At 43.5% G+C, this 57,671-nt stretch carries 52 protein-coding genes and 1 riboswitch (2 of these 53 only partly in view); of the genes, 20 read left to right on the top strand and 32 right to left on the bottom strand.

Annotated elements, in window-relative coordinates:
* On the top strand, positions 1 to 337 hold the 3' portion of the coding sequence (locus VME0621_RS18260) for a hypothetical protein (protein WP_062460554.1). 167 nt of this gene lie to the left of the window's left edge; only the last 337 of its 504 coding nucleotides appear in the window; its start codon lies off the left edge, out of view; the stop codon is at positions 335 to 337.
* Positions 338 to 373: 36 nt separating this feature from the next.
* Positions 374 to 853 carry a hypothetical protein gene (locus VME0621_RS26300; RefSeq protein WP_006071408.1) on the top strand — a complete coding sequence of 160 codons (480 nt, stop codon included), beginning with the start codon at positions 374 to 376 and terminating at the stop codon, positions 851 to 853.
* Between the two features lie 41 nt (positions 854 to 894).
* Here the strand turns inward: VME0621_RS26300 and VME0621_RS18250 are convergent, their stop codons facing one another.
* From VME0621_RS18250 to VME0621_RS18210, 9 genes are all read right to left on the bottom strand, one after another.
* A complete protein-coding gene (locus tag VME0621_RS18250) occupies positions 895 to 1,926 on the bottom strand; it encodes a DUF2157 domain-containing protein (RefSeq protein ID WP_062460557.1) in 1,032 nt (343 codons plus the stop codon).
* Positions 1,927 to 2,148: 222 nt separating this feature from the next.
* Entirely contained in the window at positions 2,149 to 2,772 is a 624-nt protein-coding gene (locus tag VME0621_RS18245; protein ID WP_062460560.1) for a LysE family translocator, read from the bottom strand.
* A 99-nt stretch (positions 2,773 to 2,871) separates the two neighbouring features.
* On the bottom strand, positions 2,872 to 3,249 hold the full coding sequence (locus VME0621_RS18240; RefSeq protein WP_062460563.1) for a VOC family protein: 378 nt from the start codon (positions 3,247 to 3,249) through the stop codon (positions 2,872 to 2,874).
* A 9-nt stretch (positions 3,250 to 3,258) separates the two neighbouring features.
* Entirely contained in the window at positions 3,259 to 3,933 is a 675-nt protein-coding gene (locus tag VME0621_RS18235) for a YoaK family protein (protein ID WP_038222344.1), read from the bottom strand.
* A 40-nt stretch (positions 3,934 to 3,973) separates the two neighbouring features.
* A complete protein-coding gene (locus VME0621_RS18230; RefSeq protein WP_062460566.1) occupies positions 3,974 to 4,477 on the bottom strand; it encodes a GNAT family N-acetyltransferase in 504 nt (167 codons plus the stop codon).
* Positions 4,474 to 5,067 carry a DJ-1/PfpI family protein gene (locus VME0621_RS18225; RefSeq protein ID WP_062460567.1) on the bottom strand — a complete coding sequence of 198 codons (594 nt, stop codon included), beginning with the start codon at positions 5,065 to 5,067 and terminating at the stop codon, positions 4,474 to 4,476. The genes VME0621_RS18230 and VME0621_RS18225 overlap by 4 nt, the downstream gene beginning before the upstream one ends.
* 171 nt (positions 5,068 to 5,238) lie before the next feature.
* Complete coding sequence (locus VME0621_RS18220; RefSeq protein WP_062460570.1) at positions 5,239 to 5,874, bottom strand: alternative oxidase; 636 nt, start codon at positions 5,872 to 5,874, stop codon at positions 5,239 to 5,241.
* Between the two features lie 428 nt (positions 5,875 to 6,302).
* Entirely contained in the window at positions 6,303 to 6,896 is a 594-nt protein-coding gene (locus tag VME0621_RS18215; RefSeq protein ID WP_006072464.1) for a GNAT family N-acetyltransferase, read from the bottom strand.
* A 290-nt stretch (positions 6,897 to 7,186) separates the two neighbouring features.
* Positions 7,187 to 8,560, bottom strand: coding sequence for a Na+/H+ antiporter NhaC family protein (locus VME0621_RS18210; RefSeq protein WP_062460573.1), 1,374 nt, complete (start codon positions 8,558 to 8,560; stop codon positions 7,187 to 7,189).
* A 282-nt stretch (positions 8,561 to 8,842) separates the two neighbouring features.
* On the opposite strand from VME0621_RS18210, the gene sbcB reads away from it, so the two are divergent.
* The 5 genes from sbcB (at position 8,843) to purT (ending at position 13,813) form a co-directional block, all read left to right on the top strand.
* Positions 8,843 to 10,264 (top strand): exodeoxyribonuclease I, encoded by a 1,422-nt coding sequence (gene sbcB / locus VME0621_RS18205; protein ID WP_062460577.1) that lies wholly within the window; start codon positions 8,843 to 8,845, stop codon positions 10,262 to 10,264.
* A gap of 98 nt (positions 10,265 to 10,362) precedes the next feature.
* The gene (locus tag VME0621_RS18200) at positions 10,363 to 10,728 is read left to right on the top strand and encodes a CidA/LrgA family protein (protein WP_006072459.1); all 366 of its coding nucleotides are present in this window, start codon (positions 10,363 to 10,365) and stop codon (positions 10,726 to 10,728) included.
* Position 10,729: 1 nt separating this feature from the next.
* Complete coding sequence (locus tag VME0621_RS18195; protein WP_006072457.1) at positions 10,730 to 11,416, top strand: CidB/LrgB family autolysis modulator; 687 nt, start codon at positions 10,730 to 10,732, stop codon at positions 11,414 to 11,416.
* 176 nt (positions 11,417 to 11,592) lie between these two features.
* Positions 11,593 to 12,480 carry a cytidine deaminase gene (gene cdd, locus VME0621_RS18190; RefSeq protein WP_062460580.1) on the top strand — a complete coding sequence of 296 codons (888 nt, stop codon included), beginning with the start codon at positions 11,593 to 11,595 and terminating at the stop codon, positions 12,478 to 12,480.
* 157 nt (positions 12,481 to 12,637) lie between these two features.
* Positions 12,638 to 13,813 (top strand): formate-dependent phosphoribosylglycinamide formyltransferase, encoded by a 1,176-nt coding sequence (gene purT / locus VME0621_RS18185; RefSeq protein WP_062460582.1) that lies wholly within the window; start codon positions 12,638 to 12,640, stop codon positions 13,811 to 13,813.
* A gap of 77 nt (positions 13,814 to 13,890) precedes the next feature.
* Here the strand turns inward: purT and VME0621_RS18180 are convergent, their stop codons facing one another.
* Positions 13,891 to 14,247: a VOC family protein gene (locus tag VME0621_RS18180; protein WP_031494003.1), complete on the bottom strand. Its 357-nt coding sequence runs from the start codon at positions 14,245 to 14,247 to the stop codon at positions 13,891 to 13,893.
* Between the two features lie 178 nt (positions 14,248 to 14,425).
* On the opposite strand from VME0621_RS18180, the gene VME0621_RS18175 reads away from it, so the two are divergent.
* Entirely contained in the window at positions 14,426 to 15,796 is a 1,371-nt protein-coding gene (locus VME0621_RS18175; RefSeq protein ID WP_062460584.1) for an MATE family efflux transporter, read from the top strand.
* Positions 15,797 to 15,886: 90 nt separating this feature from the next.
* Positions 15,887 to 16,951, top strand: a complete 1,065-nt coding sequence (locus VME0621_RS18170; protein WP_062460586.1) for a DUF3080 family protein — start codon at positions 15,887 to 15,889, stop codon at positions 16,949 to 16,951.
* 3 nt (positions 16,952 to 16,954) lie between these two features.
* On the opposite strand, the gene VME0621_RS18165 is transcribed toward VME0621_RS18170, so the two are convergent.
* From VME0621_RS18165 to VME0621_RS26690, 4 genes are all read right to left on the bottom strand, one after another.
* Positions 16,955 to 17,815, bottom strand: coding sequence for a DNA ligase (locus VME0621_RS18165; RefSeq protein ID WP_006072449.1), 861 nt, complete (start codon positions 17,813 to 17,815; stop codon positions 16,955 to 16,957).
* Positions 17,816 to 17,987: 172 nt separating this feature from the next.
* Positions 17,988 to 18,371, bottom strand: a complete 384-nt coding sequence (locus VME0621_RS18160; RefSeq protein WP_038222565.1) for a DUF4156 domain-containing protein — start codon at positions 18,369 to 18,371, stop codon at positions 17,988 to 17,990.
* A 162-nt stretch (positions 18,372 to 18,533) separates the two neighbouring features.
* Entirely contained in the window at positions 18,534 to 19,277 is a 744-nt protein-coding gene (locus VME0621_RS18155) for a hypothetical protein (RefSeq protein WP_006072447.1), read from the bottom strand.
* A 29-nt stretch (positions 19,278 to 19,306) separates the two neighbouring features.
* Positions 19,307 to 19,465 (bottom strand): hypothetical protein, encoded by a 159-nt coding sequence (locus VME0621_RS26690; protein ID WP_006072438.1) that lies wholly within the window; start codon positions 19,463 to 19,465, stop codon positions 19,307 to 19,309.
* Positions 19,466 to 19,854: 389 nt separating this feature from the next.
* A riboswitch (glycine riboswitch) is annotated at positions 19,855 to 19,954 on the top strand.
* A 145-nt stretch (positions 19,955 to 20,099) separates the two neighbouring features.
* Between VME0621_RS26690 and VME0621_RS18150 the strand changes: the two genes are divergently transcribed.
* Positions 20,100 to 21,467, top strand: a complete 1,368-nt coding sequence (locus VME0621_RS18150; RefSeq protein ID WP_006072436.1) for an alanine/glycine:cation symporter family protein — start codon at positions 20,100 to 20,102, stop codon at positions 21,465 to 21,467.
* 266 nt (positions 21,468 to 21,733) lie between these two features.
* Here VME0621_RS18150 and VME0621_RS18145 read toward each other — a convergent pair whose 3' ends face one another.
* Together VME0621_RS18145 and VME0621_RS18140 are read right to left on the bottom strand one after the other, a co-directional pair.
* Complete coding sequence (locus VME0621_RS18145) at positions 21,734 to 23,266, bottom strand: bifunctional NUDIX hydrolase/phosphatase PAP2 family protein (RefSeq protein WP_062460589.1); 1,533 nt, start codon at positions 23,264 to 23,266, stop codon at positions 21,734 to 21,736.
* A gap of 12 nt (positions 23,267 to 23,278) precedes the next feature.
* Positions 23,279 to 23,773 carry a GNAT family N-acetyltransferase gene (locus VME0621_RS18140; protein ID WP_062460592.1) on the bottom strand — a complete coding sequence of 165 codons (495 nt, stop codon included), beginning with the start codon at positions 23,771 to 23,773 and terminating at the stop codon, positions 23,279 to 23,281.
* A gap of 176 nt (positions 23,774 to 23,949) precedes the next feature.
* Here VME0621_RS18140 and VME0621_RS18135 point away from each other — a divergent pair, with 176 nt between their 5' ends.
* A complete protein-coding gene (locus VME0621_RS18135; protein WP_006072426.1) occupies positions 23,950 to 24,285 on the top strand; it encodes a hypothetical protein in 336 nt (111 codons plus the stop codon).
* 1 nt (position 24,286) lies between these two features.
* Here the strand turns inward: VME0621_RS18135 and VME0621_RS18130 are convergent, their stop codons facing one another.
* The 6 genes from VME0621_RS18130 to VME0621_RS18105 all read right to left on the bottom strand — a co-directional run bounded on the left by VME0621_RS18130 (position 24,287) and on the right by VME0621_RS18105 (position 32,909).
* Positions 24,287 to 26,167, bottom strand: coding sequence for a propionyl-CoA synthetase (locus VME0621_RS18130; protein WP_062460595.1), 1,881 nt, complete (start codon positions 26,165 to 26,167; stop codon positions 24,287 to 24,289).
* A 19-nt stretch (positions 26,168 to 26,186) separates the two neighbouring features.
* Positions 26,187 to 27,362: a 2-methylaconitate cis-trans isomerase PrpF gene (gene prpF, locus VME0621_RS18125; RefSeq protein ID WP_062460599.1), complete on the bottom strand. Its 1,176-nt coding sequence runs from the start codon at positions 27,360 to 27,362 to the stop codon at positions 26,187 to 26,189.
* 10 nt (positions 27,363 to 27,372) lie between these two features.
* Positions 27,373 to 29,967 carry a Fe/S-dependent 2-methylisocitrate dehydratase AcnD gene (gene acnD, locus VME0621_RS18120; RefSeq protein ID WP_062460602.1) on the bottom strand — a complete coding sequence of 865 codons (2,595 nt, stop codon included), beginning with the start codon at positions 29,965 to 29,967 and terminating at the stop codon, positions 27,373 to 27,375.
* A gap of 48 nt (positions 29,968 to 30,015) precedes the next feature.
* Complete coding sequence (gene prpC, locus VME0621_RS18115; RefSeq protein WP_062460605.1) at positions 30,016 to 31,146, bottom strand: bifunctional 2-methylcitrate synthase/citrate synthase; 1,131 nt, start codon at positions 31,144 to 31,146, stop codon at positions 30,016 to 30,018.
* A gap of 104 nt (positions 31,147 to 31,250) precedes the next feature.
* Positions 31,251 to 32,150: a methylisocitrate lyase gene (gene prpB / locus VME0621_RS18110; RefSeq protein WP_062460608.1), complete on the bottom strand. Its 900-nt coding sequence runs from the start codon at positions 32,148 to 32,150 to the stop codon at positions 31,251 to 31,253.
* 72 nt (positions 32,151 to 32,222) lie between these two features.
* Complete coding sequence (locus VME0621_RS18105) at positions 32,223 to 32,909, bottom strand: GntR family transcriptional regulator (RefSeq protein ID WP_006072419.1); 687 nt, start codon at positions 32,907 to 32,909, stop codon at positions 32,223 to 32,225.
* 292 nt (positions 32,910 to 33,201) lie between these two features.
* Between VME0621_RS18105 and VME0621_RS18100 the strand changes: the two genes are divergently transcribed.
* The 3 genes from VME0621_RS18100 (at position 33,202) to VME0621_RS18090 (ending at position 36,424) form a co-directional block, all read left to right on the top strand.
* A complete protein-coding gene (locus VME0621_RS18100; protein WP_006072418.1) occupies positions 33,202 to 34,176 on the top strand; it encodes a tripartite tricarboxylate transporter substrate binding protein in 975 nt (324 codons plus the stop codon).
* A gap of 214 nt (positions 34,177 to 34,390) precedes the next feature.
* Positions 34,391 to 34,888, top strand: a complete 498-nt coding sequence (locus tag VME0621_RS18095) for a tripartite tricarboxylate transporter TctB family protein (RefSeq protein WP_006072416.1) — start codon at positions 34,391 to 34,393, stop codon at positions 34,886 to 34,888.
* A 9-nt stretch (positions 34,889 to 34,897) separates the two neighbouring features.
* A complete protein-coding gene (locus tag VME0621_RS18090; RefSeq protein WP_006072415.1) occupies positions 34,898 to 36,424 on the top strand; it encodes a tripartite tricarboxylate transporter permease in 1,527 nt (508 codons plus the stop codon).
* Positions 36,425 to 36,478: 54 nt separating this feature from the next.
* Here VME0621_RS18090 and VME0621_RS27015 read toward each other — a convergent pair whose 3' ends face one another.
* The 3 genes from VME0621_RS27015 to VME0621_RS18075 form a co-directional block, all read right to left on the bottom strand.
* Complete coding sequence (locus VME0621_RS27015; protein WP_082795537.1) at positions 36,479 to 36,958, bottom strand: type II secretion system protein; 480 nt, start codon at positions 36,956 to 36,958, stop codon at positions 36,479 to 36,481.
* A 133-nt stretch (positions 36,959 to 37,091) separates the two neighbouring features.
* Entirely contained in the window at positions 37,092 to 37,778 is a 687-nt protein-coding gene (locus VME0621_RS18080; RefSeq protein WP_006072411.1) for a response regulator, read from the bottom strand.
* On the bottom strand, positions 37,775 to 39,394 hold the full coding sequence (locus tag VME0621_RS18075; RefSeq protein WP_065311721.1) for an ATP-binding protein: 1,620 nt from the start codon (positions 39,392 to 39,394) through the stop codon (positions 37,775 to 37,777). Before VME0621_RS18075 ends, VME0621_RS18080 begins: the two co-directional genes overlap by 4 nt.
* Positions 39,395 to 39,792: 398 nt before the next feature.
* Here VME0621_RS18075 and VME0621_RS18070 point away from each other — a divergent pair, with 398 nt between their 5' ends.
* From VME0621_RS18070 to VME0621_RS18050, 5 genes are all read left to right on the top strand, one after another.
* The gene (locus tag VME0621_RS18070) at positions 39,793 to 40,032 is read left to right on the top strand and encodes a hypothetical protein (protein WP_062460617.1); all 240 of its coding nucleotides are present in this window, start codon (positions 39,793 to 39,795) and stop codon (positions 40,030 to 40,032) included.
* A gap of 200 nt (positions 40,033 to 40,232) precedes the next feature.
* Entirely contained in the window at positions 40,233 to 41,654 is a 1,422-nt protein-coding gene (locus tag VME0621_RS18065; RefSeq protein WP_062460620.1) for a TolC family protein, read from the top strand.
* Complete coding sequence (locus tag VME0621_RS18060) at positions 41,651 to 42,625, top strand: HlyD family secretion protein (RefSeq protein ID WP_038228524.1); 975 nt, start codon at positions 41,651 to 41,653, stop codon at positions 42,623 to 42,625. The genes VME0621_RS18065 and VME0621_RS18060 overlap by 4 nt, the downstream gene beginning before the upstream one ends.
* 9 nt (positions 42,626 to 42,634) lie before the next feature.
* Positions 42,635 to 43,819 (top strand): ABC transporter permease, encoded by a 1,185-nt coding sequence (locus VME0621_RS18055; protein ID WP_062460622.1) that lies wholly within the window; start codon positions 42,635 to 42,637, stop codon positions 43,817 to 43,819.
* Positions 43,816 to 44,955 carry an ABC transporter permease gene (locus VME0621_RS18050; RefSeq protein ID WP_062460625.1) on the top strand — a complete coding sequence of 380 codons (1,140 nt, stop codon included), beginning with the start codon at positions 43,816 to 43,818 and terminating at the stop codon, positions 44,953 to 44,955. Before VME0621_RS18055 ends, VME0621_RS18050 begins: the two co-directional genes overlap by 4 nt.
* Positions 44,956 to 45,018: 63 nt before the next feature.
* Here the strand turns inward: VME0621_RS18050 and VME0621_RS18045 are convergent, their stop codons facing one another.
* The 7 genes from VME0621_RS18045 to VME0621_RS18015 form a co-directional block, all read right to left on the bottom strand.
* Positions 45,019 to 46,320 carry a dicarboxylate/amino acid:cation symporter gene (locus VME0621_RS18045; RefSeq protein ID WP_038228520.1) on the bottom strand — a complete coding sequence of 434 codons (1,302 nt, stop codon included), beginning with the start codon at positions 46,318 to 46,320 and terminating at the stop codon, positions 45,019 to 45,021.
* A gap of 354 nt (positions 46,321 to 46,674) precedes the next feature.
* Entirely contained in the window at positions 46,675 to 47,283 is a 609-nt protein-coding gene (locus tag VME0621_RS18040) for an FKBP-type peptidyl-prolyl cis-trans isomerase (RefSeq protein ID WP_006072399.1), read from the bottom strand.
* Between the two features lie 139 nt (positions 47,284 to 47,422).
* A complete protein-coding gene (gene phaC / locus VME0621_RS18035; RefSeq protein ID WP_062460628.1) occupies positions 47,423 to 49,219 on the bottom strand; it encodes a class I poly(R)-hydroxyalkanoic acid synthase in 1,797 nt (598 codons plus the stop codon).
* A gap of 79 nt (positions 49,220 to 49,298) precedes the next feature.
* Complete coding sequence (locus tag VME0621_RS18030; RefSeq protein WP_006072396.1) at positions 49,299 to 49,646, bottom strand: phasin family protein; 348 nt, start codon at positions 49,644 to 49,646, stop codon at positions 49,299 to 49,301.
* A gap of 101 nt (positions 49,647 to 49,747) precedes the next feature.
* Positions 49,748 to 50,959 (bottom strand): acetyl-CoA C-acetyltransferase, encoded by a 1,212-nt coding sequence (locus VME0621_RS18025; RefSeq protein WP_006072393.1) that lies wholly within the window; start codon positions 50,957 to 50,959, stop codon positions 49,748 to 49,750.
* Positions 50,960 to 50,974: 15 nt separating this feature from the next.
* On the bottom strand, positions 50,975 to 51,715 hold the full coding sequence (locus VME0621_RS18020; protein ID WP_006072390.1) for an SDR family oxidoreductase: 741 nt from the start codon (positions 51,713 to 51,715) through the stop codon (positions 50,975 to 50,977).
* A gap of 707 nt (positions 51,716 to 52,422) precedes the next feature.
* Complete coding sequence (locus tag VME0621_RS18015) at positions 52,423 to 55,638, bottom strand: S41 family peptidase (protein ID WP_062463654.1); 3,216 nt, start codon at positions 55,636 to 55,638, stop codon at positions 52,423 to 52,425.
* Positions 55,639 to 56,044: 406 nt separating this feature from the next.
* Between VME0621_RS18015 and VME0621_RS18010 the strand changes: the two genes are divergently transcribed.
* Positions 56,045 to 57,671, top strand: partial view of a hybrid sensor histidine kinase/response regulator gene (locus tag VME0621_RS18010; RefSeq protein WP_062463657.1) — the 5' portion only. 794 nt of this gene lie beyond the right edge of the window; the window shows 1,627 of its 2,421 coding nt (coding positions 1-1,627); its start codon is at positions 56,045 to 56,047; the stop codon falls past the right edge of the window.

Raw genomic sequence — 57,671 nt, 5'->3', positions numbered from 1 at the left:
GGCATTTGGAGATAGTTATCTAGCGGACGCAGCTCAAATTCAGATTATCGATAACCGTCAAAATGGCCGAGTGTTACTCAGACTAGACGACTTAGAGTATGAGCAAGACGATTATCTAAAGAATCTAGAGTACAGCTTTTTCCATTTTAAAGTAACAGGTAGCGGTGAAAAGGAAGGCAGTGCTCTTGCTTGGATGGTAGGTAAAACCTTTACACGTCATGAACTTGGTAATGAGCGTAAGCTAGAAATCCGAGCCAGAGTTTCTCTTTCTGAGGAAGATACAGTTGCCAAAGATGACCTGACAATAAAAACCGAATGGGTCACGATTTGCGCTTAATGAGTCGGCTTAGCAAGCATCTATTGGAATTTATTTATGTTCAGATTGGTCACTAATTGTTGGGTTCTAGCTCTGTTACTACTATCAACGACATGTTTGGCAGAAAACAACGACGCTCAATTAAGATTCCGTGCAGACATCCCAGCGCGCTGTGGAATTGAAGTCATTGATGCAGAGGGAGAACTGTCATTTGGCGAAGATTACGATTTACGTGAGATTCGACTGCGTTTGGTTCATAACATCCCTCACGGTAGTGTGATTTTGCGTTTAAAAAATGCTGACTTTGGTGGTTTAGAATCGAGCCTACCATCTGAGAAGTTTCGATTTCAAATTGATGTTCCTCAGCGTTATGAGGGCGATATCAACTATTGGCGTAATGGTATTCAAATCGAAAAGGATCAGTTAAACCCAGATCAAATCATCGAAATAAGAGCAAGAGTGGATATCGACGAGTCGATGGCACCAGCGGGTGAGCATATGATGAGGCTCGATTGGGAGAGCTTATGCGTAAGATAAACGCTCCCAAAACTATTGTTAAATGAGTCTAACGAAGCAGATTACTCTTTTGCACGTCCAAGACGGTAAATCTTCTCAGCACGCGTTCCAAAGAACCAAAAGCTTGTTGCCAAAATAGCAAAAAATACCGCTTTATGCGTACCTTCCCAGAAGTACTCTATAAAGCGCGTGTACAGATTAATGAAGATGAAAATGAGCCCGAAGCCACGCGTAAGTTCATCATCAAACTTCATTCCGTGATACACAGCTACAACAGACGCAATAAGTAATAGTATCGACCAATGCAGCAAAGAGAACTGAGTGACATTACTCCACACACTAAAGTCCGCATAATTACCAAACACCGACATTAACCACATCGATATAAAGAACACAAATAGCCCCAAAGCACGAGTAGTGATGGCGAAATCTTCTTTAGATGGCCAACGTTTTACTGCCAACGTACTTGTTACTATCAGTACTAAACCATAAAGCACATAACGGAATGGGAAATTAAGTCCAAGAAAATAACCTTCGTCGCTTAGTTGATAGGTTTCAAAACCAAGCCAAGTACCAAATGACAGTAACGCACACAACCAAACAATATGCGACGGAATCCACAATCCCAAAACGCCATACACCAGCGAGGCAAGCAGGATTAACTTGGTTAAACTATTGGTTTGAATAACCTGCCCTAGAAAATAAATCGACACAGCAGTACTGACAATACCCAGTACAAATAAGGCCTCATTGCTAAAGGCTTTGTCCGGCGTCTTAGATTTTCGTCTTACGCCAATAAAGTAAAAGGCCGCTGATATTGCAGCGAAAAATCCACTCTTCGCTATGTCAGGTGCAGAGAATATCTCATCCAGCAGTTTAATCAGCCATTCATCAAGCAACACGGAAAGTACCGATAAAACGATGCAAACAATTGCAATCCAAAATGAATACTTAGCAATAAGTGACCAATCGACACTAGCGACTTGATAGCTGTTTTTCAGTTTGTCATGTTCTTCTTGGTTGATAGTGCCTTGTTCAAGCCACTGTTCTATCGCACTGCCAACAACACGACCTTCTCTTTTTGATAGCTTCATTCGTTTGAATCTTCTACTCCTAGGATAAATGAATGCCTTTGTAACCCACAACGCACTTAAACGGGAACTCATTACTTGTCAGATTATTGTAAATCTCGATACATTCAGTGTAGTCCTCGTAAACATTATTATATCGAAAACCGATATAATCACAGCTAATCAATAAGAAGACCTTATGAACTCCCTTAATAAAATAGCGGCTCCAAGCCACACATCATGTCACTATTGAATAAATAGAACACAACCAAAATAAATCATCACAACACCAGCTACTCGGTTAACCCAGCAACCAAATCTTGTATTTTTGATACTTCCCGTCATTTTAGCAATGAACAATGACAAAGCAGAAAACCAAACAAACAACATGACACCATGTATCGCTACTAACGTATAAGCATCGATGTAAGAGAAGTGCTCAAAATCTAAGAACTGGGGGAAGGCTGCAAGATAAAACAGTATCCCCTTGGGGTTTGAAAATTGAGTAATAAACCCTTCAACAACTGATTTTCGCCACTTGGGCTGTGTGTAGTGTTTAATCTTCTCCGGCAAAGCAGTATCGCTAGACTTAAGTGAGCCCAACAACATTTTCGCCCCTATATAAAGAAAATAACCTCCACCAATATACTTGAGTACAACAAAGAAAAGTGGTGAACCCATTAAAATCGCAGAAATACCGAAAATGCCCATGCTCGCTTGCAAAGACATCGCTAGGATAAAACCAAGAATATTACAGGTCGCAGATTGCTTTCCGTATATAGATGTTGTTCTGAGAATTAAGACACCGTTGGGACCCGGTGACATCACTAACAAAATTACAATCAAACTAAAAGATAGAATATCACCCATGACAATTCGCTAGCCTATTAAAACAATATTAATCAGTGTAAGTTTTTTTTTTGAGTTGTTGTCGTCATTGGATACCGTAACTTATTCCAGAAATGGCCATTATGGATAGTTACACAGTTCGATGAGATTACCGTCAGGATCGCGCAGATAAATTGATAATATGCTACCCGTGGCGCCTGTCCGATTTACAGGCCCAGTGAATACGTCAATAGCTTTAGAAATGAGTATCTGTTTGGCTTGTTCAACCGGAGTGTCTATCACAAAACACAAGTCTTCACTTCCTGGCACTGCAAAGGTTGCTTTCGGTTCTATCTCTTGCCCTTTGATATGCAGATTGATCTTCTGAGAACCAAAATGAAGCGCATGCCGATTATCACCAAATGTTTCATATCTCATTCCTAGCGTTTCATAAAACTCCACAGATGATTGCAAATCAGCAACTGTGAGTACGAGATGATCAATCGATTGAATGTTCATAAATTCCCTCTAACTTGCTCGATTGGTATAAGCGATTCTCTTGCGATAAATTCGGTACACTAACGCTAAAACTAGGCATGCTGCCGCAGGGACAACGAGCGCCATAAACGCTAAATTCCGATATAACAGAGCACCCACTATACCGCCAACGATGAACCCCGTTAATATGGTGACAAACAACTTGGCTTTTCGTTTATCAAATGTCTCGCCTCTTAATGTCGAACCAATCATGATTCCCAAATCAGTAACGATACCAGTGACATGAGTCGTTCTAACTACCGCTCCACTAAACGTGGTTGCCAAGGCGTTTTGCAACCCACATGCAGCTGAAGCAAAGTAGGTTCCACTTTGAGAACCATTGAGTAGTAAATAAGTGGCGATCAGCAAAAATAGACTTTCAATGCAAAGAAGCCACTCGTATTGACGACCGAGTTTTAGCGACACATTTGAAATGAATAAACCAGAAATCGCAGACCCTACTAAGAAGCTAACGATAATTGCGAACATATGACCAGCAAGAGACCAATCGTGAATCAGTTGAGTACCTAGTAGAGTTGCAGTACCAGATAAATGTGAGATCGCCTGATGTTGAAACCCCATAAGCCCCACAGCATTCACTGTCCCTGCTAGTAAAGAGAGAACAAACGCACCCGACTCAATCCAACGAGGTAACTTAGATATCACAGCAATCACCTATCTCAACAACATAATTCAGAAGGCAGCATCATAGCCCAATTTCATCTGTTGTCTTTGATTTAAAGCACATAATGTGTTGAGGACCAGCTTGACCACCCAGATATAGTTCTTTCGTATCAATAAACCCTACTGCTAAATAAAGTTGATACGCCGCCTTGTTTCTACAGTTAACAGTCAAATATAGGTCATTGTGTTCAGTGCCCAACCAAGCGTTAAACTCTTTGACTATAAGCTTTAAACACATCTTAGCGAGACCTCTACCCTGAAACCGCGAATCGATAAAAAAAGCGCGAAGGCCAGTAGCATTCTCCAACGTAGTTCCTAATGTAACTTGGTATGCCTCATCAAGTAGGAAAAAACCTGCAGGAGTCTCGCCCGAATAGATTACCCATTGACTCTCCTTGGGGTAACCTAAACTGCTCTGAATAATATCGGATACTACACCCACAAAAGGCAACTGTTCATCTGACACAGCTAGTGCTAACACATTTTCCGATATTGGGTGGGTTAAACGTCTTACAGCAATGCTCATAAAGTAACCCCATGTTCACACCAATCAAACTCCATCTGTTTTGCTGTTTTAAGTGCGATGTCGCGTCCGCGCAATTTTTCAACCAGCCTCAAGCTCATATCAATCCCAGCAGAAATACCAGCTGATGTGACAATGTCACCACAATCTACCCAACGTGTATCATTGATAATGGTTAACCCCGGAAACAGGTGTTGTAGTTCATTTTGATCTTCCCAGTGAGTCGTGACAGTTTGGTTAGAAAGGACACCCGATTTCGCCAGCAAAAATGCGCCTGTACACACAGAAGCCACAAGCGTAGAGTTAGCTGCTGTCTCTCTCACCCAATCTAATACGCGAGTGTTTTCCATCTCTTGGATATGAACCCCACCGGGGACAATCAGTACATCAATTGCCGGATGACTGTAGATGGAGTAGTCGGATTGGATTTTAAGACCACCTCTTGCTAAGACGGTACCTTGTGTTTGAGATAGAAGGCTAACTGACCATTTGTCTTCTTCGTTCAGAAACCGATTCGCCGTAGAAAAGACTTCAAAAGGCCCAGCAAAGTCTAATACCTCTACATCACGATACACATAGATTCCAACATTCATCACAGCCTCCATTCTGTTAAGATACTTTTACCTACAGTATTGAGTTACAAAGATTATTTCAACCTTTGTAACCCAAACCATAAGTATTGGATAACGTCAAAGGCATCTCACTCACAACAAATGAAATCGTTGTTCTAAATAAAAAAGACGCCGAAGCGTCTTTTTTATTGGTTAGGCAAGATGCGAGGGCAAATCTTTACGTTCATAAGCATCAGCAAACCCGTGGTTTCTATCTCTGTGACCGGCTTCATCCTGCCTGATTCTTAAAACAACATCACGCAACAGTGCATCGTCCGCTAACTGGTAATAATCGATCGCAATTTTGGGAGCCGGTATGTTCTCTATGTACCCTTCGTCTATCTTCTCTAGGTATTCTGTATAGCTTTTACAGGCTTCTTCTTCAAAATAACCTACAACTCGATGTGCAACTTTGGAAGAGAGTAAATAGATAATCGAGTAAACAACAATAAACACGCCCTGACCCAGTAGAACTATGAGCCTCTCCAACCAACTGGGTTTGGCAATATCTAGAAAAATCATTAAGTGCATTCGCTCATTTTCAGCCTCGTCTAAAAGCTCTCGGATCCAACCTTCATCGTCTCTCATACGCCTAAGCGCTTTTAAGTGATTGAACATACCCGCTACCATTCCAGGTACGGCGGCGATAGTTTCCAGAATAACTGCCCTTTTATCGTATTTTTTGCCGTAAAAAAGGTTGAGTACATACTTCAGCAACTTAGTGACAGAAAGAGCGACTTTTTCTGAAACACGTTCAGCTTTCTTGTGCGTCAATTTGAATTCTACCATTACTGATCTCTCCATATGATTAATCTACAAACAACATACATACTTAACGCTATTCATTCAACTATTTTTGAATAACACCAATAATAGTTGAGTTTTTATAGGGTTATTAAGACAAGATCATAAGAAAAAAGGCATTGAAATAGATAATAGTTTCGTTAAATTAGGAGCTTAAATTCAATCATCACTTTTATTGAAAAAGTTGAATCGTAGGGGGAATACTGGCTATCTAAGAATAATTAAGCGAAAGACACTGTCTAGCAGACACAGGCAGTTACACAATTGCGTCACGGCTGAATTTGTTCCCCTGAACAAGATAAAGGGCATCAGATCATTGCGAGGCGGATTGAAAAGCGTGGATGATTATACGTTTGAGGATAGGTGCAAAAAAGAGCCTCGGTTTAACCAAGGCTCTTTTTTGAGAACTGTTTTTAGCTTTGAGCAGGTCGAAGCATGAACCAGTATGGGAAATTTTCACTCTTAGACAGTACTTCAAAGCCTCGACGTTCAAAAGTCTTCACAACTTTCTCACTAGATGCCACGACATAGGTTGGTTTGCCTGCCGCATCTGCTTGGTCAGTGACGGTTTTGATTAACGCACTAGCCAGACCTTTTCCGCCAGCTTTCGGTGATACCCCTAGACCCCACAACCAATAGCAATCTTGCAACGGTGGCACTGCTAGCATTTGTTCGCAGACTTCTTTTGCCAATTCAATTTTGCACGAGCCCATCATGCGCGTAACAATGGATAGAATCTCCATTTTTTGCATCACATCCGGCTGGTGCTTGCCTGGTGAGCGCATAATAACGCAACCATCGCGCTCAGGAGTGGTGTACACTTCACCACCGGCTAACCCCCACTCGCCAACCGCCCAACGCCAGTAACAATCATGTGCGAAGTCAGCCACCTCGTCTTGGCGTAATGCTGCTTGCATCGCTTCATTATCAGCGTAGGCATCTAGAAACATGTTACATAGATCTGGTACTGCAGAGTAATCGGCTTTGATAATTTGTAATTCAGACATGCTACTTCCTCATGGCGGATTTAAATCGAGATCGTAAGAAAAGAAACACACGCACATTTGCTTGCCTTCTTCCTTCAATAAAACAGCACTTTAAAGCAAAGTCAATATTCTACGATAGTTAATAACATATCGATTAATAAAGCAGCATAACCTGCAAATAGAGGCGTTTTATCTGACGGTATTTGGACAGGTTTGGAGATTGTGAGTTCCGCCAATAAAGCAAAGGCTCCATATAATGAAGCCTTACTTATTATCAAAATTGGCGGTTTAGCCTTTCAACTATAAGGTTGCTATACGTGTCTCTCTTCGCAAAATGTTGCTTGCTTCGCGCGTGGTTTTAACACGATCGCTACTACCGCTGATAATGCTAATGCGAAGCAGTAATAGGAGTTGGAAACCACTTCTAAAGGCGATAATTGGAACACGGAGCCAAGCAGTAACACTTGAGCACCATAAGGCAGTATTCCTTGAATTACACATGAATAGATATCAAGTAGGCTTGCTGAGCGTCGTGCGGTTACTTTGTTTTCTTGAGCTAATTCTCGAGCCACGCTACCAGAGACGATAATGGCTACGGTATTGTTTGCCGTACACAAATTTACCAGAGAGACTAAGCCTGCAATACCGAACTCACTCGCCTTTCTGTTTGCTTGCGTTGAATGCGTTGACCCAAACTTACGAATCACTTTAGTAATAACTTGCGTTAGAAATGCTAAACCGCCTTGACGACGCATTAGCTCACTCAGCCCACCAATTAACATAGACAATAAGAAGATTTCTTGCATGTTGCCAAAGCCAGCATAGATATCTTGAGCAAAGCTTGTCAGTTGGTAGCCCTCAACAGAGGTCAAACTTACCGTACCCGCTAGCAGAATACCTACGGTTAAAACAACAAATACGTTTAATCCAGAGACGGCCAATACCAAAATCGCAATGTAAGGCATGACTTTAAACCACTCAATGTCTCCAGTTTCCGGTAACTGAGTCGCAGAACTATTCAATGCGAAAATCACTAAAGCAATAAACGCTGCAGGAATAGCAATACGTATATTTTCTTTAAATTTATCTTTCATTTCACACCCTTGCGAACGTGTCGCAGCTATGGTTGTGTCGGAAATAATAGATAAGTTATCACCAAACATAGCGCCACTTAGTACGACACCCGCAGTCAGTGGAACGCTCATGCCCGCAGATTCTGCAATACCGAGTGCAACAGGGGCAACGGCGGCTATAGTACCCATTGATGTCCCCATTGCAGTCGCAATGAAAGCTGAAATAAGGAATATACCAGGAAGAATCATGCTTGTTGGAATGGCTGATAACCCGAGATTCACTGTCGCATCAACACCTCCAGAGGCTTTCGCTACGGCAGCAAACGCACCCGCTAACAAATAAATCATGCACATGGCAATGATATCCTGATGCCCCACACCTTTAATAAACTGCTCAATAGCGTTGTTGAGTGTTTCTTTACTTAAAACGATCGCCAAAAACACCGCTGGTAATGCAGCAATTGGCGCAGGAAGTTGATAAAACGCGAAATCTACACCTTGTAAGGATAAATAGGTCCCTACACCTATAAATAATGTCAGGAATAGCACAAGAGGAAGCAGTGCTATAGGTGAAGGAACAATAGATTGGTTGTTTTTATTCGTTTTGGTCATATCAAAAGTGGCAGCAATAACAGGAAGGCGTGCAGCATAATGCCGCCATTAAGACATGTCAACGTCTAGACGTCCAAATGTCCATGCACTATTCCACTGTATGATAAAACAGCTAAACGAAAGCGAGGTAAATACTGAAAGAAATAAAACACCCGCATCACGTGGATAATACCGCTGAGAATGCTCAATGTTCGTTGCCATACACTCTCTCGGGTGGTCTAATAAGAGTTATTCAAGCATCATTTCATCATGCTTAGTCTATGATTTAAGGAACCATTTCTAATGTCCCAACACCAACCCACTTATTTCTTTTTCGATTATGAAACATGGGGAGTGAGCCCTGCTAAGGACAGACCTTGTCAGTTTGCGGGTGTACGGACGGATGAGAACTTTAATATCATTGGTGAGCCATTGGTTATTTACTGCCAGCCACCATCGGACTACTTACCTTCTCCCGAAGCAGCATTAATCACAGGTATCACACCACAACTTTGTCAGGAGAAAGGGCTCTCAGAACCAGAGTTCATTGCTAAGATTCATCACGAACTAGCCACACCAAACACAACAAGCCTTGGTTACAACAGCATTCGCTTTGACGATGAGGTAACTCGTTATACCTGTTATCGTAACTTCATCGATCCTTACGCATGGAGTTGGCAGAACGGTAACTCACGTTGGGATTTATTGGATGTTATGCGCGCATGCCACGCACTCCGCCCTGAAGGAATTGAATGGCCGGAGAATGACGAAGGGTTTACCAGTTTTAAACTTGAACATCTCTCTGTTGCTAATGGTATCGAACACGAAAATGCTCACGATGCCATGGCAGACGTTATTGCAACGATAGAACTAGCCAAAAAAGTAAAGGCCGCGCAACCAAAATTGTTTGACTACTTTTATTCGATGCGTCAAAAGCGAAAACTAAACGAACTCGTCGATATCGTGAACATGACACCCTTGATGCATGTATCTGGAATGTTAGGTAAAGAGTGCCAATATACCAGTTGGGTAGTACCTATCGCGTGGCACCCAACCAATCAAAATGCGGTTATCGTTGCTGATCTGGCCAAAGACCCACAACCACTATTAGATTTAGATGTTGATGCATTACATCAGCGCCTATACACCCGACATGATGAACTCGCACCGGACGAGAAACCTGTCCCGCTTAAACTTATTCATCTCAACAAGTGCCCTATTCTCGCGCCAGCCAAAACGCTCACAGCGGAAAATGCAGAGTCCATTGGCATTGACAGAGAGCAGTGTTTGAAGAACCTAGCCCTAATCAAACAACATCCAGAGATCCGTGAAAAACTGATCGGACTTTATAGTATTGAGCGCGAGTTTGAGAATGATGGCGACGTAGATACTCAGCTCTACAGCGGCTTTTTCTCGCCAGCAGACAAGAGCGCGATGGATATTATTCGCGAAACGGACCCAAACAATCTATCTGCATTAGACATTAGTTTTAGTGATCCTCGTATTGAACCGCTGCTATTCAGGTACCGTGCACGCAATTTCCCATGGAGCCTTGATGAAACGGAACAAGCTCGCTGGGCAAACCATTGTCGTGAGTTTTTCGAAAGTCGTATTGAAAGCTATATGCTAAATATGGAAAACTTAGTTCACGAACATGAGTCTGACGAGAAGAAACTCGCCATACTAAAATCCGTCTACCGCTACGTGGAGCGTCTCGTTTCTTAACTTCTCCAGCCATGTAGTGACCGTGCAGCTAAACCTCAGGATTCATTCTTTTGGCTGCACTTAAGGAGAGTCGTTACTTTTTATACTAAGAGGAAGCCATGCTCAAAACCGCGCTTCACTATATACTATCGTTCGCTATTATTTTCGTTGCCCTATTTATCGGAAATACCATCCAACATTTACTCGATGTGTCCGTGCCTGGCAGTATATTTGGCATGTTACTGTTATTTGCGGCGATGGCGGGCGGAGTTATCCCGGTTAAACTCGTTCAACCGGGTGCTCACGTGTTCATTCGTTATATGATTTTGTTGTTCGTTCCCATTAGTGTCGGGTTAATGAACCATTTCGATATGTTGATTGCTAACGCTCTGCCGATCTTAGCCGGTGCTATTGGCGGTACACTTATTGTTCTGACCGCACTCTCCGTCTTCCTTGATCGATTCTTAAAGAAGGGAGATAGCTAATATGTGGCTGCTAGTTACTATCGTCGTTTTCTTTGTTGCCCGTTTTATTTCTCAGAAAGTAAAGAATCCACTGTTTAATCCGCTACTCCTCAGTATTGCGATTATGATTCCTTTACTCACGTACCTTAAAGTGCCGTTTGACACGTATTACGCGGACAACGAGTGGATCAGCTATCTGCTACAACCCGCAGTGGTTGCACTTGCCTATCCGCTCTATGAGCAACTCCCGCAAATACGTGCTAATTGGAGAATAATCGCGTTAGCATGTGGTGTTGGCAGTGTTGCTTCCATGTTCACGGCTTCAATGCTCGCTGTATGGTTAGGCGCCGACATGCAACTCATCGCTAGTTTGTTGGGTAAATCGGTCACCACGCCTATCGCAATGGAAGTTTCAAGCCATTTAGGTGGGGAGCCGGCCATTGCAGCCATTCTAGTGTTACTCGTCGGATTATTTGGTGCGATATTAGCGTACCCAATTTACAACTTACTCGGTGTCACGCATCCCATTGCAAAAGGATTAACCATGGGCACGGTATCTCACGCTCTTGGCACAGCCACTTGCGCAGAGAAAGATCCTAGAGACGCGGCATTCAGCTCACTTGCTCTCGTTGTTTGTGGCGTTATCACCTCCATTCTTGCCCCGTCTATGTTCGCATTCTCCCTCTGGTTTGGGACTGTTATTGCTTAACACTTCAGGACTGTATAGCCAGTAAAACTCGTCGTTTACTGGCTACAAATTGTGTGACATCACTCTTATTGCTGAAACATTGCATTCATTGCATTTTTATTTGTGATCACCATCACCATTATTTCTGGCTAACTTGCATAGAATGTCAGTAAACCGCAAAAAATAAAGGACACAGCATGACAGATCGTTTTGAGTCAGCGCTTGCAGATATGCCAGAGCAGATCGTTAACTATCTAAAACCTATCATTAATAAGCCAGAATTCGATGCAACGCTATCGCAAGAGCAGTTTGAACAACTGCTTGTTCTTTCTGGCCTAGAAGATGATGAGCTTCGCGTCGCCTTGCTGCCTTTAGCCGCAGCCTATTCATATGCACCTATCTCTGAGTTTTTTGTTGGCGCAATTGCACGTGGGACATCAGGCAAACTGTACTTCGGCGCAAACATGGAGATCATTGGGGCACAACTTGGTCAAACAGTTCACGCAGAGCAATCCGCTATCAGCCACGCTTGGATGAAGGGTGAAACTGGACTTAAAGATATCACGATTAACTTTAGTCCTTGTGGTCACTGCCGCCAATTTATGAACGAGCTGACCACTGCGGACAAGCTAGTTATTCAATTGCCACAGCGCGATGCAATGACGCTACAAGAATATTTACCAGAGTCCTTTGGACCTAAAGATCTTGGTATTACCGAAGGGTTAATGAGCCCATTAGCTCACGCTTTAACTACTGACGAAACCAATGCGCTCGTCGTATCTGCAGTAGAAGCGTTAAATCGCAGTCATTCACCTTATACTCAAAATCTAAGTGGTGTTGCTATCGCAATGAAAGATGGCTCTGTCTACCAAGGGGCATATGCTGAGAACGCAGCATTTAATCCTAGCCTTCCACCATTACAGGTAGCGTTTGTTCAGTTGCTTCTAGCTGGTCAAAACTTTGAAGACATTCAACTAGTAGCGCTGGCTGAAGTGTCCAAAGGTAAAATCAGTCACCTTGCAGACACTCAAGCAACACTTGAGGCCATTGACCCAGATATCCAATTAGAATACGTCTCAATTTAGCGCTGCAACTCCCTGATATCGTTTAGCCTCGCTCATGCGGGGCTTTTTTAGGCCAAAATTTATACTGATAATAAAATCTCGCGCAAACGTTTGCTTTCCTGAAATAATCCAGTATGATCCCCCGAAATTCTTCCTCATGAATGCTCAAGGACACTCTATGTTTGGTACTGCTACTCGTGAAAATGCTACACGTGTTTTACTTTTAGGCTCTGGTGAATTAGGTAAAGAAGTTGCCATTGAATGCCAACGACTAGGCTTAGAAGTCATCGCTTGTGACCGATATGCTGACGCCCCTGCAATGCAAGTTGCTCACAGAAGTTATGTTCTCGATATGTTGGACGGCGAAGCACTAGAAGCCATTATCAATAAAGAACAACCCGCTTACGTAGTACCGGAAATCGAAGCCATTGCAACGGACAAGCTAGTCGAGTTAGAAAGTAAAGGCTTAAACGTTGTTCCTACTGCGAATGCAACCAAGCTAACCATGAATCGTGAAGGTATCCGTAGACTGGCGGCTGAAGAACTCGGCCTGAACACCTCTCCTTACCAATTTGCAGACAGCTACGAAGACTTTAAAGTGGCTGTAGAAAATGTCGGTGTACCATGTGTAGTGAAACCAGTCATGAGTTCTTCTGGTAAAGGACAAAGTGTCATCAAGTCAGAATCCGACATTGAGAAAGCCTGGACCTATGCTCAAGAAGGTGGCCGAACTGGCGCAGGTCGAGTCATTGTTGAAGGCTTTATCGATTTCGATTATGAAATTACGTTATTGACCGTACGCGCTGTTGATGGCGTTCACTTTTGTGCTCCTGTGGGTCACCGTCAAGAGGATGGTGATTACCGCGAATCTTGGCAGCCTCAGGCGATGTCAGCTAATGCAATAAAAGCGGCAGAATATACGGCGGAGCAAGTGGTTAACGCGCTGGGTGGCTATGGTCTTTTTGGTGTAGAACTGTTTGTTAAGGGCGATAAAGTTATTTTCAATGAAGTATCACCTCGCCCACATGATACAGGTCTAGTCACACTGATTTCTCAAGACATGTCGGAGTTTGCATTACACGTGCGTGCTTTTACCGGCCTACCAATTAACGGCATCACCCAATACGGTCCTGCAGCTTCCGCTGTTGTTCTCTGCCAAGGCACCTCTAACGATATCCGTTACCAAGGCCTTGATGAAGCTTTAAGTCTTCCACAAACTCAAATCCGCCTCTTTGGAAAACCAGATATTGATGGCCGTCGTCGTTTAGGCGTTGTACTTACTAAGCGTAGATCTCTAGAGACAGCAATCGATGAGGCTGTCGAGTGCGCTAAAAAAGTAAAAGTTATCTACTAACACGAGCGCTTTTACGTAATGGAATAACCAATGGGCTCCAACAGAATGCTAGAGCCCATTGGCGTATTTAGTGCTTATTATCTAGATTCAGACCAAACAGCAAACTCGTTGCCACTTGGCTCGCTGAAATGAAAGCGGCAGCCACCCGGAAAGTCGAAAATATCCCGTACTATACAGCCACCATTTTGTTTCACCCGCTCCAGTGTTTCGGAAATCGCCGCGCTGTAGAAAACCAGCAACGCCCCACCCTGTTGAGCTTTTGAACTTAACTCTGCGCGATAAAATCCGCCGTTAAGTCCTTGGTTTGAAAAGGCTGTATAATCAGGTCCATAATCCTCAAACGTCCAACCAAATGCCGCTTCAAAAAACGCTTTTGTCGCGGAAATATCGGCCGCTGCAAACTCAACATAATCCAATTTATCGTGTGTACTCATCAATTCATCCTTGCCGCTCTGATAATTCAATCATAAAACACGTTCACTATAATAATTGTGAGTAAACGTTTGTTTCCAAAACAAACAATTATCTGACCACAGAGACAATAAATTATGGTGCGAAATGACAAACTTCTTTATCATTCATCATGGTTATTTATAAAACATGGAATCTTACGTGCAACGCTATCAGACTGAAGCTAAAAATCTCATCAAACTTGCCTCCCCCGTTCTCATTGCCTCAATTGCTCAAACCGGTATGGGGTTTGTCGACACTATTATGGCAGGTGGTGTGAGTGCCGTTGATATGGCGGCGGTTTCCATTGCCGCCAGTGTTTGGCTTCCTTCTATTCTTTTCGGTATAGGTCTGTTGATGGCCTTGGTACCCGTTGTTGCACAACTCAATGGCGCTGGAAAGCAAAAGCAGATCCCTTATGAAATCCATCAAGGTTTCATCATGGCTCTGCTTATTAGTGTTCCAATCGTGTTAGTCTTATTACAAATAGAAGCCATACTCGATTTAATGAGTGTCGAAACCATCATGGCCGACAAAACCGTAGGCTACATTTACGCGGTTATTTTCGCTGTCCCTGCTTTCCTGTTGTTCCAAGCACTACGTAGTTACACAGACGGAATGTCGCTGACAAAGCCCGCTATGGTTATTGGTTTTATTGGCTTACTGATCAATATCCCACTTAACTGGATCTTCGTTTACGGGAAATTTGGTGCTCCAGCTTTAGGCGGCGTTGGATGTGGCGTTGCGACCACAATCGTCTATTGGATCATGTTCTTTATGATGTTGTTTTATGCCGTCACTACTGAGCGTCTCAAGCACATTGAACTTTTCAAAACTTGGCATAAACCAGAACGTAAAGCACAGGTTCGTTTATTTAAGCTTGGCTTTCCTATCGCTGCTGCAATCTTTTTTGAAGTATCTCTTTTTGCAGTGGTCTCATTGCTTGTCGCGCCACTTGGCTCACTTGTCGTGGCGTCGCATCAAGTGGCAATGAACTTTTCATCTTTGGTCTTTATGATCCCAATGAGTATCGGTGCAGCAGTCAGTATCCGCGTTGGACATAAACTGGGTGAAACTGATACAGCTGGAGCAGTCATTGCTTGTCGTGTCGGCCTCGGAGTGGGCCTTGGGGCCGCTATTTTCACCGCAATCTGTACGTTGATCTTTAAGCAACAAATCGTTCACCTTTATACCGACAATGTAGAAGTAGTAGCGCTTGCAATGCACCTGTTGATTTTTGCAGCCATCTATCAATGTACAGACGCAATCCAAGTTGTTGCAGCGGGCGCATTGCGTGGCTATAAAGACATGAAAGCCATTTTTAATCGTACATTTATCGCCTATTGGCTAATTGGATTACCGTTAGGCTACGTTCTCGGAATGACCGATTTAATTATCGAGCCAATGGGAATTGTTGGTTTCTGGATTGGCTTTATTGCTGGTCTATCAAGTGCCGCTATCATGCTCACTCTCCGACTGCTATGGATGCACCGTCAAAACGATGAGTTACAACTCGAATACGCGAGCCGCTAGCTTTAGAGCATCGATAAGTTTATTAAGGGTGATCAAAGATAGACTACGCTTACGTAATACCTAGATACGTAATATAACGCGCAGAAAACTTTGAAAGCACTAACAACACCTCCATCAGCAAAAGCAGTCATGGCGCTTGTTTTTTTCTTAAGCGCCTTGTCTGGATGTATTGAGCAGAAAGGAGCTGAGAGCCGTTTCGAAGACTATTTGTCAAGAATTGCCTCGGTTCAAAACAGCGACACGTTACCTAGCCCTAGCATCACTTTAATCACCCTTCCTAGCCAACGTGAAATTACTATCGATATTCCACGCACTACCTTGGGCATTATCGACAGTTATCAGCTCAGAAAATGCCATCTCTTTGAGTTGATCGCCGAGCGTAATTCTGTTTTAGGTAAAGTCCAGGATCAATTTCGTGATTTTGACTACCAGATAACATTAATCGACGGTATCGAGCGCTGCTTGTTATCCGACAAAATAGAGCAAAGTGTGAAAGCTCAGCTTGAAGACATTCTGGCCACTAAATACCGTTATCTTCCCAGCTACTTTTCAAATCTTATCTTTACCAGTAATGCTATGCGCGCTCAGCTATCCGGTAATCAGTGGTTAGATGAAGGGATAAGTAGTCAAGCGGCTCAATTACATTCTGCGTTAAATACATTCAATAGTATTGCCGCTTACATTCTCACACAGACCGAAGGAAGCCATACCTTAACCCTACCTCCGTCGATTACACCGTACCAAGAAACATTAGAGAAAACGAAACTTATCGGAAATCTCGCCTATTCTCTTCAAGCGAGTACACAGTGGCTGACGGTAGCCACTCAACAATTACAGAAGTACGATAATAAAATTTTGTGTGGGGCTAACAGAGATACTACCCGCTTTAACTATTTGGTTAATATCTTCAACAACCTATTCATCACCGATATTCAGCCTTACCTCTCGTTTCTCAGTAGCGAGTATCAAGCCATCTCTCGCGAAGTGGTGTTTATCAAGCACGTTTTGGATAAGGTCCAGCAAGATAAGGTGTCGGTTTATCGACTCGACCGCATTTATGATGAGTTCAAAACGGCAAATCAGCAGCATGTATTCTATTGGAAATCGTTGTTTAAGCGCTGTGGTAAAACCCTGACGGAGATAAGACAACCGTAATGGCTACTCTGGATCGCGAATTCGGAAAAATCGAGCAAAGCGTGGTAATCCATTGACTGTCCAACCGTTGTGCTTAAAAGTAATCATGGTTCCGATTTTAGGAGGATTAGTACGTTCTATATCGCTAAATCCACTACCGACATAAAACCGTGCGCCGTCACTGAGTTCGATAAGTAATGCGCCCATCTTTCCTTGATACTTGCCTTTCCCCTCTTTGTAGCCAACCACCAGGCCTTCCATATCTTGTACGGTTTTGACTTTAACAAGTGAATGGTTTCTGCCCGGATGATAGACCTCATGTTTCAGTTTAAGCATCAGCCCTTCAGCCTTGTTCGCTGTTATCGATTCTAAATAGTCATCGAGTTCTTTGTGACTTAAAACAGTACGCTGTTCTACACATTGAACATGTCTCAAAGCAACACTTTCACAGTAACGCTTAAGAAACTCATATCGTTGTTCAAAGGTTCCTAAATGCCCAGGAGCGTCAAACAATTTAAAACGAATTTCTTGCCAAGCTTCATTGTCGGGCTTTAGGTCAAGTACTGTATTTTGGACTTTTGAAAACTGCTGTCTTCCCGCCCATAACTCTCCTTCGACCATGATGGCGGGAAGCGAATGTGTAAACCAATCTGGAGCGTTAATTACGCGTCCCGAGCGCGTCACTAACTGTTCTCCTGTCCAAATAGCACGAATACCGTCCAACTTCTCACTAACATAGTACTCGTTTATATTCAGGCTTTGGTCGTAATTGATGGCGTTCACAACGCTAGGTTTAGTGTCCAGGTAGGCGACTCCCTCCGCAAAACCATCCGTTGATAACATCGATATTGATATAATATAGGGCCAATAATTTGCTCTGTTCATTCTACTGTTCTTTAGACGTTAAAATTAACGTTATTCTAGATAACAACAGTATTTTAGTTCGATTATTTCCATGCAAAGTCGAGCTAATTTGAATGATCTAGTAGCTAGGAATATATCAATTACAATTGAGTTTGAAGTAACTCGATAGAATATATTCTTATCGATAAAAATATCATTGTTCCGCGCAGAAATACGCCTCACCAATTAACGTACTACTGTAAGTACCTTTACTACTAGACATACCAAACGAATTTTTGTCCGCATAAGCGTACAGACCATCGTTACTATTATCTACACTCTTTTGTAGTACAACGACATTCGCTCCTAGTTTATGTGCCTCGTTTTTCAGCTGGTTTCTAGCACCAACCAGAATGTTTCTGTCACTTGTAAAATCGGCGGTAAACCAATTACCTTGCGTTCCATCGACTTCACCTAAGTACAAGCAATTTGCAGGTGCAGAATCGACAATTCTGACCGATTTAGCATCTTGGTTAATGGGCTTAGCAGAGCAACCAACCATTAAAGTAATGACTAGTAATAATGTGGAGTTTTTCATTTATTCACCAATCTAAAGATACGATTCTTATGAAGCCCGCATATTACAATCAGATTGATAGATCATAGAATCAGAGTGTGAATGACATTCACTTCATAATTCACGGAGGAGATTAATTGGCAAAGTATTTTTAGATATTTCTACTTTGCCAATCCTTGAATGTTATTGAATTCCGAGTTCGCTTTTCAACGTCGCAATATGGTTGAGATCCATATTATGCACTTTCAACATCTGCTCGATTTGGCTAATACGTGATGTGGCAGAATCATAACGGTCACATGAATCTGACTTTGCATCCCAAGATGTGCCTTCCAGGAATAGATCACAATCCTTCTTCCAGCGTTTCAAGTTTGGAGTCAGCTGCGATTTTTCTTGTTCCAACTTAGCCACTTCAGCTTTCAGTTCTGCTTCTCGCTTAAATAGCTCTTGAGACTGTTCGAACATCGAACTTTGGATATCCGTTTTACGTTCCAGTTGAACATTCTGTTTTTTCTGCTGCGCTAGTTTCTTACCTTGAGCACTCAACTGGTTTTCGAGTTGCTGGTTATCGGCTTCAAGTTTGGAAATCTGCTCATTCAAAGCATCTACTTGTTGCTGATGTTGTTCCACTTTCTCTTCCACCACTTTGCGCAACTTTAATTGTGACTCTGACTCGGCTAAAGCAAGTTTTTCATCCAAGTTAGATTGTTGAGTTTGAGTTTTGACTAGTGCTTGCTGGTATTGGGTATCGAGCTCTTTATATCGCTGCTGCCAGTCATTTTGCGTGACTGCCGAGCCAATAAGACCACCAGTTGCTAAACCCAGCACCGCGGCGATGCCAATATACAACCTCGCACGGGTATCTTTCTGTTCGATGACGACGACATCATCATTTTCGACCGGCTGATTTTCAGGTTGTTTATCCACTCTAACCTCTTTAAAAGTTGTTCATAGGTTTATCGAATTAACTCAGATATGACCAAGGTTGCTGTATAAATAACAAACGCAGACAGCACCGTAATCACCACACCTTTCTGTACCTTCTCATTGGTTCTATATCGAAACAGTAAAAAGGCCAGAGCCACTAGAAACGCAATTGCAATCAATCGAGTCATAAACATCTCCTTTGCACTAACGGCTACATTTTAAGCAAAAGTAGTGAATTTCCAGAGAGTTAACTGTACTACTCATCACTTTAGCGTACAACTTCAATTCTAAAGTCAGAAACATGTTCAAATATACCAAATGGAGCGATCTACGACCTATTTTGGCTCAAATAAATTGTAAAATTATTCATGACATCGTTTTTTATTTACGATAGGATTGCCGTCACAGATTATCTAGTCACTAGATATTTGTTCCGTTGAAGACTGCAGGAGAGTGGCTTATTAACCTTACATTAACATTTGGTTAGTATGACCCGCCGAAGAAGTAAATCTTTCAGGTGCTTTATTCTGAGAAATCAGAGCTTATCTTAGATAAGGATAAAGTGAGGACTGTAGTTGGAGGAACCTCTGGAGAGAACCGTTAAATCGGTCGCCGAAGGAGCAAGCTCATTTCATGTAATGAGTGAAACTCTCAGGCAAAAGGACAGAGGAGAGAATAGCACCATTGAACAACTCATATTTCTACTGTAACGAACAACCGTTTACGGTCAATACTGAGTGGTAATGAACTCAGATCTTCTTCGGTCTGTGGATTACTGCCCTTCTCTCTTCTCCTTAAGTTTTGTTTTATTAAGGGGAAATCATGAACGACCTTCAATCTTTACTACAAGCTATCGACTCTTTTGTATGGGGACCACCATTACTCATTTTGCTTGTTGGTACTGGCGTATACTTCACGTTTAGACTTGGCTTACTTCAATTTAGACATCTTCCAACCGCGCTCAAGCTCGTATTCAGCAAAGACAAATCCAGTAATGGTGATGTTTCTAGCTTCGCTGCATTGTGTACCGCTTTATCAGCGACAATAGGGACTGGTAACATCGTAGGCGTTGCAACTGCAATTAAGCTAGGCGGCCCAGGTGCTTTATTCTGGATGTGGTTAGCGGCTCTGTTTGGTATGGCAACTAAGTATGCCGAATGCTTGCTCGCCGTTAAATATCGCAAAGTAGACGACAAAGGACAGATGCTTGGCGGACCTATGTACTATCTGCGCGATGGTGTCGGTTCTAAGTTCCTAGCCACGATGTTTGCTGTCTTTGCTCTTGGTGTAGCTTGTTTTGGTATTGGTACCTTTCCGCAAGTCAACGCTATTCTGGATGCAAGCCACATTTCTTTCGGTATCTCTCGCGAGATCTCCGCGTCGGTTCTTACTCTTCTTGTTGCCTTTGTAACCTTAGGTGGTATCAAGTCTATTGCTAATGTGGCAGGTAAAGTCGTACCGACCATGGCGGTGTTTTATGTACTAGCCTGCTCGAGCGTTATAGTCATGAACGCCGAACAACTAGGTGCCGCAATTCAACTTGTCGTAGTATCTGCATTTACTAGCACAGCGGCAACAGGGGGCTTCGTTGGGGCCAGCATAATGCTGGCAATTCAATCCGGTATTGCTCGTGGTGTATTTTCTAACGAGAGTGGTCTAGGCAGTGCGCCAATGGCGGCGGCGGCGGCTAAAACTGATAGCTGTGTTCGCCAAGGCCTTATCTCTATGACGGGTACGTTCATCGACACAATCATTATCTGTACCATGACAGGTCTTGCATTGATTTTAACTGGTGCGTGGCAAAGTGATTTTGCTGGCGCAGCTATGACCACTCATGCTTTTGCTGTCGGTCTAAATTCGGATACTCTCGGTCCTCTACTGGTATCGATCGGACTGATATTCTTCGCGTTTACTACTATTCTTGGCTGGAATTACTATGGTGAACGTTGCGTTGTATTCCTCATGGGCACCAAGGCGGTATTACCTTATAAGATCATCTTCGTTGGTTTGGTCGCGTCTGGCGCTTTCTTGCACCTAGATATAATTTGGATTATTGCCGACATCGTGAATGGCTTAATGGCGGTGCCTAACCTAATTGGATTGGTGTTGCTCAGAAATGTCGTTATTGAAGAGACTAAACTCTACTTTGCTTCGACCTCTAAAGACAAGCGTGAGGCTGTTATTGCATAGAGTCATCAACTCTTAAATTAGAAAAGGTCTGATGTTTAATCAGACCTTTCTTTTTACATAAACATTATGTCAGCAACGCTATCTAGTGCCGCATCGGTTGCGCCGTTTAATTGAGTGGCCAATGTCGCCATAAACGCCGAACAAGCCGCTATAATTGCAATGATCATAGGAATGTCCTACCGAATGAATGAAGCCATAGATTAACGTCATCCATAAACTATGAGTTACCTTTCTACGCCAAATGCTAATCCGTTTACTAAAACGTCTTAATGGCAGTTTCTCTTACGAAACACGATCATCACAATAGCCGGAATCATAATAGTCACCGGTATCACCAATGTTTGTAACAGCAAAGATCCAATACCACTGTGCGCAAACATGGTTTCCAAACGAAAATAGCCAATTAACAACAGTAGAATAAGTACCAAAGAACAGAGGAGCTCTTTCAGACACATCTTCGAACGAGGCGGACAATAGCCATTTGCGACAGCGAACAATAGCATTCCGATGCACAGCGCTAACCAGCTTAAAAATGATGGGTATTGCCAGATATAAGCACAGGTGGCCGCAATCGCCGTTAGTATGAGCCACACTTTAACCCGCGTAAACGTGTAGTCTTCAATGACCGCAAGGCTAAAATGATGCCTAATAAAATGCCAGCCAACAAGCGCACCAATAATTGCACCGGCTAACATGTCCGACAAGAATGCACCCCCACTTATAAATTGGTAGAACGCGATGATGATGGTGACCAAAAATGCCGCGATGGCGAACTTACTCAAATGGCGTGGCTGTATTTGACTCACCACGATACTGGAAATACAAATCCAATTCGCCATGATTAAGTCGGGAAAGCTGAACCCGCTTCGCTCGTTATAGTTAAGCGTGGGTAAATAAGCATGGGGAACAGGAAAGCTAAACCCCTGCTTTGCGACCAGAATAAATAACGAGGTCGCCGTCACAGCAAACATAAGTTGTGCGGTAAAGTAGCGCCCCCATAGCCAAATGAACAGTGGCAGGAATGAAATAAGTAGTAACGGCTGCAACACGATGTAAAGTACATTACCACCTAAAACAACTAACTCTTGTAGTTGCTTCGGCGCTGCAACAAGCGCTTCTTGTGTACTAGATAACCAAGACAATTCGAGTTGATGAACTTTTGGTGCAGAACTGATTAGGTTGTCGATATAACTGATAGGCTGATTCGGGATCGCAGCAAACATAGATTCTACCATCGGCCACTGACTAGGATATCGATACTCGGTCGATGATACCGATTTTGGGCTCAGTAGGTTGGCACTACGTACCTCCACACCAAAATGTGGTGCAAAATAAATAGGAAGTTCTACCCCTCGACCATAATTCGTCTCACTGTAAGCAATAATGTCAGACTCGACCTTACACTCATAGAACACTGCACGTTTAGTTCGGCCTAACTCTTGACCAACGACAACCACCAATCCTGCCTCTTCCCATGTTTCACGTTGGGCAGTGAGTCGTGGATCTTCGTTATTATCAATCGTTCCTCCCGGCAAAGATAGCTTTCCCGTTACGATTTCATCGACCAGCAGAATGCGATCGTCAGCACGAACCAAACACAATGCTCCTCTTATTGTAGGAGCTAATGGTGGATCATTATGCACAAAAGGTTCTCGGAGATTATCCGACAGCTCATTGAACGAGGTGTTTGGCACCTTAGACGTTACGTTCGGCGACATGTCCGAAGCAGCAAAGCTCTGATGTATTGTTAGTAGCGCAAGCAATAGCGTAAAAGCAATATGGCTCAAAAGTTGAGTCACAGACATACCTAATTAGATTTTTTTTCTAAGACAATGTATATGAGGGATAAATCCCTCTTTGTTATATAATTTCAGAGCGGCGTGATTAAAGTCCCAGACCTCAACCATAATCTGACTAGCCCCTAACTCAATTAAACGACGTTCACTTTCTTTCAGTAATTTTTGAGCAAACCCATGATGCCGATAGTCAGGTTTTATGAACAGCTCATCGATATTTCCTATTAAACAAGGCTTACTAATCGGTGAAAGTAGTTCACAAAACTGCGCCGTCACAAAACCGACGATCTGAGGGGCGCGCTTGTCGCCATCAATGGTTAGAACAAGTACCAAGCAGTCAGGTGAATCTAGGTAACGTGCAATGCTCTTTTCTTCCTGCACCTCTGATGCGGGTTTGAAGTCTTCGGGGACAGCTTGGTGATGATACTCATGCAACTCATACATAAGATCATTTAGCGTTTCCAAATCTTGGGTATTAGCAGAGCGAATTCTATAGGCTAAATCAGTCATAGACGCGTGGTAAATGTTGCAAAAAGAGAAAGTCGTTTACAAATGTGCGCCTAGTGTGAGGGTTTTGTCAGGCATGTGCAAATAAAAAAACATAATGAAAGATGATGTAGGAGTCTCGTGGGTGAATATCACACTCTCAGGTGACTATACTTATCCAAAACGATAAGGAGCATGATATGTCACGTACACTGATTTGCACTTTGTTCGGCCTACTATTATGGGCGCCCTATTCTTTGGCGTCTTTGCCGATGAAATGTACGTTAACGGCTACTACCGACCATTTTTGGTTCTATCAAGAACAGTTAGTATTTCAAAGTGAGCAGTTCGTAATTTTTCAGAATTTTAAAGGAAGAGTTGTCACACAGGTCGACCTAAAGACCGGAAAGTTCAGCCGTACTACCTATATCGGCGAACCTTTTACTCCTAAGTATCAAATGTTGTTTGGTAACTGCGAGGAACCGAACCATGTTCTTAAAATGTGGCAGATGAGTTCGGTTCCTTATGACAATTAAATCAGTCTGTATGCAACGCTCGTTCAATTTCTGAAAGGCTGCTTGGGTCATCAATCGTCGAAGGGACAGTGTAGGTTTCACCGTCGGCTATTTGGCGTATAACTCGACGTAGAATCTTACCAGAGCGAGTTTTGGGTAATCGTTCTACTACTAGTGCGTGTTTGAAACATGCAACAGCACCGATTTCCTGACGAACTTTACCGACCAATTCATGTTCCAGTTCCCCACTATCAACTTTGACACCATCTTTTAATACCACTAAGCCCAATGGCAACTGACCTTTGAGGTCATCATGCACACCAACAACTGCGCACTCTGCAATCGCTGGATGTCCACCAACAATTTCTTCCATCTCACCAGTAGATAAGCGGTGTCCTGCTACGTTTATGACATCATCCACTCGTCCCATAATGAATAAGTAGCCATCCTCATCCAGATAACCGCCATCTCCAGAGACATAATAACCTTCAAACTGACTTAAATAGCCCGATTCAAATCGGTCATGATTGCGCCACACGGTAGTAAGGCAACTTGGTGGCAATGGACGTTTAAGTGAGACAAAGCCTTGTTGATTAGCGCCAACTGGCTCACCGATTTCATTGAGAATCTCGACGGTAAAACCCGGACTTGGTTTCGTTGATGAGCCTGCTTTGACGCTCATTACCTCGAGCCCTAATGGGTTAGAAGAGATAGCCCAACCTGTTTCCGTTTGCCACCAATGGTCGATCACTGGCTTTTTGGTATGTGTTTCTACCCACTCTAACGTCGGTGGGTCGAGACGCTCCCCCGCCATAAAAATGCTCTTTAATCCACTGATATCATACTTAGACAGTTCCAAGCCATCAGGGTCTTCCTTCTTGATTGCTCGAAACGCAGTAGGTGCAGAGAACAGCACTTGAACATTATATTCTTCACACACACGCCAAAATGCGCCTGGATCAGGTGTTCTCACTGGTTTGCCTTCAAATAGAATCGAGGTGCAACCGTGAATAAGCGGCGCATAAACAATGTAAGAGTGCCCAACTACCCAACCTACATCCGACGCTGCCCAATACACGCCATCGGTTGGCATGTTGTAGACTGCAGACATTGAGTACTTCATTGCGACGGCGTGTCCACCATTATCGCGCACCACACCTTTTGGTTTCCCAGTCGTTCCTGACGTATACAAAATATATAGCGGGTCAGTGGCAAGCACAGGTACACATTCATGGGGCAACGCGGATTCATATTCTGTTTGCCAGTCCAAATCACGTTCTTGATTCAGCTCTGCTTCACATTGCGGACGTTGCAGTACAAATACATTGTTCGGCTTCCAACGACTATCCATGATCGCCTTGTCAACCAATGGCTTGTAAGGTAAAACCTTATTGATTTCTATACCGCAAGACGCGGTCATAATGACTTTAGGTTCAGCATCCTCAATTCTGACAGCCAGTTCGTTTGGTGCAAAGCCGCCAAATACTACCGAATGAATCGCTCCCAAGCGTGCACAAGCCAGCATTGCCATTGCCGCTTCCGGGATCATTGGCATATAAATTACAACACGGTCGCCTTTAACCACTCCTTGTTTGGCAAGCATTCCTGCAATTTTTGCAACCCTATCTCGAAGCTCAAAATAGCTATACTTTTGCTTTGTTCCTGTGACTGGTGAATCGTAAATGAGAGCGGTTTTCTCCCCTCGCCCTTGTTCGCAGTGATAATCAAGTGCTAACCAAGCAGTATTCATAACACCGTCAGGAAACCAACGCTCGATGCCATTTTCATCTTTCTCAAGTATGGTTTTTGGTACTTCAAACCAGTCTATGGCTTTTGCTTGATGTTCCCAAAAGGACTCTGGTTGCTTCGCAGCCCACTGATATTCTTGTTGATATGCAGACATAATGCGTCCTCCAATATGTCTATTTCATAGTATCCGATGGCACACGAACCCAACCTTCCATAAGGATTCGAGCACTTCGACTCATTATTGCTTTATTTACTGTCCAGCCATTCGATGACTGTGAAGCAACCGCCCCCACCTTCAATGTTCCAGAAGGGTGCCCAAACGTCACAGATTCTCGGTTGCCTCCGCCAGCAGCCAAATTTACGACGGTGCCGTCTACGCTTGCAGCGCAGGCGATGGCAACGGCCGCAGTGCCCATCATCGCATGGTGTAATTTCCCCATCGACAAGGCACGAGCTAATAGATCAACGCTGTTGGCCTCAATGGGCTTACCACTCGATGAAACGTAGTCTTTTGCAGACGACACAAAAGCCACTTTCGGTGTGTGCTGCCTAGTCGCGGCTTGATCAACCGAATCAATCAAGCCCATTTTTACCGCACCATGCGCTCGGATTATTTCAAACTTTTCAAGCCAAGCCTCATCACTGTTAATGTCATCTTGAAGTTCAGCACCTGATAAACCTAGTTCCTTGGCATCGATAAAAATTGTTGGGATACCCGCACTGATCATGGTCGCATTAAAGACACCTACATTTGGCACTTCTAGATCATCAATCAAGTTGCCCGTCGGGAACATCGAGCCATTGCTGTCACTAGGGTCAACAAACTCAACCGCGATCTCGGCAGCCGGAAATGTCACTCCGTCGAGCTCAAAATCACCCAACTCTTGCACTTCGCCGTCGACAATAGGGACGTTAGCGATAATGGTTTTTTGAATGTTTGCCTGCCAAATTCGAATTTTCGCGATACCGTTTTCGGGTATCCGCTCGTTATCAACCAACCCACTATGAATAGCGAAAGGTCCCACCGCAGCCGATAAGTTGCCGCAATTACCACTCCAATCGACAAAGGCCTTGTCGATTGAAACTTGCCCAAATAAATAGTCAATATCGTGATCATCACGGGTGCTTTTTGACACTATCACCGTTTTACTGGTGCTCGACGTCGCGCCTCCCATGCCATCAATCTGTTTTGCATAAGGATCTGGACTTCCTATTACGCGCATCAGTAACTTGTCTCGTGCTGCTCCTGGTTGCTGAGCTTCAAGAGGGAGATCCAACAAGCTGAAAAAGACCCCCTTGCTAGTACCGCCACGCAGATAAGTCGCAGGAATTTTAATTTGTTTAATCATTCCTTTCCCCTTACTGTGCTAAGAAGTCTTGAGCAAATCGCTGTAACACACCACCAGCAGAGTAGACTTTAACTTCATCTTCAGTATCCAAGCGGCAAGTCACTGGCACATCGAGTTTTTCCCCGTTGGTTCGTGTAATCACTAAAGCAAGATCACAACCCGCTTTGATATCGCCTACGACGTCGTACAGTTCCGTGCCATCAAGCGCTAACGTATTGCGGTTGGTACCTTTTTTGAACTCAAGAGGTAGAACTCCCATCCCCACTAAATTGGTGCGGTGAATTCGTTCAAAACCCTCTGCCGCAATAGCTTCAACCCCGGCTAGGCGCACACCTTTTGCAGCCCAATCTCGCGAAGAACCTTGCCCATAATCAGCACCCGCTACAATGATTAACGGCTGTTTACGCGCCATATAGGTCTCAATGGCTTCCCACATTCTTGTGACTTTACCTTCCGGCTCAATACGAGCGAGAGAACCCTGAACGACCTGTTCACCCTCTTTAACCATCTCGTTGAACAATTTTGGATTCGCAAATGTCGCTCTTTGCGCGGTCAAGTGGTCACCACGATGGGTTGCATACGAGTTGTAGTCTTCTTCTGGCACGCCCATGCTTGTCAGATATTCGCCGGCAGCACTAGTGGCTAGAATCGCGTTCGATGGCGACAAGTGATCAGTGGTAATGTTGTCGCCTAATACTGCTAAGGGTCGCATTCCTCGCAATGTGCGTTTACCTGTCAACGCCCCTTCCCAGTATGGCGGTCTACGAATATAAGTGCTGCGTTCACGCCAGTCATAGAGTGGGCTTTTCGCTCTCTCGGCCTCATCCAGCTTGAACATTTGAATATACACTTGGTTAAATTGCTCAGGTTTCACATGTTGGCTAACTACAGCGTCGATCTCTTCGTCACTTGGCCAAATATCGTTGAGATAGATGGGGTTACCGGAAGCATCAAGACCAAGAGCATCGCGCTCAATATCAAAGCGAATGGTACCTGCTATCGCATATGCAACAACCAATGGCGGTGAGGCGAGAAACGCTTGTTTAGCGTAAGGGTGAATTCGCCCATCAAAGTTCCGGTTACCCGACAATACAGCAGTGGTGTAGAGATCGTTTTCAATGATCTCTTGCTGAATTTGCGGATCCAGCGCGCCACTCATACCATTACACGTTGTACAAGCATAGGCGACGATGCCAAACCCCAACTTTTCGAGTTCAGGTAACAATCCCGCTTCTTCTAGATACAGTTTGGCGACCTTGGAACCCGGTGCGAATGATGATTTCACCCACGGTTTGCGCAGTAGTCCTACCTCATTGGCTTTTTTGGCGATCAACCCTGCCGCCACAACATTTCTTGGATTGCTGGTATTTGTACACGAAGTAATAGCCGCAATGATAACAGCACCATCTGGCATCTTATCTTGCGTCTGCTCCCAAGGTGCAGCAATACCCTGCTGGTTTAACTCAGCAGTTGGCAATCGGCGATGTGGGTTGGAGGGACCTGCTAAGGTTCTTTCAACTTTAGATAGGTCAAATTTAAGTACTCGCTCATACTGTGCACTTTCTAAAGCATTTGCCCAAAGCCCTGTTTGCTTAGCATAGTTTTCTACCAACTTAACTTGTTCATCATCGCGACCAGTAAGCTTCAGATAGTTAATAGTCTGCTCGTCGATGTAGAACATACCAGCTGACGCGCCGTATTCTGGAGTCATATTTGAAATGGTGGCACGATCACCGATAGTCAGATGTTTAGTGCCTTCACCAAAGAATTCCAAATAGCTCGAAACTACACGTTGAGCACGCAAAAACTCCGTTAACGCCAACACAATATCAGTGGCGGTAATACCGGGTTGACGCTGTCCAACAAGACGAACCCCGACAATATCAGGTAAGCGCATCATGGATGGTCGACCTAACATCACCGTTTCCGCCTCTAAACCACCAACGCCAATGGCAATAACACCAAGTGCATCAACGTGAGGCGTATGGCTATCTGTGCCGACGCAGGTATCGGGAAATGCCACGCCTTGCTTAGTTTGAACGACTGGCGACAACTTCTCTAAGTTGATCTGGTGCATAATTCCGTTACCGGCTGGTACTACACTAACGTTCTCAAAGGCGGTTTTACACCACTCGATAAAGTGGAATCGGTCTTCATTTCGACGCTCTTCTACGGCTCGATTCTTTTCAAACGCATCAGCCTCAAAGCCGGCATGCTCAACCGCCAATGAATGGTCAACAATCAGCTGAGTTTCAACAACAGGGTTAACGCTGGCCGGATCGCCGCCTTGATTAGCTATCGCGTCTCTCAATCCAGCTAAGTCGACCAAAGCAGTCTGCCCAAGAATGTCATGACAGACAACGCGGGCTGGATACCAAGGGAAGTCTTTATCTCGACGGCGATAAATAAGCTGAGACAAACACTCCTCTAGCTCTGACGGTTCGCAACGACGTACTAAATTCTCTGCCAAAACTCGAGACGTGTATGGCAAGTGCTGGTAGGCTCCTGGCTCTATGTCATCAACCGCAGCTTTGGCATCGTAATAGTCCAACTGCGAATTGGGGAGAGCTTTGCGATATTGGTAATTTATAGTTTGATTAGACATGCTCACATCCTTTCTAAACGCTCTTTTTTCTCTGCTTAGTTTTCACAGTTAGTCACGTTCGTTGATTTCCACCCACTCTCTTGCTTCTGGGCCTTCATAGTCCGCGCTTGGTCTAATAATTCGGTTATTTGCGCGCTGCTCATAAACGTGAGCAGCCCAACCTGTAAGTCGACTCATGACGAAAATAGGTGTGAACAGTTTGGTAGGAATATCCATAAAGTGGTAAGCGGAGGCATGGAAAAAGTCAGCGTTACAGAACAAACCTTTTTCGCGTTTCATTACCGCTTCTACCCTTACCGAAACATCGTAAAGATAGGTATCGCCAACTTGTGTAGATAGCTCTTCTGACCAACGCTTAATGAGTGCATTACGCGGATCGCTCTCACGGTAAATAGCATGCCCAAAACCCATGATTTTATCTTTGTTGGCTAGCATCTGCATGATGTTCGCTTCTGCTTCGTCCGCGCTACGCCAATCTTGAATCATATCCATGGCGGCTTCGTTTGCACCGCCGTGCAATGGACCACGTAGAGTGCCTATAGCTGCGGTGATGCAGGAATGAATATCGGACAAGGTTGATGCGCAAACACGAGCGGCAAAGGTCGAGGCATTAAATTCATGCTCGGCATAAAGAATTAACGAACAATGCATCACTTTTTTGTGAAGCTCAGATGGCGACTTATCAGTGAGCATTTTCAGGAAATAGCCACCAATACAATCCTCTGACTGGTCCTTGGTATCAATACGCACACCATCATGACTGTAGCGATACCAGTAACAGATAATCGCTGGGAATAACGCCAGCATTCTCTCTGTCGCCGCCTCTTGCTCAGAGAAGTCTAGTTCTTGCTCTAAATTACCTAGCATCGAGCAACCCGTTCTCATCACATCCATCGGGTGAGCATCGGCGGGAATCAACTCCAGTGCCTTTTTCAAAGATTCAGGTAGGCCACGTAAGCCCACAAGAATGGTCTTATATTCATCGAGCTCTGTTTGATTAGGTAAATGGCCACGCAATAGTAAGTGCGCGACTTCTTCAAATTGTGCATTGTTGGCAAGATCGGTGATGTCGTAACCTCGGTAAGTGAGACCAGTCCCGGACTTACCTACTGTACATAACGCTGTCGTACCTGCACTTTGGCCTCGTAGACCTGCTCCACCTATGGCTGAATTAGGCATTTTGAACTCCTTTTCCCGCTTTTGTCCCTTTTGGGATCTCTTAACGCGGCATCATGTTATTGGATAAAGTTAGTAAATGGTTTTCTTGAGCTTCCGTTGTATTCCTAGGATTTGCTTTCGGTAAATAGTTGATCCAGTTTATCTTCGTAGCTGTGATAATTGAGATGTGCATAGAGCTCTGCACGAGTTTGCATTTGCTCGGTAAGCGCTTCTTGATTGCCAACACTTAGCAAATGCTGGTAGACATTCTCTGCTGCCTTGTTCATCGCTCTAAATGCAGATAGCGGGTAAAGGACCATATCGACGCCGACTTTTGCCAACTCGTCACAACCAAATAACGGGGTTTGCCCAAACTCGGTAATATTGGCAAGAATCGGAACATCTTTACCTGTAGCCTGATTCAAAGCCGTTTTGAATTGCTGATAGTGTTCAAGCGAGGTCATCGCCTCGGGGAATATCATGTCAGCACCCGCGTGAACACACGCAATCGCGCGTTCAATAGCCTTATCCATCCCTTCAACCGCCAGTGCATCGGTACGGGCCATAATGACAAAGCTAGCGTCAGTTTTGGCGTCTACCGCAGCTTTGACTCTATCTACCATTTCTTGCTGACTAACAATGGCTTTATTAGGGCGATGGCCACAACGCTTTTGAGCCACCTGATCTTCAATATGCACCGCTGCAGCCCCTGCTTTTTCCATCGCCTTAATCGTACGAGCAATGTTAAAAGCGCCGCCGAAGCCAGTATCAATGTCCACCAGCAAAGGCAAGTCACACGCATTTGTAATGCGCTCTACATCAACCAAGACGTCATTTAAGGTAGTAATACCTAGGTCAGGAAGTCCATACGATGCGTTAGCAATGCCACCACCCGACAAGTAAATAGCTTGATGACCAACGTTTTTTGCCATCATGGCGCAGTAAGGATTTACCGTACCAACGACTTGAAGTGGGTTACCGTTAGTGACGGCGTCACGGAATAGTTGTCCCGGGGATACTGACATGATTGTCTCCTTGTTACTTTCCCTTATGTAACGCAGTGCAGGACATCTTTACTGCGTCATCTATAAATTGAATTAGCTGTCTAGGTTCTTTTCGATTAACGCCTTGCTTCGTGAAATGTGTCTTCTCATCAGCAGTTCTGCCAATTCAGGATCACGATTTTTAATCGCGTCTAAAATAAAAAGATGTTCCTTTAACGCTGCCTCAGGACGAGATTGTGTCCGAGGTGATTGATATCGATACATCCTCAACAAGTGGTAAAGCTCATTGCATAGCAAGTTTACTAATTGACTGTTTTGACTGGCTTTGATGATGCGGTAATGGAAGTCAAAATCACCATGCTGGTGGAAATAGGAAGCACCATCCACTTCGTCTATATGCTCTGAGTGTCGGTTTAACAGCGTTTCCAACTCACCAACTTCTTTATCACTGATGTTTTGTGCAGCCAGTCTCGCCGCCATTCCTTCTAGAGCTTCACGAACGGAGTACAACTCCACCAACTTATCTTGAGATAAGGTAATCACGCGCGCCCCTACATGAGGAATTCGTTCAATCAGTCCTAACCCTTCTAGGCGCATAATAGCCTCACGAAGAGGTCCACGGCTCACTTCAAAGCGTTTTGCTAGCTCTGGTTCAGAGATCTTGCTACCTGATTCAATTCTCCCTTCAACAATCTCTTCGATGAGCTGTTCTGTTAAATTTTCAGACTTGGTCGCTTCTTTTAACGGCGCGTCGTCATTCATTACTGGTTCTGCACTCATATCAACGCTCACCTTAGAATTTACTACATTGTTGACAGTTCTCATTACATGAACATTATTTAAGCAGCTTAATGCCATCAGATCAACAGGATTGTCGACAATGTAGACTAACGTCTAACTTAAAAACCAACGTGTGAACTTTATGAACAAAATTCACCCTATGTTCTTTATCCTCAATATCTGCACTTTATTGATGCATTTGTAACAAGTACGTAACCTTTAGCTAACCCATAGAGGTCAAGTCAGCATCCCTCTGCTGGCAGACAATAAAGTCAACATAAGGAACGTGAACATGTTTAAGGCACTAAAACCGACCCTAGCGGCATCGATTGTGGCAACTACTCTTTCTTTTGGTAGTTATGCTGCAGATCTAGAGAAGATTCATTTCTTAATTCCTGGGGGTGCTGGCGGCGGTTGGGATATGACAGCACGCGGAACAGGTGATGTCTTGGTAAAAGCAGATATTGTCGACAATGTTTCTTTTCAAAACCTGTCAGGTGGTGGCGGTGGTAAAGCAATTGCACACCTAATCGAAACCGCGCAGCGCCAAGAAGACACCTTAATGGTTAACTCTACTCCTATCGTTGTGCGTTCATTGACTGGTGTTTTCCCACAATCATTTAGAGACCTTACACCTGTTGCAGCAACTATTGCTGACTATGGCGCTATTGTTGCTCCAGCAGATTCTCCATACAACACATGGGAAGACGTAGTTGCTGACTTCAAAGAGAACCCTCGTAAAGTCAAAATTGCAGGAGGCTCAGCTCGAGGAAGCATGGACCACCTAGTCGTTGCGGCAGCATTTAAAGGCGAAGGCTTTGATGCGAAAAAGGTACGCTACATTGCCTACGATGCAGGTGGTAAAGCGATGGCCGCTCTTCTATCGGGCGAAACCCAGCTTCTGTCAACAGGTCTTGGTGAAGTGCTAGAAATGTCGAAGTCAGGTCAAGTCAAAGTACTTGCTGTTACTGCACCGAAGCGTCTCGAAGCAGCGCCGAATATTCCAACACTAACCGAGTATGGAAACGAAACTGTCTTTGCTAACTGGCGTGGTTTCTTCGCAGCTCCAGGGGCGAGTGAAGAGAAAGTCAAAGAGTGGACAGAAGCGTTGTCGAAAATGTACTCCACTGATGAATGGGCAGTAGTTCGTGACCGCAATGGTTGGATTGACAACTACAAACCTGATCAAGAGTTTTACCAATTCCTTGAAGACCAAGAAAAGCAGATGGGCGCGCTCATGACTGAACTTGGTTTCTTGAAACAGTAAGCAACACTAAGGAGGGATTTGCTGTTCCCTCCTCTTGCCAATATTTTGCCGTATATGAGACGCAGCTACGAATCCTTCAGTTTGTAATTGCTCTAGCAGTACTCCTTTGTTTATTGGGTAAAAAGACTGTGTCCTGAGTTCTCTTACCCACTTGGTCGACGCTCATCGATCCCTTGTATACGGCCTTTTCTCTTTTCTTTACCTGGAGTGAGTTATGTCAGATTTCACCTCTAAGCTGTTCACGAAAGAAAATCTACTTTCTCGTGATCGTGTAGGTGCGATGATATTTATGATCCTTTGCTTATGCTATGGATACCAGACATCGCTAATCCCAATGTTTCCTGGGGATGAGTACGAACCGTTCACCGCGAGAACGTTACCAAGCATATTAACCGTTGTTGGTATCGTGCTGTCGGTAATTCTTCTTGTCACCGGACAACCTAATGAAAAAAGCGGCGCCGTCACTGATTTCAATTGGAAACTACTGATTGGATTTTTGGTGTTAATGGCCGCATATGGCTTGGGACTAACCTATCTAGGATTTGTCCTCGCTACTGGTTTCTTCTTAATGATTGGGTTCTATTTACTTGGTGAACGTCGTAAGAGCATTTTACTTGGTGCTTCTTTTCCTTTTGTCATCGCTTTTTATCTCATGCTTACGCAAGGACTAGATATTTATCTAGAGCCTGGACTCATCTTCACTCTTTGGTAGGACACCATTATGTTAGACGGAATTTTACAAGGATTATCAACGGCAGTTATGCCGATGAACATCATGATGGTGATTGTCGGTTGTTTTGTCGGTACTTTTATCGGGATGCTTCCGGGTCTGGGCCCTATTTCAGCAATCGCGTTGATGATCCCTATTACTTACGGACTGGATCCCTCTTCTGGCCTAATCCTGATGGCCGGTGTTTACTACGGCGCGGTATTCGGAGGTTCAACCTCATCCATTCTTATTAATGCTCCGGGCTGTTCATCAACTGTTGTTACCGCATTTGATGGTTACCCAATGGCACAGAAAGGCCAAGCAGGTAAAGCGTTAGCTCTCGCAGCCTACTCTTCTTTTACCGGCGGTACACTTTCTGCCATCATGTTGCTGTTCGCAGCCCCCGCCCTTGCCAAAGTTTCATTGAGTTTCCAGTCTTCGGACTACTTTGCGCTGATGCTACTTGGTTTATCTGCGGTTGCGGCATTCGCTGGCAAAGGTCAGGTTATTAAAGCGTGGATGATGGTTGTGCTGGGACTCATGCTATCAACAGTCGGTATCGATAAAGGTGTGGGTGTCGAGCGTTTTACCTTTGGCTTAACTGACTTAATGGACGGATTTAGTTTCCTATTACTTGCGATGGCAACCTTTGCTTTAGGCGAAACCTTGATGGGTATACTTAAACCAGAAAAAGATACACGCCAAGACGAACAGCGCAAGATGAGCGATATAGGAAGCATGAAGATCACTAAAGAAGAAGTAAAAGAAGTGGCACCTGTCTCTATTCGTTCTTCTATCTTGGGCTTCTTTACCGGTGTCCTTCCAGGCGCAGGCGCAACCATTGCCGCTTTCCTTTCTTATGGTATGGAGCGTAACCTTGCGCCTAAAGACAAAAAAGAAGAATTTGGCAAAGGAAGCATTCGTGGCTTAGTTGCACCAGAGTCAGCTAACAATGCAGCATCAAGTGGTTCGTTTGTTCCGCTATTGACGCTCGGTATCCCTGGCTCCGGTACAACTGCAATTATGTTGGGTGCACTGATCGCTTATGGTATTCAACCGGGTCCTCGACTATTCGTTGAACATCCAGACGTGTTCTGGTCAGTCATCATCTCTATGTACTTCGGTAACATCGTTCTTGTTATCTTAAACCTACCGTTGATTCCTTATATTTCTAAGCTACTAGCGGTACCAAGAACGGTATTGTTGCCGATGATCCTATTCTTCTCTATTACTGGGGTGTATTTGGTCTCGTTCAATACCATGGACGTGTTTATCATGCTGCTCGTAGCAATGGCAGCAATCGCACTAAGACTAGCCAACTTCCCATTAGCTCCGTTACTGCTTGGTTTTATTCTTGGCGGATTAATGGAGGAGAACTTAAGACGAGCACTGATGATCAGTGATGGTGAGCTAAGCTTCTTGTGGGAGCGCCCTATCACATTGACGTTTACTGTATTGGCTGTACTAGTACTTGTCGGACCCGCGTTGCTTTCGTTGGTTAAAAAATGGTTTTATCAACCCAAGAAAGTTGAATCTTAGGTTCAGTATGAATTGTTACTTACAGAGCCACTCTATTGAGTGGCTCTTATTTAATTAACAATTCTGGTCGATAATCGCGTAACGGTACTCGCCTTTTTCAGAGTCTGGTTGAGTGACAAGAAGAAAGCAGCCGCCCTCTTTCACAACTTCAACATTGCGTATTTCTTTACCACCATAGATGACCAACTCACCACCGTCACTAGCACCATTCTGTTTGACATGATAATTCATGTCTGTATCAAGAAATTGAGCGACGTTGTTTTTAGTATCCAGTTTCAAGTGGCCATTGATTAAGTTTACTCTTTTACCATCAATTTTGACTGCTTTATCTCCATTGCGTTCAACGCCATTGATTACGGCCTTGCTATAAACCAATGAATCCATACCTTTAACCGCAGCTTGAGCGCCTTTCAACACGCTTACTCGGGCATCAGTGGTAAGATTTAAGAACCTTGGTGCGGCACTGACCGCTAAAATGCCAAGAATAACGATAACTACAACAAGTTCGATAAGCGTAAAGCCGTTACGTTTCATGAGGATTTTTCCTTTCTATTGGGCTGAGTTTATTGAATCAAGATCACGATTCGGCCGAATAGTACGAAAAAAGCCCTTTTGTAAAACAACAGAAGGGCCTTAGAAATCCTTTGAAAATCAGATTAAGAGGTGATTAACGTATAACTTTACGATAACAGCGCTCTGGGCGTCCGACGGTACCGTAATTCACGTCAGCTTCCAGCTCACCATTACTAATAAGAAACTCCAAGTATCGCCTTGCTGTTGTTCTGCTCGCGCCAATCATTTCCCCCGCTTCATCGGCGGTAAATGGCTTATCTTCTTTAAACAATGCACGAATTTTCTCAAGGGTCACGCCATCAATCCCCTTGGGTAGTCGAAGCTCAACATTTTTCTCTGCGCTACTAGTTTGCATCATTTCGTCTACTAACGATTGATCCAAACCTTCCACATGATGCAATTGCTCGGTACGTTTCTGGTACTTTTTCAATGCCGCCTCCAGCCGAGGAAACATAACAGGCTTTAATAAATAATCAATCACACCGCCACGCATCGCCTGTTGCAGAGTTTCAACATCGCGTGCAGCAGTAATCAAAATAACATCACACTCTTGATTCAAACTCCGTAGCCAAGCCAATATTTCTATGCCTGTACCATCAGGCAAATAAACATCGAGCATCACTAGCTCGGGTTCTAATATTTCAAGCTGTATTTCAGCTTCGGCTTTTGATGTCGCCATTCCAACTACTTCAAAACCACCAATTTGCTCTAGGTATCGACGATGCAGTTCTGCGATTTTTAAATCGTCTTCTATTATCATGACTCGTGTTAAGTCACTCATGCTAATCCATCCTTAGGAATATATACCGTCACACGTGCGCCGATATCCTTGTTTTCTACTATTTCCAACTGTCCTTGGTATCTTTCAGTCAATTGTTTGACTAAAAACAATCCCACACCACGATTAGTGACTGATTTACTCGACACACCACGTTGCGTCAGCGATTTCACATCGAGATGCTTGGGTAAGCCACACCCCTTATCAATAACTTCTAAAATGATTTCATTACCAAAGTCACTCACCGACACTTCAACGTCTGACCGTTCTAACCGCTCATGAGGAGAGTGCGCAATAGCCGATAATGTTGCTTCAAACGCGTTATCAATTAAATTACCCAAAATGGTCACTAAGTCATCAGCATTTATCTCTTTTGGCAATGGTTCAAGTCGCGACTCATCTTCTACTTTTAATCCTAATCCCAGCTCACGTGCGCGCTCTGTTTTTCCAAGAAGCATACCGGCGATCAACGGGTCTTTAACGGTTTCTCGAAGGAACTCAATTAAGCTCTGATAGTGCTCAGTTTCTTGCCCAATGAGATGCTGCACCGCATCCAATTCCCTCATTTGTACCAATCCACTTATAGTGTTCAACTTGTTTCGATGTTCATGAGTCTGCGAACGTAAAAGCTCGGCATAAGCTTTGGTTTGCGATAGCTGTTCAGTCAATTCCGAGATTTCATCGCGCAAACGAAAACTCGACACCGCACCAACGACTTTGCCATCAACAACAATGGGACTGCGATTGGCAACGATACGTTGTTGATTGAGATACAGCTCAATATCATTATCTGACTCTTGGCTTTCGATCAAACTTTGCAGGTCGGAGTTCGGTAACACCTGGTACAACGGTTTGTTCATAACACCCGATTTAGTTAACCCTAAGATCTCACACGCACTGGTATTAATCGAGCGTAATACCCCGTCGGAGTCAATGCTGATAACACCTTCCTTAATGGTGCTCATAGTGACGTCCAACTCGCCATAAAGACGACCGATCTCTTCTGGTTCAAAACCCAATAGTGCTTTTTGAAAACGACGTGAGATAAAGTAAGAAACAATCGCGTTCACAATGAGCACCAGTATTGCCATTCCAAGGAGGAACGCTAAATAGGGCTCAATACGGTCTTGGAGTCTATCCAATAAGTAGCCGACGGAAACAACACCTATGATATTGCCATCTTTATCAAATACCGCCGCTTTGCCTCGAACTGACTTTCCAAGAGATCCTTCTGCAAACGATACGTAGGTTTGACCATGAATCAGAGCTTGATCATTATCACCCCCTTTCATTGGCAACCCAATTCGTTCATCAATAGGATGGACTAAACGAATGCCTTTCTCGTCACCAATAACAATGAAGGCTGCCCCGATCATCTCAGTAAGTCCACGAAATCGGTTTTGCATTCGGGCAGACGTGTTCTGTTCAATCATATTGATAACAGCACTAGACTGCGCCAAGAATGTTGCGACGCCTTTGGCTTTTAGCCCCATTTCCTGTTCTTGGGACTGCTTAATGTAGCTAAATCCAGCTAATGATAAGACAAGCAACTGCAACAACCCCGAAACCGTCATAATTATGAGCATTCGGTGTCGAAAACTTATCTGGTTCCATTTCATGATAACTCTCCCTAACACCCATACTGTAACAGCGTTGTAACATACGAGCACTCAATTGGGTATCGAACTGTGAAGCATATAATTAATTTACGTAGAATCAGTCAAATAGACGATAAAAGCGCTCTTTGATTCCTACAATTAGAGTGTAAATATTCATGTCAGTTACATGCATATGCAACCGAATGTCTGATTATGATCACATCACTTTTAGCTTATTTTTAGAACAATTCAGCCGTTATTCCGTATAGTAAAATTGTTATCTAAAAAGTATCTGAGTCTACTTGCTATTTGTCGACTCAAACGTAACTTTCAAGGTCACTTATAACTAGAAAATAATAAACGAAAACGCAGTAACCCTTGTGCAGAGCGCAAAATACAACGTAAGAAGGAACGTCGTTATGGAACGGGACTGTTTTGGAATTTGCCTTAATCGGGCGATGCTGTCGAAAAATCGACGCGCTACATTTACTCACGTCAGAGCATATCAAGCGACAAACTCACAAGTATCGGAACTAGAACACGACGTTATGGTATCGTTCGCTTCACCACAAATGTCAGGCAGTGAAGTCTTAAAAGAACTGCTTCAAGCAAAAGACTTAATGTGGAGAGCAGGCTACGTTTGTCCATCAAATGATTAAGATCGTTTAAAAAAAAAGCAACGGCACGTAATGTGACGTTGCTTTTTTAGTATCCGTCATCAAAATATATCGTTTAGCTTCTAAATAACAGATACTTAACCGCATAGCACTCGAAAAAACATCTATAGTTATGTTATTGCACACCATTTTATTAGAGCATATACTCTAATCAATTTATTAACATCTGTTTTGGAGCAAACATGAAAATAAGGTCCCTACCGCTGGTTGTGGGCGCATTGCTAGGAACGCTTTCTTTCGGCAGCTACTCTGCCGAAGTCTCCTTTGATGAAGCCTGGCAATTGCTTCAACAAAACAATAATTCTTTAGCCGCCCAACGAGCCAACGTAGAACGATACGGGCACTTACAAGATGCAAGCAGTAGCCTAAACCTACCTAAGGTTACGGTTGGCGCTAACTACACTCGATTGGATCAAGATGTGACAATTAGTGGTTCACAGTTTGCGGATAGCTTAAGTGGGTTACCCGCAGGTGCTTCTGCTCTTGGACCTTTACTTGGCAACCTACTTGGCGGTGTAACCTCAACAATCGAAACACAAGATGTATTTAGCTCATCAATTCGAGCCGTTTGGCCAATCTTTACTGGTGGCCGAATCACAGCAGCACAAACTGCCGCTGAGGGTAAAAAAGAAGAGGCTCAAAGCCAGCTTGCAATGGAAGTACAAGCTCGATATGAAGATTTAAGTAAATACTATTTTAGCGTAGTGCTCGCACGCAATGTCGTTGAAACCAGAACGGCGGCAGAAAAAGGGCTAACCAAGCACCGAGACTTCGCCATTAAACTCGAAGAACAAGGACAAATTGCTCGAGTTGAGCGCCTTCAAGCAGAAGCATCATTAGCGAAAGCGGTAGTAGAGCGCAAAAAAGCACAACACGGCCTAGATATCGCAGAAGCTGCCCTTACCCAAGTTTTAGGGCAATCTGAAACCGTTGAGCCTCGTGACCAGCTCTTTATCAACGAAAACCTGCCACCGCTGGATGCTTTCGTTGACCAAACTCTAGACACCTACCCAGGTCTCTCCATTCTTGATGCCAAAGAGAAGCAAGCAAGTAGCTTGATGAAGGCTGAGAAAGGTAAATATTTCCCAGAAGTATACGCCTACGGTGACTATAGCCTGTATCACGGCGATTCATTGGCTGGACAGCTGAAGCCAGATTGGTTAGTTGGTATTGGTGTAAGTGTCCCACTTCTTGAGAACACAGGCCGCAGTGAGCAAATGAAAGCGGCTAACAGTGCGGTATCTCAAGTACAATTTTTAAAGAAACAAGCGAAACAAGACTTAAGTGTCTTAGTTGAGAAAACTTACTTGGAAGCGCAGCAAGCACTCGATGAAGTGCAAGGGTTGAATACCAGTATTCAACTTGCAGAAGAGAACCTCAAGCTACGCCAAAAAGCCTTTTCTCAAGGATTAGGCCGCTCTCTAGACGTGGTCGATGCTGAGCTTTATCTTGCCAGCGTCAAGACCCAGCAAGACGCCGCAAGCTTCCAGTACTTACTGTCATTAAATAAATTACTCGCGCTTTCTAGCGAGATGAACAACTTTTCTACGTATAAATATAACGCTATTACCCCAGCTCAACTAAGAACGAAGGATGCATCATGAACAAGGTAAAACCTACTTTACTGACATTAGGTACGATTGCGATTATTGGTTGGGTTGGATACAAATTTTATGATGCCTATCAAACACCTCCATTTCGCCTACAAGGGCAAATCGAGTCTCAGCAATATAGCATTTCATCAAAAGTACCAGGTCGCATTGATGAAGTATTAGTGCGAAAAGGTGACGAAGTAGCTGAAGGCCAACTCATTTTCACCATCCATAGCCCAGAAATCGAAGCCAAACTCGAGCAAGCCGTAGCCGGACAAAAAGCTGCGGGAGCACTTGCCAAAGAAGCGGAGACAGGGGCACGTAAGCAACAGATTCAAGCAGCAGAAGACCAATGGCGCAAAGCAAAAGCCGCTGCAGCATTACTTGAGAAAACGTATCTACGAGTTAACAACCTATATAAAGATGGTGTGGTAGCTGAGCAGAAACGTGATGAAGCCATGACTCAATGGCAAGCAGCCAAATACACCGAAAGCGCAGCATTTCAGATGTACCAGATGACCAAAGAAGGGGCGCGTTCTGAAACAAAACTCGCTGCGGCAGAAAAAGCTCGAATGGCGGAAGGCGCGGTAGCCGAAGTGGAAGCTTATGCAGCTGACACTAAAATTCATTCTTGGTTTGATGGTGAAGTTTCACAAGTATTGCTGCACAGTGGCGAACTTGCACCTCAAGGCTTCCCTGTTGTTACGGTTATTGATACCAAAGACACCTGGGCCGTTCTGAATGTACGTGAGGATCTTTTAAGCCAATTCGAGAAAGGTAAAGAATTTGATGCTTACTTACCTGCACTTGATGAAACCGTGACCTTTAAAGTGTTCCACGTTGCTGTAATGGGTGACTTTGCTACATGGCGTTCAACTGACGCGACTCAAGGTTTCGATCTTCGTACCTTTGAAGTTGAAGCTCGTCCTGTAGATAAGGATGTACCGCTTCGTATGGGTATGAGCTTAGTGGTAGAAATGTAGGAAGCCATTATGCCTCACTCTTTTCCAACATTAGCTAAACGAAGACTCGCGAAAAGTCAGTTTCATAGCCAATGGCAAGTACTACGCCATGACAAATGGTTATTATCCTGCCTCTCTTGGGTGCCAATATTACTGTGCCTTTCTATCTATTGGATCTTTTCCCAAGGAATCGCCAGCAACTTACCCATTGGTGTGGTTGACCTGAGTAAAAGCCAGTTATCGCAAAAGCTAGTTCGAAACTACGATGCCACCTCGATGTTGAGTGTTAATCATCAATATGATGACATTGGCCAAGCTCGTGATGCCCTAATAGAGGGCGATATTTACGCAATTCTAACCATACCGCATGGTTTTGATAAAGCCGTAGTGAAATCATTACGTCCAGAAGTAACCTTGTTTTATAACAGTCAATACATACTCGTTGGACGCTTGATCAATTCTGCGGCTCTACAAGCACAAGGCACTTTTAATGCTCAAGTTGAAGTTGTCAAAGCTCTAGCAAAAGGCAACACAACAGGCGCTGCAGCTATGGGTAAAGCGGTCAACGTGAGAACTCAGATAACACCGCTATTCAACAAAGGCACTAACTATGCTCAGTTCCTAGTGAGTGCTATCGTTCCAGCAATTTGGCAAATCGCTGTTGTGTCTTTCACTGTACTGGTGTTGAGTGCAAACTATCGAATCTCCGGACTCGCTCCTTGGTTAGGACAAGAAAAACCCATATCAAGATTGGCACAGACCTTGTTCCCCTATTTCCTCTGGTTCTTGTTGCAAGGCACTTTCTTTTTAGTGTGGTTTTACGACTTAATTGGATGGCCAATGGAAGGAAGTTGGCTGGTGCTCTTCTTTGCACAGATCGTTACTACGATCACCTGTATGATAATGGCAGCACTGTTTTTCTTCTTAACTTGCGATGCTGCACGTGCGATGAGTTTTGCGGGCGCATTTACCGCACCAAGTTTTGCGTTTATGGGAATTACTTTTCCAGCGACAGACATGAATCCCCTCGCGTTATTTTGGCGTGAGCTATTACCAATCAGTCATTACATTGAGGTTCAGGTAAGCCAAGCAAGTTACGGCGTCACTCCACTTCAGTCACTCTCGCACTTAACACCAATGTTAGGTTACGTCATCCCATTGGTAGTAACGTCTGTGTTAATTAAAAAACATATGAGTAAGGAGTTAGTAGCATGACGCTGTTAGAACATGTAAAACTCGAACTCAAAGCCATTCTCACCAATCCGGTAGTAGTACTAACGGTATTTGGTGGCGTGATTTTCTATTCGTTTTTATACCCTCTTCCCTACACTCAGCAAACACCAAGAGAACAACCAATCTCTGTAGTCAACTTAGATCTCAGTCAAACCAGCTTTCAATTAGAACGGATGGTCGACGCAACACCAAATGTGAAAGTGGTACAGCGAGACCATACTATTGCTGCAGCGAAAGAGGCTTTTTTAAATGGGGAAGTGTCCGGTATTTTGGTGATCCCTGAGCATTTCTACAAAGACCTTATGTTAGGGAAAAGTCCAGTACTCGCCTACGCCGGCGATGCCGCTTTGTTTTTGGTTTATGGAACCGTGGTTGAGGGTCTAGCGCAAGCTGGCGGGACATTGGCAGCAAAAGCCAAAGTAACCAAATTGCTTATCGATGGCATCCCTCTAGAGCTGGCGAGCAAACAGTATGCAGCGACTCAACTTAACACCAAACCTACCTTTAACCCTCGAATGGGGTATGTAGACTATGTTGTGCCAGCAGTATTTGTATTAATCCTTCAACAGACTCTCGCAATGGCGTCCGGTTTAGTTGGTGGAACACAACGCCAAGGTAAAGGTTACTGGTGCTCTCAATCAGTGTTATCTGTTGTGGCTGTTCGCAGCATTGTGCTGACGCTTATTTACTACCTACTTGGTATGTATTACTTCGGTGCTAGCTTCGAGATGTATGGTATCAGTAAGCTGGCACACCCCGTCGAATTGCTGACTCTAATGTTGCCGTTTTTGCTTACTTCCTGTTTTATTGGCATATTTTTGGGCGCCATTACACCACGAAGAGAGCTAGTAACTGTTGTTGTTCTGCTAAGCTCAATGCCTCTGATCTTTTCCGCAGGCTTTATATGGCCAACAGAAATGCTCCCAGAGCCCATCAAGTGGTTTGCTGCAATCTTCCCTACGCAAGCAGCGATTAATGGCTTTTTGAAGCTGAATCAAATGGGTGCCGAGTGGTCTCAAATACGTGGGGCATGGACGCAACTTTGGATTCAAGCCTTCGCTTGGGGAAGTCTTGCTATATATAGCTTCAAGAAATATAGAGTAAGCAATGCTGAGTAACTAAAAGACAAAAGAAAGGGGCTAATGACATATCATTAGCCCCTTTTGTTTTCTCTCGTTGAATTAGCTTCGAACTAGTTCAACCTTTTCTTCGTTTTCACCGGCAGCAGGATCGTTGAACTTATCAATGTTCAATGCACCTTCCGATTTAGCAACAATACAAGTAACTGCACTGTCACCTGTGATGTTAACTGCGGTACGAATCATATCTAATAGGCGGTCAACACCCATGATTAATGCAATACCTTCTAAAGGTAGACCCACTTGGTTTAGTACCATGGCTAACATGATAAGGCCAACACCAGGAACGCCCGCAGTACCAATTGACGCAAGGGTCGCTGTCAGGATAACCGTCAGGTAATCACCCATGGTTAAATCAATATTAAACGCCTGAGCAATAAACGCCGTCGCGACACCCTGCATGATTGCCGTACCGTCCATATTGATGGTTGCACCCAGCGGGATAGTAAAGGACGATACTTTGTTATCCACACCAAGACGATTCTGAGCCGTTTCCATGGTAACAGGAATGGTTGCGTTGGATGATGCGGTCGAAAACGCGAACATGACAGCGTCTTCCATCTTCTTCAAGAAGGTAACAGGACTTAAACCTGTAAATGACTTAAGCATGACACTGTACGTAACCAAGCCATGCAATAGTAATGTGGCTGTTAGAACGAAGAAGTACTCTGCAAGGTTAAAGATTGCGCTTAAACCTAAACCAGTAAAGAGCTTAGCCATTAAGAAGAATACACCGTAAGGGGCGATGTTCATTAACAAAGCTACCAACTTCATGATCACTTCGTTAAGGTCACGGAACACAGCCGCGATTCGCTCTCCAGGTTCGCCCGCAGCACTAATCGCAATACCGAACAATACAGCAAACACGATGACTTGTAGTGTTTTACCTTCTGCCATTGCGCTAATAGGGTTAGTTGGGAACATGTCAATGATGACCTGCCCTAAAGATGGGGCTTCAGCAGCGGCAAATGAACTAGCAGCAGTAAGGTCTGCACCTGCACCCGGTTGGAACACAGTGCCCATGGTAAGAGCTAAGGTGATCGCAACTGCTGTCGTCGCTACATAAAAAAGAACAGTCTTACCACCTAAACGGCCTAGAGTGGTTACGTCCTTCAAAGAACTTGTACCACAAACTAGCGATACAAAAACCAAAGGTACAACAAGCATCTTCAAGCTGGCGATGAAAATTTGGCCACCAACTTCGAACAAACCATTAACGATGTATGCGTCTACAAATCCGTTCTCAGCAAACAAGCTTCGAATCGCGAAGCCCGTCAAAATACCTGCAACCATACCGATAATCACTCGTGTAGTCAGTGACATTGGTTTTTTGGTATTAGTCATAATTACTCCTTATTTTTATATTGCTTAGAGATGGGGACATCAAAAAGCCGGAGCAGATTAGCAGCTAGATGCTGACGATTAGAATTACAAATTTGTTTTCTGGTCCTGCACTGTGACTGGGATCACTCATTTTGTTACGAATAGCACTCCAGCAAAAACCTTAACGCTACATTTGACCAACAAAACAGCATGCAATATAACACCTTTCTCCATAAGTGATATTATGTTCTTTTAAAGTTCAGATAAGAAATATTAATACCTAAAAGGCACCTCAATATACCATCTTAATGAAATAAAAATACCTAGCACATAGTTCTGTATATTTTTACAATGAAAGACAAATAATCTATATCATCAAATAGACACAAGACTCAATTCGAAAACGACAGCAGTTTCTTCTGGAATCCTAGGATGTTCATCTTCTTTGTAAGCTAAGTGCGCTGGGACATATAAACGCCACGTAGAACCTAGCTTCATCTGTTTTAGTACGACTAACCAAGAGACAGGAGCCTGATTTAAAGAAATCGTTAGCGGCTCAGGCAGATGTACAGAGCTATCAACTTGACGTCCGTTTAGAAGCCAAGTCTTATGTCTGACCTTACACTGAGTTCCTGACGAAACACTAGCGAGCTCATTCCCCTCTTTTAGTATTTCATACTGAATACCTGAGCTATGGGTTGTTACTTCACGGCGCTGACCATTCTTTTTGAAAAAAGCTTGTTCAAATTCTGTTTGTTGCTGCTTTAGCTGTTTCTCTGTTTCTTTGCGCTGATCTTCCATCTGTTGCTTCAATTGCTCATTTTCAGAGGGGTCAAATGGCCATTCTTTTTGCATGAATGTGTCCATGATGGCTTCTTGGACAATTTTGATATTCATTTTTGGAAATGATTTTTTGGCGAGTTCCAACGCGATTTCTCGACCGTATATATAGCTTACTTTTTGTTCTAACGTCTCTATTTCCATCTCAACCTCTCAACAACTAACTCTTGGTCTAATGTTAAGACTTCTTATACAGAAAAAAAGTATGTTACGGATAAAAAGGCTTGATACTGGAAGAAGAAAAGGACCAAGAGGTCCTTTTGCATTGATGATTATGTCAACTTTAGGTCGGTTCATTATCTGGCAGGGAATCGACAACTGGCAAAGTTTGCAACACGTATTGACCAGGAGCATTACCTACTACAGGATATTCTTCATTTCCTGTTGAAAACGGTTCAACTTGCTCTTCCGCGCTAAACTGTTTGAGCCACTCGTTCCAGTGTAGCCACCACGACCCCTTATGGTGTTCTGCATTCCCTACCCACTCTTCTGCGGATTCTTCTAGAGTAGAATTAGTCCAGAAACCATATTTCTCTTTTGCGGGATGATTAACGATACCTGCAATATGCCCTGATTCGCCCAATACGAAAGTTTTGTTCCCACCCATTTTCAACGCACCGCGATAAGTTCCTTGCCAAAGTGCAATATGATCCTCTTTGGTGGAAATAAAGTAACTTGGGATTCGTATCTTATCTAAGTCTATCCACACGCCGCCGATTTTCACACCTTTATCCTGAATCAGCTTGTTTTCAAGGTATAGCTGTCTTAATAGAAAATTATGTGTAGCTGCAGTTACATTAGTGCTATCACTATTCCAGTACAACAAGTCGAAATCTACGGGACTGTTACCCTTAAGGTAATTATCGACATAGTAGTTCCAGTAAAGACTATTTTCTCGAAGCAAGCTAAATGTCACACTGAGTGAGCGACCATCCATATAACCTATGGCGTTATTTTGTAGTTCAATAGCTCTGATGATGGTGTCGTTTATATAAGCTCCTACTTCGCCTGGCTGGCTATAATCAAGCAACGTGGTGAAAAACGACGCTGAGACAATCCGTTTCTTCATACGTTTGGCGGCATAGTACGCCACAGTGGAAGCGAGGACAGTGCCACCAATACAATATCCGGCAGCATTGATCTGATCTTTACCGGTGATCGACTCAATGGCAGAAACTGCTTTGACAACACCATTAGTCACGTAGTCGCCAAACTCCACCTTAGCTTGAGAAGCGCCAGGATTTCGCCACGACATCATAAATACACTGTGGCCCTGCTCCAGCAGCCATTTAACCATCGAGTTTTTCTCACGAAGATCAAGAATGTAGTATTTGTTGATGAAAGGCGGAACGATAAGCAATGGTGTAGAGTTCACCACTTCTGTTACTGGACGATATTGAATCAGCTCAAATAGCTCATTCTGATAGACAACATCTCCAGCCGTATTAGCGACATGTTCACCTATTTGGAATGCCTCAGTATTCGTCATGCGAATTTTCAGCACATCAGCACTTGCTTCAATGTCCTCTTGGAACTGCTGAAGTCCAGCAAGCAAGTTTTCTCCATTTTGCTCAACAGTTAGTTTAAGTAGCTCAGGATTGGTGGCGATGAAATTCGTTGGTGAGAGTGCATTCAACGTTTGTCGGGAGAAAAACGTCAATCGCTCTTTGATTTTCTCATCGACACCTTCCACCGAGTTGATGGTCTCTAAATAAGTCTTACTGAAAAGAACATAGGACTGCTTGATGAAGTTATAAAACGCTTCTTCTTTCCATGCATCATCTTCAAATCGACGGTCGCCTTTTTCTACAGAAACGACCTCTTCTTTACTTGATTGCAGTGCTACTCGCTGCCAAATCTCTAGTTGTTGAGTCCACCATTTAGTTTGCATGTCCAACATAGCAGCGGGTTGCTGTGAGGCCTTATCCATAAAAGCTGCAGTATCTTCTGCGTTGAGTTCCTGCATTGCTTTAGTTAGAGGGCTATTAACGGCTGCCTTGCCTTGCTCGAAGTCTTTCCACCATTGCTGGTTGCTCTCCTGCAGTTTCACAAGGTAGTCCGAAAAGAAGTTTTGAAACATAGTTAAAACCCTTTTCTTGGAAAACAAAAAAGGCTGCGGGAACGAGTGCCCCCGCAACCCTAATAAAAAAACTGAATCATTAAGCTGGCGTGTTAGCTTTTACTGTTTCAGTTGTTAGAGCTTCAATATCTTCTTTGAATTCTTTCGCAACTTGTTGGAGCTTATTACTGTCATCCATCATTTGTTGAGATAGGCGAGACAGTGTATTAAGTTGTTGGCTATTAAAAACAGCAAATGATGACACGTCTTTAATTTCGGAGGCCGCTTTCATTTGGCTTAAACCAAGCTCACTGTACGAACGCATGGCATTAAGTTGCAGTTCAGTTAGAGTCTCTACATTTTTCGTCATCAATTTGTTGAATTTTGCATATGGTTCAAACGTTTTTTCTGACTGTTCATTGAAAACTTTAAAGATATCCGTGTACATGATTATTTCTCCTAGGAAATATATTCCAATTTTATATAACTATCCCATTAATATTTGGGAATCCGACAACACTGTAATGAGCTATTAACAATTACGTTTTTTTAAGACTTGCAGTTTTTCAAAAGTACTGCTGTTCCCATACCACCACCCACACATAAAGATGCAACGCCGATATTCTTTTGTTCGCGTAACATTTCATGAATAAGAGTGACAATAATTCTATTACCAGACGCTCCTAATGGATGTCCTAGGGCAATAGCACCACCATTTGGATTAGCTTTTTGTAAAATAGACTCCGCAGACACACCATGCTGCGATGCTAAGTTGCGTATAACCCCTAACGCTTGGGCCGCAAACGCTTCGTTAAGCTCAAACACATCCACGTTTTCTATGGTTAAGTCAGCTTTACTAAGCACTTTAGTCACCGCTTGAACTGGGCCAAGTCCCATTACTTGCGGGTCAATACCAGTTTGAGCACAGTTAACGACTTCACATAATGGTGTCAACCCTAAGCGTTCAACCGCCGACTCGGAAGCCACAACCAAAGCGCTAGCACCATCATTAATGCCCGACGCATTACCCGCCGTCACTGTACCTTCTCTATCAAATGCAGGCCTTAACTTAGATAAGCCTTGCATGGTCGCGTCTAGTTTGGGGTATTCATCGGTCGAAAATTCGACGCTTTGACGTCGAATTTTCACCTCAACGGGTTGAATTTCATCTATAAACTTCCCTGCTTCAATGGCTGCGGCCGCTTTTTGTTGACTTTGTAGGGCATACGCATCTTGATCGTCACGAGAAATATCGACTTCCTTAGCGATGTTTTCAGCGGTCACGCCCATGTGGTAAGCATTAAAGACATCGGTGAGTCCATCTGAAACGAGAAGATCCTTTGCAGTGATATCCCCCATTTTATGGCCTGAACGTGCCGACGCTGGCATAGCAAACGGGATCTGCGACATAATCTCAACACCAGCAGCGACAACAACTTCTGCCTCGCCTGATTTGATATGTGATGCGGCGTCCATGAGCGTTTTCATTCCGCTACCACATACCATGTTTAGCGTATAAGCTGGAACTTCCGCTGGAATACCTGCATAGATAGAAGCTTGTCGTCCTACCCCCATGCCTTGATTTGCACTCACAACGTTACCGACAATCACTTCATCTATGTCGTTAACAGTTATACCGCAGGCATCGACCGCACCAGCAATTACTTCCGATGCAAGTTTTCCAGCAGTAACGTTCTGTAAGCTGCCACCAAAACTACCGATTGCTGAACGCTTTGCTGCAACAATAAAAACTTTTTCCATTATCTGTTCCCTTGATTACGCCATGTATAGGCCGCCATTGATGGCAACCGTTTCACCTGTGATGTAAGCGGCCTCTTCACTTGCCAAAAATGCTACCGTGGCGGCAACTTCTTCTGGTTTTGCTAGGCGTTTCAGTGGAATGGTGCTTTTAATGGAATCGAGAACGTCTTCACGCATGGCCTCAACCATAGGCGTGCCTGTATAACCAGGTGCAACAACATTTGCTGTAACTCCAGATCTAGCACCTTCTGAAGCAAGCGCTTTGGTAAAGCCAATCATTCCAGCTTTTGCTGCAGCGTAATTCGCTTGGCCAAACTGCCCTTTTTGACCATTTACCGATGAGATATTGATGACACGGCCATTACCTTTTTCACACATAGCCGCGAAAAGAGGTTGCGTCACGTTATAAACACTATTCAGATTAGTGTTGATGACATCAAACCACGCTTCAGCCTTCATTTTCTTAAACTGGCCATCCCTCGTAATACCGGCATTGTTTACGACCAGATCAAATGTCCCTTCTTCTTGCTGAAGTTGATTTAGCTTTTCGTTACACTCCTCAGTATTCGTAACATCCAGTTCAAACAGCCTTACTTGGTCTTCTGTGAAACCCTTGCTGTCGAACCATTCCTTAGCGCATGAATAGTTACCTGTGTTATAGGTAGCAATCAGACGATATCCTTTATCGACAATTGCAGATGATATTGCGGAACCAATTCCGCCTTTTGAACCGGTGATTATTGCGAGCTTCTTCATTAATGACTCCATTCCTAGCAACTAGCATTTAGCTATTGATGTAAACAAACTAAATTCTGACGTCCTAACTTGCGCATTTATTATGATGACTGACTTTATTATTGATATTACTGAGCTTTTGTTACGCTTTGACTTATGGATATTAAATTAATGAAATCTTAATATTTAACCACCCTTTAATCGTTGCACGGAGTATTACTTAGATACTGATCACAATCATGAAATCACTAAATTACATTTTATTCCCCTTTTTTCCTGAAGCAAAACCCAGAACCAAATCCTCACCAAGCCTTTAAATAACAACAACTTTAATTTTATAGTAGTATTAATAAAGACTAGCCATGCACCAAAATAATGATTGGTATCTATCAATAACATTTAATTACAATTGATAATTTCCATCACATTATTCTTAGATTGAATAATATAGATCACTGAAAGATATGAGATATTTATTTAGAGCTAAAGCTTAAATATCATCAAATGTAAATGGTCTGATGTAGATATATATAGCCAAAGCACCATACTGATGCAATACACATTATTTTGGTGCTTTTCATTAAGACGTGATCTTTTTCACAAACTCTCACAGCGCTTTAACATTAATACCTTGCACAATAACATGTTTACCTTCTTCCATAGAAAAGGCCCCTGAACTTAAAGTCCAAGGGCCTTCAAAGCTAAACACTTATATGTAGCTGCCTATCTTAGTTCAGCTTTGCCAGTAACTCCTTAACAGCAACGCTTAGTTGGCGGTCTCTGTCAGAAGCGACGTCGTCAGGTGAGTTATAAACCAAGATATTAGGCTTCACCTCATTGTTCTCGAACCACTTACCCTGATCATTTTTGAAGCCAAGTTGCGGTACACCATATTCCAATAATGTTTCTTGCTGGTTTTCCCAAAGCACGTAGGTTCCCGTTCCTGGTACACGTTCACCCACTAGTTTTCCAATTCCCTCTTTCTGATAAAAGTAAGGTACAACTGAACCATCTGAGTAACTCGATGCATTCGCTAACATTATGCTAGGTTTTGCCCAACGGCGAAGTGGAAATGAGCCTGCTGAATAGCCATCTCTCGATACCGCGGAACTGTGTCTCACACCAGATAATAGATTCATTATTTGATCATGTAGGTTCCCTCCGACATTGTATCGGACATCAATAACAACTGCTTCTTTATCTCGATATCGACCGAACAATTTGTTGACTAGCTGACGGTATGAATCGTTACCCATCTCAGGAATATGGATATAGCCCAGACGCCCATTTGATAACTTATTGGTAAGTACTTCACGCTCCGTTACCCAACGTTTATACGAGAGTTTCGCTTCGTCAGATAACGAGACAGGCTTAACGGCTACGGATATCGTTTTCTTATTCCCAGGAGTAAGAACAGACAGTCGAGTTACTTTACCTTCTAGGTTATTAAGCAATGGATAAATATCCTTGCCAGGTTGAACATCTACCCCGTTCACCGAGTAAATAATGCTACCTGATTTAATCGGGTTATTCGGTAGATCTGCTGGCCCTCCTAGTAGAACGCTACGAACTCTTGCACCTTTCCCTTGATATTTATCATCGTAAATAATGCCAAGTGATGCTGGCGACTCCCAACTACCAGGATGCATCCTATACGTAGAACCAGTGTGTGAGGCGTTCAACTCACCAGCCAACTCACTTAACAACTGAGCAAAGTCATTATAATTATGTATGCTTGATAAATGTTTTGCATACGCCTCTCTATACCAATCCCAGTCAACTCCATGTAAGTTCTTGTCGTAGAATTTTGTCTTGGTCAAGCGCCATACATGGTCAAATATATACTGTGTTTCTTTCGCAAAGTCATATTCTGCATCCAAGCTAAAATGAACGTCCTCACTATCGCCATTAGCTAAATCGATTTTCTCTAGTTGTCCATGACCAATGAGCATCAACATCGTTCTGTCAGGCGTTACCGTCATGGCTTGGATGTCATCCTCGGAGCGTGTGAACATCACTTCATGATCCCCTGTTAAAAGATTCAGGTGCACAAATTCGATATCATCGCCGCGTTGATTGGCAACAACCATTTCAGTGTTGTCGGGAGAAAGGTAACTCGCCAAAACTGACATAGAATAAGGCGTTAAGCGGTGGATTCTATCTTGAAGGTCGTTGACATCAATCAGAGTTTTATTGTTTGGAGCAGAAGCATGTTCTTCTTGCTCAGCTAACCACGCTTGGTCTTGAGATAGACCCAAGTTTGCTTCTGTTTTTTTATTTAGAGTGACCGCATATACGTCACCATTTACGGTACTGCCATCCAGTTCTGTCAGTCCGTCTTTGTCTGAAGTCCAGTAAACAACCTGACCATCATCAGAGAACTTTGGTGCAAATTGAACAAATCCGCTGTAGCTCAATGTGATGGGTTTGTTCTCGCCTTTGCTATCAAGTAGAACAATATTATTAGCACTTAACGTACTACCATCACGAGATACAATATACTGATCATCTGGCGACCACTGATAGCGCCAATCTGAGTCCTCGTAGGAATACATAGATTGACTATTAAGAAGTGTCGTTATGGCGCCATCTTCAATAGTCATTACTTTTAACGTATTTCTTGATTCTCTGTATGCGATGCGTGTGTCATCATGAGACAACACAGGTTGGGTCTCATCTACCGGCGTATCCGTGAGTTGCTGTTCTGTTATCTGACTTGCCGTAAGAAAGCTCTTATCGTGATCGCCTATATGACTCGCAAATAAATCCCAATTCCCTGCTCGCTCAGAGCCATAAAGTAATGTCATTCCATCACTCGCGAACGAAATGTCTCTTTCTGCTTGTGGGGTATTCGTCAATCGACGAGCCTCTCCGGTCAACGTAGAGATGACAAATACCTCCCCTCGAGCTACGACGGCGACTTCCGGAGCTGTTGGTGATACCGCTAGTTCAGTAATCTCATAAGCCAAATTCACGTTGCTAGTACTGCTATCACTGCGCGCTTTACGTATTTTGATGTCAACTTCATGAGCTGCCTTATCGCCTTTCCTCTTAAGCCAAATACCACCGTCAAACCCGTAAGCTAAATCACCTTGGGTGCTAATCGACAAAAACCTAACGGGTAACTTTTGATGATGAGTTACGGCAACAGCATCACCTTCAGGCTCAGTCAAAGATTGCTTCCAGATGTTAAAACTGCCTGAACGTTCAGATAAGAAATACATGGACTGGTCATCCTCAGACCAAACTGCATTGCGATCTTCACCTCTAAACGTTGTTAATTGTGTGTGTTTGTGACTTTTAGCATCATATTTCCAGATATCTCTTGCTGCATCTGATTGAGCTCCTTTGCGCCACTGTTGTTCGGTATAAGAAGGCAAATCAGTATACAAAGCCTGACTACCATCATGAGAGACCGAATAACTGCTCACTGAATTTTCTAACAAAACCTGCTCTCGACCACCCTTTGCAGGAACTGCGTAAAGTCTGTATGAACGACCAAAGAATCCGTTATTTAATTCACTATCACCATTACCAATCCTAAAAGATTGAAATAAGACTTGGCTACCATCGGCACTAAAGGAATATGGGATATCCTCGCTACCGTGGAAAGTTAACCGTCGAGATTTATGAGTGTTCATGTTCAAAACAAACACATCTCCCCGACCATACTGGTTAGATTGGTATGCTAACGACTGTCCGTCAGGAGACCATACAGGATTTGAGCTATAAACCGTCTCACTTGTAAGCGGAACCGCATCGCCACCCTTTGCGTTAGCTACCCAGACTTGGCCACTGTAAGTAAATGCAATCTGATCACCGTTCGGAGAAATAGCAATGTCTCGATACCATGATGAGCCCTCTGATGTTTGTGCAATAAGCAAAGAGGCGTGGCTAGCAGAGAAAAGGATAAAGCCCACTCGGGCTAAATGTGAAAATTTCATGGATTCCCTTAAGTGTTGCGTTTTTACCCATCATGCCACAGATTTGGGCGGGAAATTTTCATCACGAAATCATTGTAAATACAGACAAGTATTCGCCATTTTATCAAGCAATCACTCACCAACAAAATATACAGGATAATCCTCTATATATTTTATTTCATACAAAATTAAAACACTGCCAGATAATATATCCAATCATCTTTGCACTAATGAAATCTTATTCCTCAACCTTATACCGTTGCTTCATACATACACAAAAATACAAGTTGCTACAAAGCATTGACTCTGTTCTACCAAAATTAAGCGTGTGAGAACTAACTCTATCCTTTTTTGTTTCATTTTTGTTACGCTGGTTTTGAGTTACACTACGCTTTGCAAAAACGTCGTACCATAAGGACATGGATTGATGAGCAACACCAACACCTCTCCCACTCAGGCTATTCGAAAGACCCTCATTTTGGGTGCGTTTGCCATTCTTAGTTTCTTAGCCTTATTTTTCTATACACAACATTCTGTTGATAGCACCAAAAACCAATTGATTTCGCTTCAAAAGAGCATTCTTACCGCATCAAACAACATGCTAATGATGCGTCGTCACGAAAAAGATTTTGTTGATAGAGTCGACCAAATCTATCTACAGAAAATGGAAACGGATTATCAAAACATTCTAGAGGAATTAGGTTCGATAAATGCAACCATTATAAATTCTGGACTTAACACAGATTACGATGGTCAGTTGGCCCTATCACATGTCGATGACTATGTTCAACGCTTCTACTTATTGGCTGATATCGTGTTACTTATTCATGGTTCAGAAGGTGAACCCGGCCTTATTGATAATTTAAAGCAGAAGGCACTCGCATTTGAATATGCCTTGATTCAAGCCAATTCGACACCACTTGATTATATTGCTCTAACAACCAAAGATTTGATGTATCAGTTCTTCGCCGAGTTTGACCCTACTGTTCTACCAAGAATTGAACGAACCCTCGTTCAAATGCAATCAGAGATAAGCGCTCAGAACTCCTCATACGAACTCCTATATAGATTTCAGCAGTTCCGACTTGCTTTTTATGCGCTGCAAAGCGCGTACGAGAATTTTGGTTACTCCTATCAAGAAGGACAACTTGGTGAACTTAGAACCACCATTCATAAGCTGGAAGGCAAACTGAATACCCTGTTTAATGTCTTACCAAAACAGATAAACAGCGAAATCGGTAAACATCAAAATCATCAATCTCTTGCTACAATTTCGCTTATCACTGCCATTGTTCTCATCCTACTTTATGTTGTTAGACAAACCTCTACCCTAGAGAAAAAACTGATTGATGCTCGAGAACAAGAGAAACAAGCGAATCGAGCTAAGAGCGCATTTCTGGCAAATATGTCTCATGAGATTCGTACGCCACTTAACGGTATTTTAGGTATGACTGAGATCCTCGGAGATTCCAAGCTTAGTGCCATCCAAAAAGATTACCTGACGACCATCAATGCATCGTCCCAGACCTTACTCATGCTGATTAACGATATACTCGATCTTTCAAAAATCGAATCCGGGCATTTAGAGATTTGTCCTCACACGACAGCAATAAAAGAGACTATCTTTGATACTGCGGCACTAATCGCACCCAAAGCACAGCAGAAACAACTCGATATTCTCATCGATATCGATCCAGATATCCCTGACTATGTGAAAGCCGACGAACAAAAAGTTCGCCAAACATTAATGAATTTAGCTTCCAATGCGATTAAGTTTACTGAAACAGGCAGCATCGAATTCTCTCTAAAGTTGAGAGCTCAGACAGAAGACAGTGTCACCATTGGCTTTTCCATCCAGGACACAGGGATAGGCATTGATGAGAAAAATCAGAAGCACATTTTTGAAGAGTTTAAACAGGAAGATGCCGATACCTCGAAAGACTATGGCGGCACCGGTTTAGGCTTGGCTATTTGCGCAAAGATGGTGGAAATGATGGGTGGCAACATTCATCTTGAATCAATTAAAGGAAAAGGCTGTCACTTTTACTTTGACC

The sequence above is a fragment of the Vibrio mediterranei genome (genome assembly GCF_900088415.1).
GTDB lineage: Bacteria > Pseudomonadota > Gammaproteobacteria > Enterobacterales > Vibrionaceae > Vibrio > Vibrio mediterranei.
The sequence above is the reverse complement of the archived record's forward strand: the minus strand, read 5'-3'. Positions and strand labels throughout refer to the sequence as shown.

What these genes read in the sequence shown, in the direction of transcription:
- VME0621_RS18015 (WP_062463654.1), bottom strand. Translation starts at nt 55,638, where the DNA reads ATGAAATTTTCACATTTAGCCCGAGTGGGCTTTATCCTTTTCTCTGCT.
- VME0621_RS18095 (WP_006072416.1), top strand. Translation starts at nt 34,391, where the DNA reads ATGTCAGATTTCACCTCTAAGCTGTTCACGAAAGAAAATCTACTTTCT.
- VME0621_RS18210 (WP_062460573.1), bottom strand. Translation starts at nt 8,560, where the DNA reads ATGACCAAAACGAATAAAAACAACCAATCTATTGTTCCTTCACCTATA.
- VME0621_RS26300 (WP_006071408.1), top strand. Translation starts at nt 374, where the DNA reads ATGTTCAGATTGGTCACTAATTGTTGGGTTCTAGCTCTGTTACTACTA.
- VME0621_RS18140 (WP_062460592.1), bottom strand. Translation starts at nt 23,773, where the DNA reads ATGACTGATTTAGCCTATAGAATTCGCTCTGCTAATACCCAAGATTTG.
- prpB (WP_062460608.1), bottom strand. Translation starts at nt 32,150, where the DNA reads ATGTCAGTATCCCCGGGACAACTATTCCGTGACGCCGTCACTAACGGT.
- VME0621_RS18050 (WP_062460625.1), top strand. Translation starts at nt 43,816, where the DNA reads ATGACGCTGTTAGAACATGTAAAACTCGAACTCAAAGCCATTCTCACC.
- VME0621_RS18225 (WP_062460567.1), bottom strand. Translation starts at nt 5,067, where the DNA reads ATGAATGTTGGAATCTATGTGTATCGTGATGTAGAGGTATTAGACTTT.
- VME0621_RS18090 (WP_006072415.1), top strand. Translation starts at nt 34,898, where the DNA reads ATGTTAGACGGAATTTTACAAGGATTATCAACGGCAGTTATGCCGATG.
- VME0621_RS18215 (WP_006072464.1), bottom strand. Translation starts at nt 6,896, where the DNA reads ATGTCTGAATTACAAATTATCAAAGCCGATTACTCTGCAGTACCAGAT.
- VME0621_RS18220 (WP_062460570.1), bottom strand. Translation starts at nt 5,874, where the DNA reads ATGGTAGAATTCAAATTGACGCACAAGAAAGCTGAACGTGTTTCAGAA.
- VME0621_RS18180 (WP_031494003.1), bottom strand. Translation starts at nt 14,247, where the DNA reads ATGAGTACACACGATAAATTGGATTATGTTGAGTTTGCAGCGGCCGAT.
- VME0621_RS18055 (WP_062460622.1), top strand. Translation starts at nt 42,635, where the DNA reads ATGCCTCACTCTTTTCCAACATTAGCTAAACGAAGACTCGCGAAAAGT.
- VME0621_RS18040 (WP_006072399.1), bottom strand. Translation starts at nt 47,283, where the DNA reads ATGGAAATAGAGACGTTAGAACAAAAAGTAAGCTATATATACGGTCGA.
- VME0621_RS18020 (WP_006072390.1), bottom strand. Translation starts at nt 51,715, where the DNA reads ATGAAGAAGCTCGCAATAATCACCGGTTCAAAAGGCGGAATTGGTTCC.
- VME0621_RS18135 (WP_006072426.1), top strand. Translation starts at nt 23,950, where the DNA reads ATGTCACGTACACTGATTTGCACTTTGTTCGGCCTACTATTATGGGCG.
- VME0621_RS18250 (WP_062460557.1), bottom strand. Translation starts at nt 1,926, where the DNA reads ATGAAGCTATCAAAAAGAGAAGGTCGTGTTGTTGGCAGTGCGATAGAA.
- phaC (WP_062460628.1), bottom strand. Translation starts at nt 49,219, where the DNA reads ATGTTTCAAAACTTCTTTTCGGACTACCTTGTGAAACTGCAGGAGAGC.
- VME0621_RS18240 (WP_062460563.1), bottom strand. Translation starts at nt 3,249, where the DNA reads ATGAACATTCAATCGATTGATCATCTCGTACTCACAGTTGCTGATTTG.
- VME0621_RS27015 (WP_082795537.1), bottom strand. Translation starts at nt 36,958, where the DNA reads ATGAAACGTAACGGCTTTACGCTTATCGAACTTGTTGTAGTTATCGTT.
- VME0621_RS18075 (WP_065311721.1), bottom strand. Translation starts at nt 39,394, where the DNA reads ATGAAATGGAACCAGATAAGTTTTCGACACCGAATGCTCATAATTATG.
- VME0621_RS18060 (WP_038228524.1), top strand. Translation starts at nt 41,651, where the DNA reads ATGAACAAGGTAAAACCTACTTTACTGACATTAGGTACGATTGCGATT.
- VME0621_RS18030 (WP_006072396.1), bottom strand. Translation starts at nt 49,646, where the DNA reads ATGTACACGGATATCTTTAAAGTTTTCAATGAACAGTCAGAAAAAACG.
- sbcB (WP_062460577.1), top strand. Translation starts at nt 8,843, where the DNA reads ATGTCCCAACACCAACCCACTTATTTCTTTTTCGATTATGAAACATGG.
- VME0621_RS18165 (WP_006072449.1), bottom strand. Translation starts at nt 17,815, where the DNA reads ATGAACAGAGCAAATTATTGGCCCTATATTATATCAATATCGATGTTA.
- VME0621_RS18130 (WP_062460595.1), bottom strand. Translation starts at nt 26,167, where the DNA reads ATGTCTGCATATCAACAAGAATATCAGTGGGCTGCGAAGCAACCAGAG.
- purT (WP_062460582.1), top strand. Translation starts at nt 12,638, where the DNA reads ATGTTTGGTACTGCTACTCGTGAAAATGCTACACGTGTTTTACTTTTA.
- VME0621_RS18200 (WP_006072459.1), top strand. Translation starts at nt 10,363, where the DNA reads ATGCTCAAAACCGCGCTTCACTATATACTATCGTTCGCTATTATTTTC.
- VME0621_RS18195 (WP_006072457.1), top strand. Translation starts at nt 10,730, where the DNA reads ATGTGGCTGCTAGTTACTATCGTCGTTTTCTTTGTTGCCCGTTTTATT.
- prpF (WP_062460599.1), bottom strand. Translation starts at nt 27,362, where the DNA reads ATGATTAAACAAATTAAAATTCCTGCGACTTATCTGCGTGGCGGTACT.
- VME0621_RS18245 (WP_062460560.1), bottom strand. Translation starts at nt 2,772, where the DNA reads ATGGGTGATATTCTATCTTTTAGTTTGATTGTAATTTTGTTAGTGATG.
- VME0621_RS18230 (WP_062460566.1), bottom strand. Translation starts at nt 4,477, where the DNA reads ATGAGCATTGCTGTAAGACGTTTAACCCACCCAATATCGGAAAATGTG.
- VME0621_RS18100 (WP_006072418.1), top strand. Translation starts at nt 33,202, where the DNA reads ATGTTTAAGGCACTAAAACCGACCCTAGCGGCATCGATTGTGGCAACT.
- acnD (WP_062460602.1), bottom strand. Translation starts at nt 29,967, where the DNA reads ATGTCTAATCAAACTATAAATTACCAATATCGCAAAGCTCTCCCCAAT.
- VME0621_RS18105 (WP_006072419.1), bottom strand. Translation starts at nt 32,909, where the DNA reads ATGAGTGCAGAACCAGTAATGAATGACGACGCGCCGTTAAAAGAAGCG.
- cdd (WP_062460580.1), top strand. Translation starts at nt 11,593, where the DNA reads ATGACAGATCGTTTTGAGTCAGCGCTTGCAGATATGCCAGAGCAGATC.
- VME0621_RS18160 (WP_038222565.1), bottom strand. Translation starts at nt 18,371, where the DNA reads ATGAAAAACTCCACATTATTACTAGTCATTACTTTAATGGTTGGTTGC.
- VME0621_RS18080 (WP_006072411.1), bottom strand. Translation starts at nt 37,778, where the DNA reads ATGAGTGACTTAACACGAGTCATGATAATAGAAGACGATTTAAAAATC.
- VME0621_RS18025 (WP_006072393.1), bottom strand. Translation starts at nt 50,959, where the DNA reads ATGGAAAAAGTTTTTATTGTTGCAGCAAAGCGTTCAGCAATCGGTAGT.
- prpC (WP_062460605.1), bottom strand. Translation starts at nt 31,146, where the DNA reads ATGCCTAATTCAGCCATAGGTGGAGCAGGTCTACGAGGCCAAAGTGCA.
- VME0621_RS18065 (WP_062460620.1), top strand. Translation starts at nt 40,233, where the DNA reads ATGAAAATAAGGTCCCTACCGCTGGTTGTGGGCGCATTGCTAGGAACG.
- VME0621_RS26690 (WP_006072438.1), bottom strand. Translation starts at nt 19,465, where the DNA reads ATGACTCGATTGATTGCAATTGCGTTTCTAGTGGCTCTGGCCTTTTTA.
- VME0621_RS18070 (WP_062460617.1), top strand. Translation starts at nt 39,793, where the DNA reads ATGGAACGGGACTGTTTTGGAATTTGCCTTAATCGGGCGATGCTGTCG.
- VME0621_RS18045 (WP_038228520.1), bottom strand. Translation starts at nt 46,320, where the DNA reads ATGACTAATACCAAAAAACCAATGTCACTGACTACACGAGTGATTATC.
- VME0621_RS18150 (WP_006072436.1), top strand. Translation starts at nt 20,100, where the DNA reads ATGAACGACCTTCAATCTTTACTACAAGCTATCGACTCTTTTGTATGG.